We start from the raw sequence: 57,671 nt of genomic DNA, 5'->3' as shown, positions 1-57,671 counted from the left end.
AATGCAGAACCACATATGGGTGGACGTAAAGTTGGACATGCGCGTGGTAAAGTATTAGGTGGTTCAAGTTCCATTAACGGTATGATTTACCAACGTGGTAACCCAATGGATTATGAAAAATGGGCACAACCAAAAGGCATGGAATCATGGGATTATGCGCATTGTTTACCATACTTTAAACGTTTGGAAACAACATTTGGTTCTACTAAAGATGATCAGTATCGTGGTCACCACGGTCCAATTAAATTAAGACGTGGACCTGCTAAAAACCCGTTATTCCAAGCGTTTTTCAATGCTGGTGTTGACGCTGGTTATAATAAAACACCAGACGTTAATGGTTTCCGTCAAGAAGGATTTGGTCCTTTTGATAGCCAAGTGCATAACGGTAGACGTGTTTCAGCATCAAGAGCTTACTTACATCCAGCTATGAAACGTAAAAACTTAGATGTGCAAACACGTGCGTTTGTAACTAAATTAAATTTTGAAGGTAATAAAGTAACTGGTGTAACATTCAAGAAGAATGGTAAAGAACATACAGTGAATGCGAAAGAAGTTATTTTATCTGGTGGCGCAATTAACTCTCCACAATTATTACAATTATCTGGTATTGGTGATACAGAACACCTACGTTCAGTTGGTGTTGAACCTCGTCTACATTTACCAGGTGTTGGGGAAAACTTTGAAGACCATTTAGAAGTATACGTGCAACATGCATGTAAACAACCCGTTTCAATGCAACCTAGCCTTAACAAATTGAAAATGCCATTCATTGGCTTACAATGGATTTTAGGTCGTAAAGGTGCAGCAGCATCTAACCACTTCGAAGGTGGCGGATTTGTACGTTCAAATGATGATGTAGATTATCCAAACTTAATGTTCCACTTCTTGCCAATCGCGGTAAGATACGATGGTACGAAAGCACCACATGCTCATGGTTACCAAGTACACGTAGGACCAATGTATTCTAACTCTCGTGGTTACTTGAAGATTAAGTCTAAAGATCCATTTGAAAAACCAGATTTCGTATTTAATTACTTATCTACAGAAGAAGATAAACGTGAATGGGTTGAAGCAATCAAAGTAGCTAGAAACATCTTGTCTCAAAAATCATTAGATCCATTTAATGGTGGAGAAATTTCTCCAGGACCTGAAGTACAAACAGATGAAGAAATCATTGAATGGGTAAAACGTGACGGCGAAACTGCATTACACCCATCATGTAGCTGTAGAATGGGACCAGCATCAGACGAAATGTCAGTTGTTGATCCTGAAACATTCAAAGTACATGGTATGGAAAACTTACGTGTTGTAGATGCATCTGTAATGCCACGTACTACAAACGGAAATATCCACTCACCTGTATTAATGATGGCAGAAAAAGCATCAGACATTATCCGTGGTAAAAAACCTATGGAACCAGAATATATCGATTTCTATCGTCATGGTGTACATGACAAAGATGCAGGAACAGTAAAATAAAAGAAATGAACAAATATATAATTTGAAATAACAACTGGTGAAGTCATAAATTCAATGATTTTCACCAGTTTCTTATTATTTGTAGGTGTTAAAGTGATACTATTTTAGAGTTGGAAATGGCAAAGTGAACAATTGCTACAATAGTAAAAAAGACTTTGATATTGATTAAATAGAAGTAGAGCGATTGTTAAAAAGGTTAATATAAAAACGATTAACTTTCCAAGTGCTTCGATTTAGGAAAGGAGTATTATGGCTTATTTATATTTAGTGATTGCTATTATTACTGAAGTAACAGGAACCGTTTCACTCAAGGCTTCTGAAGGCTTTAGTAAATTATACCCAAGTTTATCAGCAACTGTCTCATTTATTATTTGCTTTTATTTTTTTAGTTTAGCTATGAAATATCTACCATTAGGCTTAAGTTATGCCACTTGGGCTGGTTTGGGATTAATATTGAGTACAGTACTCGCAGTTGTTTTATTTAATGAAAATCTAAATCTCACAGGTATTATAGCAATCGTGTTTATACTCATAGGTATTGTATTGTTGAATACGATAGGTGTTTCAAAATAAGGAAGTATAGATTTGAATAACATCCTAGATAAGTATAGATATTTTCACTGTCACCAAAAATGTATGATTTTTTGGTTGGCAGTTTTTTTATGTTTTTCATAAATTTATAATGTGCATAATATATAAATTTTTATTTGAAGTTGTAATATGTGTTTTTATGATGGGAATAAGGCTATTATAAATATAAGTTGATATAACAAATTTAAAGATGTGGGGTGTGGCAGGATGGAAAATATTAAAGTACAAATGATGAGAACCCAGTTAGACGACATACCACAGTATGATGTGCCTAAAGGTTTTGTCATTAGGAAATTCCGTAAAGGCGATGAAAAATTATGGGCTTATATAGAAACGCTAGCAGGTGAGTTTACAACTGAGGAAATGGCATTAGAGAGGTTTAATAAAGAATTTGGGAATCATGTAACAGAGATGGAACAACGTTGTATCTTCATTGAAAATGAACAGCGAGAAGTTGTGGGTACGACAACTGCGTGGTATGGCTATTTAGGTGATGATACTCAAATGATGGGGAGGATTCATTGGGTGGGTATTATACCACCATATCAAGGAAAAAAGTTATCTAAACCATTACTTAGTGCAGCCATGAATATTTTAGCGTTATATCATGATAAAGCTTATTTAACTTCACAAACGATTAGTTATAAAGCCATCAATATGTATCTTGAGTTTGGTTTTAAACCTGTACAATTAGATGATAATTATCACAAAGCTTGGCAGTTATTAGCTCAAAAATTAAATGAAAATAGGGGCGGAAATAAGCAATCAAAATTTGAAATTTGATTGCTTATTTCCGCCCCACAAGGCTAATTTAAAATGGAATACAAGAGCTGAAACATTTATCTAAGAACTACTTGTCTTGTCGACCAGTAATTAAATCAGAAATTGCTTTAGACGATTTACCATCTTCTAATGAACAAAAATCATTATAGAAAGTGTCGATTTTATCTTTGTAATCTACTTTTACTTGGTCTAAATTTTTCAAATCATCAGCTAATTTATAAGCATCTTGATAAATTGGACCTGGTAAATCTTTATGATAATCAAGATAGAAACCACGTAAATCTTGACCATATTTATCTAAATCATAAGCGAAAAAGAATTGCGGTCTTTTTAGTACGCCGTAATCAAACATGACTGATGAATAATCCGTGATTAAACAATCTGAAATTAAGTATAATTCAGAGATGTCACTGTAATTTGAAACATCAATTGCAAACTCTTCATAACCCCTTAAATCAAGAGCATTAGAAATTAAATAATGCATTCTTAATAAAATTACATATTCATCACCTAATTGCTCATGTAAGTTATCTAAGTCAATTTTCAAATCAAACAAGTATTTACCTTTTTTAACAAATTCGTCATCTCTCCATGTAGGAGCATACATAATTACTTTCTTATCTTCGGGTAAATTTAAATTTTCTTTGATTTCTTGAAGATATGCTTCGTCTTGTGAGCGATTAACTAAAACGTCATTTCTAGGATAACCAATTTCGAGAATTTGTTCTGGACTCATCCAGAACGCTGTTTCAAATATTTTTGATGAATAAGCATTTGGTGAAACGAGATAATCCCAACGATTTGTTTCTTCTCTGAAATTGCGTTTATAACGATCTGTTGTTGTTCCAGGCATACGAATGACCTTCATATCGTTTGCTAAGCGTTTTAATGGTGTACCATGCCAAGTTTGGATATAGACTTGGTTAGGTTTTTTATTTAGAAACAGTGGGAGCCTAGCATTTGATACCCAGTATTTTGCTCTAGAATAAGCATCGTAGTATGCTTTAGAATTCTTTCTAACTTTTTTTGCAGGCCCTGGTATTTGTACGCTGTTAGGCTTTTTTAATACCCATATAAATTCATAATTTGGATGATGTTTCATCATATATTCATAAACATATTTAGGACTATCGCTGTAATTTTTACCACCAAAAGCTTCAAATACGATTGTTTTTGGATTTACTTTATCTTCAGAATCAGTTAATTGATAAAGCGCACGATGTTTATTTTTTCTACGTAAAACAACATTTTTAGCTAATCTAGCTTTATTTCTAAACTGATTAATTTTAAATGCTGATTTTCTCTTATTAAACATAAGCATGAGCGCTTCTGCGATAAATAAAGATTTTTCATTTTTGAAAATTGTAGGAAATAGTTTTCTCGTTACGCTTGGTAATAACTCACTATTTTGTTCGTATCTTTCAGGTGTTTTTCTTAATGAAGGTTCAAACGAATATTTAAATAAACTTTTCATTTTATTTTTTATGAAACGCTTGTTTTCCTTTAAAGGCGCACGTTGAATAGAATCTGAAAAACTATAAACATAATCATTGAAGACAATACCGAAATCTTGCTTAGATAATCTTGGTTTTAAGAATGGGTCGTAAACTTCGCCTTTGATATAAAATGGGAAGCGACTCACACGTACAAAACCATTTGAATATTTTATAAAATCTAATATGAATGACCAGTCAATAAAGACATCTAATCCTTCATTGAACTGTAGATTATGCCCACGTGCGATAGCGGTTTTAAAGACAATATTACACGCTGAATTTTTGCGTAAAAATTGATTTGATTTAGTTTTTGTATCTAAATATTCCACACGCACTAAGTCTTGGTCTATATATTGTGGTATATCCAGTGTAAATGAATGTATTGGTGAAATAAGTGCATCAAATTGATTTATTTTTTTCATATAAAATGCAAGTGCATAAGAAGCTAAATAATCATCTGAATCAATGAATATAAAATATGGTGCATCTACTTCTTGCATGGCAATATTTCTTGCATGTGCATGACCTGTATTTTGTTGTAAATCAATTTCTTTTATTGGTATATCCCAATTTGCAATACTTTGTGTTGCAATTGTTTTTGAATTATCAGTTGAACCATCATTAACTAAAATTAACTCGAAATCTTGAAATCTTTGTTTTTTAAGACTAGTTAAACAACTTTCTATATAGTCTTCTGAGTTGTAATAAGTCACTATGACAGATATGGACTTCATTATTTATTCCCTCTTTTTTTAAAATTTTCTCTTTATATTTTGATATAAGGTAGAATATATCGAACTTTTTATAATATTTTCGGCTATTGATTATAGCTTTGTAAGTTATTTAAATGCTCTATTAAGAAACAATGGTAATCAATCATCAGATGATCTGTTGATTGTAAAGCATCCATTGTATCATGTACAGTATTCACTATAAAAAATAGGTCTTTGTATATTGCAAAAACCTTCTTGATAATATAGTGAAGTCGCCTGTAATTAATGGTATATAGATAAAGTCACTATCCTATTTTACTATAAAAATTCAATATATACAGTAGTTAAGAAGAATTATATGGATATTAAATTTTTTGAATAATAAAGTTTTTATTTTGCAAAGCCTTGAAATTAAATTATTTTGATTTAGGGTATTGTCAAAGTAATAAAAATTATTTGAATTGTAAAGTGATATAACAATGATTGTAAGTATTTACAAAGCAAGTGTGTTGCAGAAAGGGTGCGTAATGATGACAATTAGAAAAGCAAACCAAGAAGAGTTGAAAATAATCAATGAAACGGTACCGACCGTGTTTAAAGAAGCAATAACAGCAGAGTTTGACTTATCAGATCATGCGATGAGATCAGCGTCAAAACAATTAATAAATGAAGGTGCTGAGTATTATGTATTAATAGAAGAAGGACACATGAAAGGTTTCGTGCTTATAGATGACAAAACAGATTATTTTATTCAAGAAGAGTATGGTTTTATATATGAGTTGTATGTATTTGATGAATATAGAAGGCACGGGGTCGCTGAAGAATTAATACAATTTGTCGGCGAGTATTTTAAAGCGAAAAATATCAAAGAAGTAAGGCTGAATGTTTTTGCGAATAATTTTGCTAAAAAATTATACGAAAAAATGGGTTTCTGTGATAGAAATATAACTATGTCTATGCAAATAACAGATTAGAGTAATTTACGATTTTGCACTCGTGAAGTTTAAGTGGATGAATTGCATTTAATTAAAAAGAGTATAATAGATTTTTTGGAAAAGTGTATCCTTATATTAAGTTTTTGATGAAGTATTGTTAATGATTATTTAAGTTCTCGTTGGTATTCATTTCATTCTCAAACAGATGATTTGTAACTTGAAATAAATTGAGTATAATTTGTTTTTGTTAAAAATAGTTAAGGAGAAATGAATAATGATTAATAACGACTTTGAAGATATAGTAATGAATAGAAAATCTGTAAAACTTTTTGATGAGCAAGTCAAAATATCAACCTCAGAGATGGATGAAATGATTCAAAAAGCAACAAAGGCACCATCATCAGTCAATATGCAACCATGGCGCTTTTTAGTTGTAGAGAGTGAAGAAGGTAAAGATAAATTACGCCCGCTTATACGCTTTAATACACGTCAAAATGATTCTTCGTCCGCAATGGTAGTTATCTTTGGGGATATGCAAAGTCATGAATACGGTGAGGAAATCTATAATAACGCTGTCAAGCAAGGATTAATGCCCGAAGATGTGAAAGATGAATTACTTGGGAAAGTATTACCTTTCTATAGAAGTTTAGAAAAAACTGAAATGAACGATATTATAAAAATTGATAGTAGTCTAGCTGCTATGCAATTCATGTTAGTTGCCAGAGCTTATGGTTATGATACGAATCCAATAGGTGGATTTGAAAGTGATCAAATAGCCGCAGCCTTTGATATCGATTCAGAACGTTATGAACCTGTTATGATTATAGCAATAGGAAAAGCAAAAAATCCTGCTCATGGTTCATATCGTTTACCAGCAGAAACAATTACTAAGCACGTATAATATTATAAGCTGAATCCAATTGGGGCTGAGACATAAATATCCCATTCTCAAATTAAAAGCAGCAATCTATTAGTTTCTAATGGATTGCTGCTTTTCTATGTTAAAATATTCCGATTTTGAAAGCGCATGCTTGCCTGGGGTATGGGAGTGGGACAGAAATCTAATTTTTCTAATAAGATTTCGTCGTCCCACCCCGGCAAAGATGACTAGAAGTGAAACAAGCTTAATATTATACGCGCTTTCACTTCAGTCATCTACTGCCAATATAGCAATAGAGTTGAGATATTATTTGTTTTACAGACTCATACTATTCCCCTAGGCGTCAGAGCTTTATAAAATCGGTACAATTATATAAATTTATAAAAAAATTAGCCACTTTCGTATAATAAAGTTACTCTAACATAACTTTAAAACGAGGTGTCTTATGTATAAAACTTATAATATGACTCAGTTAACACTACCAATGGAAACTGAAATTTTGATTCCTAACAATGATATCGCACATGCAGTTAATCAAATTGTTGAAACAATTCTAGAAACAGAATTCTACGAATTCAATCACTATGAAGAACTCATACAAACAGAGATTTTACCTAAGCTCTTATTATATTGTTAAGGAAGTTTGAGTATATTGTAAATCCTCTATAATATTTTGAGATATTTAATTATAATAGAATTAATATATGTAAAGTGAAACTTATTTGAAATGGTCAAAGGGGGGAAGCTATGTGGAAATATAGAATAATGATGACAATGTTATTTACTGTTTTTATATTTTTTAGTGGATTATGCTTGCATGACCAAAAGCAATTAGTAGATAAAGTTTCATTTTATGCAGTTGGAGATAATTTAATTCATCCAGTAGTTTATCAGGATGCGTTACAAGTTGATGGTAATTTCGACTTTAAACCTATGTATGAATACTTAGAAAAAGATATTGAATCTGCAGATATTTCTTATATAAATCAAGAATCACCAATTGGTGGAGATGAAAAAGGATTTTCAGGCTTCAAACAATTTAATACGCCGACGGATATAGCGGATGATATCGTTGATGTGGGATTTGACATTGTTAACGGTTCGAATAACCATACGCTTGATCAAGGAACCGATGGATTGCGGAATGAGATAAATTTATGGAAACAATTTGACGATATCTTATATACTGGCGCGTTTAATTCACAAAAAGCGAGAGATCATATACCTGTTGTTGAGAGAAATGGAATCAAAGTTGCAATATTAAGTTATACATATGGCACAAATGATATTTCTCCTGAAAAACCGTATCATATCAATTATTTTGATGAAGCTCAGATTAAAGAAGATGTAGCGAAAGCTAAAACACAAAGTGATGCGGTTATTGTGTCGGCACATTGGGGAAGTGAAGGCAAACATGAACCAACGCGTAAACAGAATAAATATGCTGAAGTATTTGCAAATGCAGGCGTAGATGTTGTAATTGGGACACATCCTCACGTCATTCAACCTATAGAATGGGTAAAAGGAAAAGACAATCATAAGACGCTAATAGCTTATTCCCTGGGAAATTTTTTGAATGGGCAAAGTACAGGTGATGAAAGTAATGTATTAGGAGGTAATATTCGTTTTAATATTGAGAAATTGCCCAAGGGCGTAACGATTAAAAATGTTAAATGGCAGTCTTTAATTACGCATTATGAAATAGCCAATCCACTTGATGACAACACACGACATAGTTTTAAAATGTATCCACTTAAAAGATACGATGATAAGTTAGCAAAACGCCACGCACTAAGCTATGATGACGAAAATGATGTTACGAAAGAACGTTTAGAAACAATTACTAAAGATGTCATCGATAAACAATATTTAACTCCGGATAGTTATTAATATAGGTCTGTTAAAAATATTTTAATGATTAGAGGGATCTTCCAAAAAATTGGAAATCCCTTTTTTTTATGAGTAAAACTATTATTTACTTTTTAGTGTATGACTTTTTTAGCTAAATCAGTGATGTATTTGAAGAAAGCGTCATGTTCAACGTGATCTACTAGTGAAATAGGTCTACCATTCACATCGTCAATATACGTTTGTCCTTGGCTAGCTCCTTCAGTATGTACAGACACATTCACACTGTGTTGTTGAACAAGTTCAGGCATGCCAACGTAAGCTGTTGTTAATACGTCCCATAAGAAGTAAGTGGAATTCGTTTGGAAGTGTGTTAATGGTGGGACAGCAGCATAGCTTACACCTAAGAAGTCTACACCAGGATAATGACGTTCGTTTGCCCATGCTTGTCTAACATCCCATGTCATAGGTACTTGATTCGTGCTTTCTAAAGCTACCATTTCTATTTTGATATTCGTATCAAATACAATTTGCACAGCTTCGGGATCCCAAAAAGCATTCCATTCAGCTGTTCCATCATGTTCAGGTTCTTCAACGTTACCTTTATCTAAAAATGTACCCCCCATCCATACAAGGCAATCGATATTCTGAACAATAGTAGGCTCTACTGTGATAGCTTTGGCTAAATCTGTTAAGGGACCTGTAAAAAGTAAAGTGACTTTTTGGGACGGAGCTTGTAATTTAACTATAATATCTTGGTAGGCAGGTTGCTTTAATAATAAAGAGTGTTGGTTTGATGGTTCATTTAAAATAGGTAACGCATCCATAAAAAATGCGTGCATACGCCAATCTTTTGGAAAAGGATGTTTACCGCGCTCTTTTGAAGCGGCAACATGTATTGGTTGGTCAGAGAAGCGGTTAATTATTTTTTGAGATGCACTTACTGCTGGTTCGATATAACTATCTGCACCAATTGCGCTTACACCAATAAGCTCTATATCATCCATTTGTATTAATAGAAATAATGAAATGAGATCATCTACACCACCATCATGGTTAAAGTAAATTTGTTTCATAATTTGAATGCCTCCATATGTTCATTTTATGAGGCTATTATACCAAAGAAAACAATATGTAGCGTTCTGAAAAATTAATTTAAGAATGATTTTTGGGGTGTAAAAAGTATTTATATAACATAATGTGATTTAAAATAAACTGTTTTTGTTTAATTGAATTAATTTTAAAATCCATAAAGTCCAATGTTATGGGAATTATAATGAATATAGAGATTAAAGTAGGTCACTGTATCGCTTTGATATATAAGTAATTATGCATTTTAAATGTAAAATACAAGGAACATTAAATCTAAATTGTTTAAAAATTTGTACACAGGTTATGTTATGTTATATTGATAGACAAAAATTAAGGGGTGTTTTTTTTGTGAAGTTTAAAAAAGAAAAAGTTAATAGGGTAGATTCCGATCAAGCTAAAAAAAGTGTAGTTGCCACAGGTATTGGTAACGCAATTGAGTGGTTTGACTTCGGGTTATATGCGCAATTAGCGGTAGTTATAAGTGCCAATTTCTTTGGTAATTTACCGCAAGAGATGCAAATTGTATCTACATTTGCTGTATTTGCTTTTGCATTTATAGTACGACCGATTGGTGGTATCTTCTTCAGTCATATAGGGGACAAATATGGACGGAAAGTTGTATTATCATCAACAATATTACTTATGGCAGCTTCAACATTGATGCTTGGGTTACTACCAACGCAAGATCAAATTGGTATATGGGCGCCAATTCTATTACTTGTAGTACGTATGATTCAGTCATTTTCAACTGGTGGAGAGTACGCTGGTGCGATGACCTACATAGCAGAATCATCGCCAGATAAAGCACGTGGTAAGTTAGGTAGTGGATTAGAAATTGGTACACTCGCAGGTAGTATTATGGCGGCGGCCCTAGCTGGTTTGATGTATGCATTGTTAAGCGATCAACAAATGGCAGACTGGGGTTGGAGAATTCCATTTATCCTTGCTGCGCCATTAGGTATCGTAGGTATCTTCTTGCGTACAGGATTAGACGAAAGTCCTGCTTATGAATCGACATTAGAAGAACAAGAAGAATTAGAATATTCTTATTTAGATATATTTAAATATTATTGGAAAGATATCATCGTTTGTTTCGCAGGTGTCGCATTCTTAAATGTGGCTAATTACATGGTGTTATCCTTTATGCCATCGTACTTAAACTCAACCATTAACTTAGGGGGCACTATGAGTTCTATACTGAGTACGGTCACGATGTTAGTGATGATACCAGCTGTATTTTTCTTTGGTTGGTATAGTGATAAAGTTGGTAATAAGAATACAATTTTATTTGGTTTAATTGGCTTTAGTTTATTCTCTGTGCTTGCCTTCTGGCTCATGAGTATTCCAATGATACCAGTTGTTATCTTAGGATTATTTATCATCGCACTATTCATGTCAACATTTGAAGGCGTAATGCCATCGGTGTTACCAAGTATGTTCCATACAAAAGTGAGATTACGTACCTTGTCACTTGTTTATAATATTGGTGCTGCAATATTTGGTGGTTTAACACCGTTTATTTTATCAATGTTAGTACAAACGACAGGTCAAGAAATTTCACCTTCATATTATTTGATGTTTATTAACGTCATCGGACTTATCATTTTCTTAACAATGTTTAAATCAACATCAAACAAATCATTGAGAGGAAATTATCCAAACGTTGAAAATCAAGAAGAATATGAAGACGTAATTCAAAATCCTAAAGATGCACTTTGGTGGGAAGATGAAGTTAAAAAAGATTAATAAGGTGAATTATAAGAATTAAATAATTTCGAAAAGACGCAGTGCTTATTTATGAGCATTGCGTCTTTTTATATGATGAATCTTTAAAAGTGAGTTGTAATAATTTGTGCAATCGTCAATTAAGCACAATACATTGCACTTAATTAAATAATATCATCGGTATAAAAAGTATAAATATATAATTTAAAAAGATGCAAAAACTTATAAAAATTATCAAATTAATTAATTAATATTATAAGTTTTGTGATATTATAAAAGAAATAAAAGTTTATGGGAGGTTGGACGATATGTCAAAGACAGTGAAGATTGTCATAGCAGTCGTTATTGGGTTGTTACTCGTTGTTGGGATAGGCGGTGCAGCTGCTTATTATTTCATGAAAAATTCACCGAAGAACACATATTTATTAAGTGAGCAAGAAACCGCTAAGCAAATGCAAGAATACGCTAAAGACCGTTTTGAAAATGAATTTAAATTTCAAGACAAAATGAAAGATGAGTCATATTTAATTAGTTTAGATGCAAGTGCAGATGTACCAGAGAAATTACTTAAATCATCTGATATACCAAAATCTGCAGTAGATGCTTCTAAAATAGGATTTAAAATGGGACATGATCCTGAGAACGAAAAGTCAGTATTAGCATTAAACCCTACTGTAGCCGATAATGAAATTGGGGAATTTCAATGGGCAGCAGATGAGGATAATCAATACTACTCAGCACCAATTTTAGATGATGTTTACAAAGCTAAAAATGATGAACTCGTAGATGTTTATGAAAAATTAACGGGTGAAACAGTAAGTAGTTCATCAAGCAGTTCATCAAGCGATTTTTCAAGTAGCTCATCAAGTATGAACAGCAATAATTCAGCAATCACGAATGATACATTGAATTTAAATTCTCTATTATCTGGGACACAAATTTCACAAGAAAAAGTTGAAGAAATTAGTGAACGCTATAGTGAATTAATTATCGATAAACTTGATGATGATAATTTTGAAAAAGAAGACGATAAGATCGATGTTGATGGCGAAGAGAAAGATACGAATAAAGTAACAATGGATATTAGCAAAGCTGAAACGAAATCAATTTTGACAGCAGTTCTAGAAAAAGCTAAAGAAGATAAAGATATTAAAGGCATTGCAGAAGATCAATTTAATGCTGAAGAATATGATGATTCAATTGATGAGGCTTTAGAAGAAGTGAAAGATGCTGATAAAGATGAATTCCCAAGTATTAAATCTGTAATATGGGAAGATGACAATCAAATTCTTAAACGTGATTTAACATTGAAAGATAACAGCGGTGCTGAAATTAAATTAGAGGGTACAAGTCTAATCGATGATGACAAGTTAGTTATGGATTATAACGTATCTGCTGATGAGGCTAAGATTTCGCTTAAAGGTGAGTCAACAAAAGAAGATGATAAGTATGACGATAAATATACTTTAGGTTTTGATGATGGTATTAAAGAATCAGATATCAAAGTTACAAATAAAGAAACAGTGGACGGTAACAAACGTACTGATAAAGGTGATATCGAAATCAGTGCAAACTACGATGAAACTACAATTGAATATGAAAATAAATTAGAGACTGATGTGAAGAATAATTCACAAAAACAAGATCTTGACATTACTACTGAAGTTCAATATGAACCTGTTACAGTTAACATAAAAGGCGAAACTAAACTTAAAGAAGACATTAAGTTTGATAAAGCTGGTGCGAAAGATTTAAATACAATGTCTAACAGTGATTTCAGTAAATTACAAAAAGAAATTTCTGATAATGCTGAAGACATCTTGAAAGATGTTGTGAAAGATCTTGAAGATAAATAAGCATTATAAAAATTTAAACTAAAATATTAATGAAAGGAGTGGTTAAATGAGAACATTACAATTGTTTCGCATTTACCACTCCTTTTTATTGAAAAAATGGCATTTGTTTTTATATTTGGTGTTAATTATCATTGGTTTGTTTTCAGTCTTACTTGTCATACAACAATTTAACCAAGATGATTCCAAATTTAGAATTGGTGTTGTGGATCGCGATCAATCGACAGAAACTGCATTAATACTTAAATCGATGGGCAATGGCACAAACTTAGGCAAAGACATTAGTATCAAACGCTATAATAAACAAGAAGCACACCAATTGTTAAAAGCTCGGAAGTTAGAAGGATACTATGTGTTTGAAAAAGGGATGACTAAGTCATTTTATAAAAATGGTAACTTGCCTATTTCGGTTTATACATATGATAAACAATCGACTAAAAGTTTAGTCATTAATCAATTAACAGATTCAGTGTACAATCGTCTCATGTTGTCTATGGGTGGGGGACTTGCTTATACATCACTTGCAGAGGACGCTGGAAAAGAAGACACGATGCTTTTATTAACAGACTTATTGTTTACAGGGTTAAACCGTACAGGCGGTTTTGATTATCAACCTGTACAAATCTATGATACTGCGAGTTATTATGTGATAACTGGCTATTTAGCGTCTATTTTTATCTTCGCTTTATCGTTATTTTCAATTTTAAAAATGAATCAAGTAACAGCATTAAAATCTAGGTTAAGCATGTATCATTTTTCATTTGAGAAACTAACACTTATTCGAAGTTTATTTACATTATTTTATACGAGTATTTGGGCTGTAGTTGGCTTATTTTGGATGCTCAATGTATTGCCGAATGATTTTGAAAGCTACAATTGGTCTACTCTAGTAATTCAACTTATATATTATATCTTGATGCTGATAATCTGGCTGACGATTATTGATTTAATATCATTTAAATGGATGAATTATATTTTGAAAAGTATATTAAGTCTTGTGATTTTGCTGCTATCAGGCTTAATCATACCTACCATATATTTTAAGCATTTATTCAATGGTATTTTTACGACTCAACCATTTAGTTTTGTAACAAATCAAATGTTGGAAATCATATTAAATAATTACATTTTAGAAACGCCGCTTATGTTTTATATTAGCTTGCTATTATCATTTGTTGTATTAATATTTGTCATTGTCAGGAGGTATCGTAGATGATTCAACCTTACCTTTTTATCGTAGTCGTAAAACAGTGGAAACAATACGTGTTACTGACGATATTATTATTATTTACACTATTGGCAGTGTGGGGTGTGTACAAGACACTCAATCAATCATTTCAAATACCAGTTGCAGTCCAAGATCAAGAACGCTCGTCGTCATCTAAAAAATTGATTGAAGGTATAGATAATAATGAATTTGTGAAAATTGAGCATGTTCCGCTTGATGAATCATATATTGAGGAACGCGTTACTAGAAAAGAAGCGGTAGTGAGTTTACAAATACCAGAAAATTATAGTGACAAGTTGCATAGTAATAATTTAAAAAATGCACTAACCCTATATGGCAGAGATGACTTTATAGGTGATATTACGTTAGAAATGATTAGTCGTTCGTTGTATGAACAGCAAATACCTAATATAGTGAAGTCGCATTTAGAAGATAACGGTCGAGATTATTCGTTAAATACAGTTAATAAAAAATTAAATCAAGAAACACCAGAATCAAAGATAGCGCATTATGTTATTAATCATAGTTCTAATACTTCAATATCATTAAGTATTGTCTTTGCGATTTTATTATGTGTTAGCAGTGTTCAAATTGTGTTACATCAAAGATTGAAACAAAATGGAGCACTGGCAAGGTTATTTATGTTCCGCTATAGTCGACTTAAATTGTTTGGAACATATGCTATTGCACATACCATTATATTAATGATTTTTTTAAGTCTGACAACAATCGTATTTCAACAAAATTTATCATTGATATTTTATGTGAAATCGCTATTGGTTATTTTAATTTATGAATTGGGCGTAGTTTGGCTATTATTTAAAGTAAATACATTAAGTCATAGACTATTTATGACCCTTATATATGCACTAGTGATGAGTTTAATTTATATCTTCATACAATTATAGGAGTGATGAGATGATAAAATTACAAAATATTAAAAAACAATACCGTCGTAAAAGCATCTTTGAATCGCTAGATATGACATTTGAAGATAAACAGTTAACTATTTTACTTGGTGAAAATGGGGCTGGAAAATCCACACTGCTAAGAATGATTTCAGGATTAGAGGATGCGGATCGAGGCAATATTACTTACTTTGGTGACCAAGTTGCAAAAAAGCAACTTCAAGATATGATTGGATATGTGCCTCAAGATATTGCATTATTTGAACACATGTCAGTAAATGAAAATATCAATTGCTTTAAGGCATTATGTAAAAATCCTATAACAGAGGACACAATAGACCAGTATGCATCCCAACTTCATTTAGCAGATAGAACAGTTGCTGTGTCGAAACTATCAGGTGGCACGAAAAGAAAAGTGAATGTATTAATAGGGCTTTTAAGTAATCCGCAAATATTAATATTAGATGAACCAACTGTAGGTATAGATTTGAAATCAAGATATGATATTCATAGCTTGCTCAATAAAATGAAAGCACAATGTCTGATTATATTAACGACACATCATTTAGACGAAGTAGAAGCGTTAGCAGATCGTATTAAAGTAATCGGCACAGACCCATTCTATAGAGATGTCCTGAAAGATAAGCAATGGCACTTTGATACGTATAATTAACAAAATTAAAAAGCCTATCCGTTATTGTTATAAAAAGCCTATACAGTGACGGGTATGCTTTTATTTTTATATTAATTAGTTGGATATCTTTTGAGAAATTAAAGTAAAAGCAATTTTTAAAATAACAACGTTGTTATTTTAAATTAAATCTATTATAATTAGAAGTTGTGAATTCGCTTTCATAAGTTATTAAGGGATGGGAGGACATGAAATTGTCATTTTTAAGCGAACATCTACCACTCATTTCACTCGTAATAGGGGTTGCCTTACTATTATTCTTAAATATTAAGCTCAAAATCAATAGTATTCTAGCGCTCATTTTTTCAGCAATAGTGGTTGGTTTTATAAACGGGATGAAACCTGTTGCAATATTAGAAACAATTAAAGAAGGATTAGGATCAACGTTAGGAAGTCTAGCGCTTATTATTGGATTTGGTGCAGTACTTGGTAAATTAATGGTGGATTCAGGTGCAGCACAACGTATTGCATCGACACTTATAAATAAATTTGGTGCTAAACATGTGCAGTGGGCATTAATTATTGTAGGTGCTGTATTTGGTATTTCTGTGTTTTATGAAGTGGCATTTATGATTTTAGCACCATTAGTAATTAGTATTGCAGTGGAAGCAAAAACACCATTTATGAAGTTAGCGATTACTATGGTTGCTGCCACGACACTATCGCATAGTATATTTCCACCTCAAGCAGGACCAACTGCCCTTGTAGATGCTTACAACGCAGATATGGGTATGGTTTATATATTAGGAATTATTGTCTTTATACCTAGTGTGTTCATGGCAGGTATTGTACTACCTAAGTTTATGAAAAATATGGATTATCCAGTACCTCCGTTATTAAAAAAGAACAAGGTTTTTTCAGAAAGTGAAATGCCAAGTTTTGGAATGAGTTTATTTATACCACTTATTCCTGCAATTTTAATTTCGATTTCAACAATTCTAAGTTTATTTATTACTGAGGATACATTATTACATGAAACTGTAACATTTTTAGGAAGTGCAGAAATCAGTCTTATTATTGCTATTTTAACTGCTATTGTCATCTTCGGTCTTAGAAAAGGTAAAAATATGGATGATATGATGAAGACATTTGAAAGCGGCTTGAAAGGTGTTGCAACGATTATATTCATCGTCGGTGCAGGTGGTGCATTTAAAGAAGTAATACTAGAAGCTAATGTTGGGAACTATATAGCAGATATTATGAAAGATACTAATATTTCACCACTTATCATGGCTTGGCTCATTACAGCGTTAATTCGTATTGCTACTGGACAAGGTGTAGTTTCAGCGATTACTGCAGCAGGCATTGTAGGGCCACTGATACCTACGTTTAATGTAAGTCCTGTGCTTATGGTCCTCGCTACTGCAGTAGGTAGTAATACCATTACACACGTAAATGATGCTTCATTCTGGCTATTTAAAGAATACTTTAATATTTCCATAAAGGATACCTTTAAAACATGGGGTGTCTTATTATTGACAACATCAATTACTGGATTAATTGTTGTCCTAATACTAGATTTATTTATGTAATGACCTTACTAAAAGCATAATTATATATTTGAGTAACATCATAAAAAGCAGTATCTAAATGGATTAAACACAATTCCTTGTAGATACTGCTTCATTTGTGTATAAATACATTAAAAAAGTAAAATAAGGGTAAATTTGTGATTTGAAAGGCTGCAAAATGGCTACAAGTGTTGGCATCAAAAGGTTTGGAGGCAATTGCGTGTAAATTTGATATTTACTGTGAATATACTTTTAATGAATAAATGAGTAACATGGTAAAATGACACGCTATGGACTTTATCTATAGGACTGAAGGCGAATGAATTGTGCCACATCTTTATACATTAAGTATGGTTAATATGTATAAAGATACATTTATATACAGTTATTGTCGATTTAAAAGATGGTTTGACTTGAGTTTTTATATGCGTATAATAATTCCGTATACAAGAGTTTGTATAAAAAATGCATTCAACTTGTTTTGAACGTAAAATAGATTAGCAAAAACGCAAATAAAATGGCAGCATTTTATGAATTATTTATACTTTGTAAGCGTTGCTTTCTTATTGTTAAAAAGTATCGTGAAAAATTGTATTAACGAGATTCATGCCCCGTATGATTTCATATCTAATTATTATAAATTTGATACAGCATGCTACGGCGTAGTATCTGTTTTAAATTTACTAAGCAAATCAATAAAGATAAAAGTTCAAATTTGAGCACAAACCAAAATTCTATAATAGCAAATGAAAATCTTAGATGGTGATAATTAATATTAAGCAAACTAAGTGGAAAGGAAACTTAGTTTGCCATTTTTATGAAAATAGTAGGGCGGTTACTGCCATAAAATAATTACATAACAGTTTTTTTAAAAGCCATCTGCACTAAATAATACAACTTATATACATTTAACAGAGTGTCATCACAGTATTTATAGAAATGTTAAGTATATAAAAAATTCGTAAAAAGGCTTTAAGGCAATTGTTTATTTAATTATTATTTAAATTAATCTTTGACTAATTGTAAAATTACGTGTATGATTTATGGATATTAATTCAAAATTTAGAATATTTATAGAAAAGGGATGAGGGTTTCGATGAATGATTTATTTGCACTAACAGATCAATACAGTTCGAACAATTATAGCCCGCTTAAACTGGCTTTAACGAAAGGTCTCGGTGCTAAAGTTTGGGATGTTGAAGATAATAGCTACATTGATTGTATTTCAGGTTTTTCAGTCGTCAATCAAGGGCATTGTCATCCGAAAATTATAAAAGCATTTCAAGAGCAAAGTGAAAAAATAACTATGGTATCACGTGCATTATATAGCGATAATTTGGGCAAATGGGAAGAGAAAATATGTTCACTTGCCAATAAAGAAAAAGTATTACCTATGAATACAGGTACAGAAGCCATTGAAACGGCAATTAAGATCGCACGAAAATGGGGATCTGATGTTAAAGGTATAGCGGAAAACCAAGGCGAAATTATTGCAATGAATGGTAATTTCCATGGTCGTACACTAGGTGCCTTATCGTTATCGTCGCAAGAAAGTTATAAAAAAGGTTTTGGACCTTTGCTAGATAATATGCAATATATGGATTTCGGAGATATCACTCGCTTGAAATCACTCATTAACGAAAATACAACCGCAATTGTACTTGAACCAATACAAGGTGAAGGCGGCGTCAACGTACCGCCAGATTATTTCATCCAAGAAGTTCGAAACTTATGTGATGAACACAACGTTCTATTTATTGCAGATGAAATACAAGTTGGTCTTGGTAGAACAGGTAAGATGTTTGCAATGGAATGGGAAGGTGTAGAACCAGACATTTACTTATTAGGTAAGTCGCTTGGTGGCGGTCTTTATCCGATTTCAGCAGTGTTAGCTAACGATGACGTGATGAAAGTACTTACGCCTGGTACACATGGTTCAACATTTGGAGGTAATCCACTTGCATGTGCAGTATCAATCGCAGCATTAGATGTGTTAATTGACGAAAACTTAATCGAACGTTCTGCTGAACAAGGACAAAAATTACTTAACCATTTACAGCTGATAGACAGCAACATCATAAAAGATGTGAGAGGCAGAGGATTATTTATCGGTATTGAATTAACTGAAGCAGCACAATCTTATTGTCAACAGATGATAGAACAAGGTGTGCTATGTAAAGAAACACAAGGGAATATTATTAGACTTGCACCACCACTTGTTATTGAAGATGAGGAAATTGATAAAGTTATAAAAGTAATAACAGAAGTTTTAGAAAAAAAGTAAAGCATAACACTTAAAAAAGTTTGAATATTCAGAAAGGAATGAACGTTATGATAGAAGTTGGGATAGTAGGAGGCAGTGGTTATGGTGCAGTGGAGTTAATTCGATTATTACAACACCATCCAAATGTAACAATTAAATATATCTTTTCACATTCTAAAGCGGATGAACCAATAAAAGATACATTTCCTCACTTAACTCATTTAACGCATCACTACGAAGCTTTAGACACTGAAACAGTTGACTGTGATGTGATGTTCTTTGCTACACCTTCAAATGTAAGTAAACATGTAGCGCCAGATTTGGTAAAGAAAAATATAAAAGTCATCGATTTATCAGGTGACTTCAGATTAACTAATAGAGATGTCTACCAACAATTTTATGGTGAAGCAGCTGCGACACAACAACAATTAAATGATGCAAACTATAGTATTGCAGAATGGTCTGAAATAGATCAAACGAATACACAACTAGTAGCTAATCCAGGTTGTTTCCCTACTGCGACATTATTAGCGTTACATCCGTTAATAGATCAAAAACTAATTCAACAAGATTCAATTATTATAGATGCCAAAACAGGCGTTTCAGGAGCTGGAAGGTCACTTGCACAACACGTGCATTACGCTGAAATGAATGAAAACTTAAGTGCTTATGCGATTGGTAAGCATAAACATAAGCCTGAAATAGAACAATATGTCTCGCATTTAGCAAATGAAGATATCAAAGTAGTATTTACCCCGCATTTAGTACCAATGACACGTGGCATACTCTCTACGATATATGTGAAATTAAACAAACAAACTACTAGCGAAGATTTACATGCAACTTTCAAGCAATATTATGATAGTAAACCATTTGTACGCATTAGAGATTTAGGTAATTATCCTAAAACTAAAGAAGTATACGGTAGTAATTATTGTGATATCGGCATGTATGTTGACGAAGAAAGTCAAACAGCAGTGATTGTTTCTGTTATTGATAACTTAGTCAAAGGTGCAAGTGGTCAAGCAATACAAAATTTAAACTTAATGTATGGATTGAACGAAGCAACAGGATTAACACAATTACCTGTATATCCGTAATATAAAAAGAAAGGTGAGATGGGATGAAAGATATTGAAACGTTAGATACACTCAATCAATTGAAGATAGATTTACAAGGGGATGTAAGTTCTCCATTAGGTTTTATAGCTGGAGGCATGCACGTTGGATTAAGAAGAAAGAAAAAAGACTTTGGATGGATATACTCTACGACAGCAGCTGCTGCAGCAGGAACTTATACACTGAATCGTTTTAAAGCAGCACCGTTAAAAGTAACTGAAGAAACGATTAAAAATAATCAATCATTACAAGCCATTGTAGTGAATTCAGCAAATGCTAATTCATGTACTGGTGAAAAAGGTATACAAGATGCCAAAGACACGCAAGCATGGGTAGCAGAGCATTTAAATTTATCCAAAGAAAGCGTGGGTGTCGCGTCTACAGGTGTTATAGGATCGTTTTTACCTATGGATAAGATACAACACGGCACACAAAACGTTTTAAAAGAACAATATAATCAAAGTGAGTTTTTCAATCAAGCTATTTTAACGACGGACACATTTACTAAACATTTATCTGTGCAAGTTGAAATTGATGGTATAACTGTAACAATTGGAGGAACAGCTAAAGGTTCGGGTATGATTCATCCGAATATGGCAACAATGCTGTCATTTATTACTACAGATGCCAAAATTGATGCGGATACGCTAGACAATTGTTTAAAACAAACGATTGATAACTCTTTTAATATGATTACAGTTGATGGAGATTCTAGTACAAATGATATGGTTCTTGGCTTGGCAAATGGACAGGCGAACCATAATAAACTCGATACGTTACATCCAGATTGGGAAAAATTTGAATATGCGTTAAATTTCGTGAGCCAGTATCTTGCTAAATCTATAGCTAAAGATGGTGAAGGAGCGACGAAATTAGTTACGGCTAAAGTTAAAGGCGCAAATGATGTTGCAGAAGCAAGAAAAATTGCTAAAAGTATTGTATCATCAAGTCTCGTTAAAACAGCAATTCATGGTGAAGATGCCAACTTTGGAAGAATCGTTACAGCGATGGGCTATGCTTCTGAAGACATAGAACCAAGTCAGACGAATGTTTATTTATGTAATGTGCCTGTCGTTGAAGATGGCATGTCAGTTGAATTTGATGAGTTACATTTAAAAAAACAATTAGAAGCGGATAATATTTACATTGAAGCATCAGTTGGTAATGGTGAAGGCGCAGCGTCAGCATATGGTTGTGACCTTTCATATGAATATGTACGTATCAATGCTTCATATAGAACCTAAGGAGTGTGACAGATGAGCTATATTGTAATTAAAATAGGTGGCAGCACTCTGACAAATCTACACGATTCAACAATAGAAGACATTGCATTTTTAAGACAACAAGGATTTAAACCCATCATTGTACATGGCGGTGGACCTTTTATTAATGAAGCTTTGGAGCAACAAGACGTGTCTACACAATTTAAAGATGGCTTAAGAGTGACAACGCGAGAAGTACTTTCAGTAACAAGTCAGACATTAATTGGATCAGTCAATCCAAGTCTCGTTAGCAAAATTAATAAATCAGATATTCAAAGTGTTGGTATCAATGGCATAGATGCAAAATTATTTGATGTCATCCCATTAGACGATAAATATGGTTATGTCGGTGAACCTACAGATGTCGATACTTCTGTACTTGCTTCATTAACAGAACAATTTGTACCAGTCATTGCATCTATAGGTCAACATAGAAGCACAGGACAATTGTATAACATTAATGCAGATACATTAGCATATAAAATCGCACAATTTTTACAGGCTCCAATTTATCTATTAAGTGATATTCCTGGTGTCATCATTGATGAAAAAGTGCAAGCTACACTGAATGCTGAACGTATCAATCTCTATATCGATCAAGCGTCAATTTACGGCGGTATGATTCCTAAAGTTCAAGATGCGGTTCAAGCGATTGAATCAGGTTGTGAAAAAGTAGTCATTGCGGCAGGTAATGAATCACATATTATTAAAAAATTACAAAGCGGTCAAAACGTTGGTACAACCATCCAGCGTTAGTACGACCAACAATATATTTAAAAAAGGCTAACTATTTATTAACAATAAATAGTTAGCCTTTTTTAGCTTGGGAGTCACCACAACCACTGCTATTTTCAAAATACAAGTTCAACCATTCATTACAATGCTATATAACCGCCTACTATCCTTATTTTGCCTAAATAAACCAAATACATCTATGAGTCTCAAATATCATCTCAAAAGACCTCTATATCTCTTAAGATGATAATGACATATTTATTCTCATCAATTATAAAATATAATCTAACATAATAATTATTTTTATTATCAATTCTCACACCAAAGCAATCGTAATCAAATGAATAATAAATTTCCTTTAAGTTATAATAATTTAAAATGAAATTGTGGAACAATTAAAAAATATTAAAATTATTTGTAAAACTTCTAAGATATGTGGCTCTAGGTTTCAAAGGTTTAAATCATACTAAATATATCGGAATTATTAAATAATAGGTTGAATATTCAGAAAGTTCCATCTATAATGATTTTTAAATCTTTATAGGAGGCATACACATGACAACTGAAATTTTAAAAGGTGAAAAAGGAAACTTTAATCTTCAAGATTATGAATATACATATAATAACTTTGATTGGGAAGAAGCGGAAAAAGCATTTTCTTGGTATGAAACAGGAAAAGTAAATATGGCATATGAATGTATAGACCGTCACGTAGACAACGGTAAAGGGCAAAAAATTGCCTTGAATTATAAAGACAGCGCACAAGAAGCATCTTTTACTTTCGAAGATTTAAAGCTAGCTTCAAATAAAGTAGCGAATCTATTGAAGACAGAAGCTAACGTAGAAAAAGGCGATAGAGTGTTTGTGTATATGCCTAGAATGCCAGAACTTTATTTTTCATTTTTAGGTATTTTAAAAACTGGAGCAATATGTGGCCCATTATTCGAAGCATTTATGGATCAAGCAGTAGAAGAACGTTTAAGCAATGCAGACGCTAAAGTCTTAGTTACAACGGAAGATTTATTACCTCGTGTACCTTACTCAAAATTACCAGACTTAGAAACAATTATAGTTGTGGGTAACAATGTATCGCCAGAACATATTGATTTTCATACAGCGTTCAAGCATGCGAGTGATAGCTTCGACATTGAATGGCTAAATCGTGAAGATCCACTTGTATTGCATTACACATCTGGTTCAACTGGCCAACCTAAAGGCGTCTTACATGCACAGGATGCGATGATTGTGCATTACATTACAGGGAAATATGTATTAGATTTACAAGAAGATGATATTTATTGGTGTACTGGAGATCCAGCATGGGTGACAGGATCGTCCTACGGCATATTCAGCCCTTGGCTTCACGGCGTAACGAATTGTGTCATAGGTGGAAGATTCTCACCAGAATTATGGTATGAAATGATAGAAAAATATAAAGTCACATTATGGTATACCGCACCTACAGCCTTACGTATGTTGATGAGTAAAGGCGAAACATTCACTAAGCAATATGATTTATCAACGTTAAGAAGTATTTTGTCAGTCGGTGAACCATTAAATCCAGAAGTGATTCGTTGGGGCAATGAAGTATATGGCAGACGTATACTAGATACTTGGTGGATGACAGAAACCGGTGGATTAATGATTGTGAATTATCCAAGTCAGACAATTAAATTGGGTTCTATGGGTAAACCATTACCAGGTATTACTGCAAGTATTGTCGATGACGAAGGCAATGAACTACCTCCCAATACTTTAGGTAATTTAGCGTTAAAAGCAGGATGGCCTTCCATGATGAGAAAAATATGGAAAAATGAAGAAAAATTCAATTCATATTTTGTGAATGGTTGGTATATTTCTGGAGATTCAGCATATCGTGATGAAGACAATTACTTTTTCTTCAAAAGTAGAGTAGATGATGTGATTATGACATCAGGCGAAAGAGTAGGCCCGTTTGAAGTTGAGTCTAAACTTGTAGAACATCCAGCGATTGCTGAGGCAGGTGTTATTGGTATCCCTGATGACGTAAGGGGTGAAATAATCAAAGCGTATGTCACATTGCGTGAAGGCGTAGAGAAAACAGATGAACTCAAAGTTGAAATAAAACAATTTGTTAAGACCAGTTTAGCTGCACATGCTGCACCAAGAGAAATTGATTTTATGGATAAATTACCGAAAACAAGTTTTGGTAAAATTATGCGTCGTGTCTTAAAAGCTTGGGAATTAGATTTACCAGCTGGAGATTTGAGTACGATTGAAAAATAATTTTTAAATAATATCCGATTAATTATATCTAATTAATATAAAAATATTTTACAAGATAAATGAAAATGGAAACATGAAATATAAGTACAGGTATCACTTAAACTCATAGGAGGTAATAACAATGGGAAAAAAACAAATACATTTCAATGGCTTTATTCAGAACTCACCAGCACCACACGCAATTGGACTTTGGAAACATGACAAACATGAAGGTGCGCAACATGGCACAATAGATTATTGGGTGAAGCTTGCAAAGCTTTTTGAAAAAGGCAAGTTCGATTCATTATTTATCGCTGATGTATTAGGAACATATAGTGAATATGGCAATGATTATAAAACAGCTGTACAACATGCCGTTCAAGTCCCAGATCATGATCCTTTATTAGTGATTTCTGCTATGGCGCAAGCAACAGCACATGTAGGGTTTGCACCAACTGTATCTACAACTTATTTTCAGCCGTATGATATTGCGAGAAAATTTTCTACATTAGATCATTTAACACATGGTCGTATTGGTTGGAACGTTGTGACATCTTACCTAGGAAGTGAAGCGGAAAATTTAGGGTTAACAGAACGTATGCCTAAAGAAACAAGATACGATCGTGCAGATGAATTTTTAGATGTAACGTATAAATTGTGGGAAAGCAGTTGGGAAGATGATGCAGTTGTAAAAGATAAAGCTACCAACACGTATGCAGATCCTGATAAAGTACATTTAATTAATCACAAAGGTCGTTTCTTTAATGTACCTGGACCACATATTGTAGAGCCATCTCCACAACGTACACCAGTATTATTCCAAGCAGGTGCTTCAGATAAAGGTCGTAACTTTGCAGGTAAACATGCAGAAGCAATCTTTGTCGTGAATCATTCACTTCAAGGTTTGGCTAATGATGTAAATGACATTCGTTCTAGAGCAACACAACAAGGCAGAAATAAAGAAGACTTAAAGGTATTTACTATGATTGTTCCCGTTATTGGTGATACGGTAGAAGAAGCAGAACAATTACATCAAGAGTTAATCCAACATATCACTTATGAAGGAACTGCTGCTTTATTAAGTGGACACACAGGCATAGACTTTTCTCAATTTGATCCTGATCAATATTTAGAAGATATTGAAACAGACGCAATTCAAAGCTTGTTAGATATTTATGCGAAAGATCCGACACGTAAATGGACACTGAAAGAGGCTATTAAACATCATGGCTTAGGTATTGGCTCAGTTCGCTTTGTCGGTACACCTACGCAAATTGCTGATGAAATAGAGCATTGGGTTGAAGTTGCTGATGTAGATGGATTTAATATTGCCTATGGAACGATACCAAATTCATATGAAGATTTCATAGAAAAAGTCGTTCCAATATTACAAGCACGTGGCATTTATCGTAAAGATTATGATGAAGAAAATACAACACTTAGAGAAAATTTATTCGGTAAAGGTGAAAAGTATTTAAGATCAACGCATCCAGGATCACAATATAAACCGCAATTAAATGAGCAATATAGTTATAGTACAGCAGAAATTTAAATTTGATAGAGACAAAGCGCACAACAATAACATGTTTGGTTTTAACAATTGAGGACCTGTCATGTGTCTGAAAATGTATAAGCAGTTTGAATAAATAAAGGGGGACATTAAAGATGGCAAGTGTAGCAATCATTGCAGGTGGAAATAAATTACAATCTCGTTTAACAGGTATTGTTGAGTATGCTGAAAAATATCTAGAAGGTGAAGGTATTGATACAGATGTTGTACACGTTCATCAATTAGACGCAGAAGCGTTGATTACAGCGGATTTTTCTAATGCGTCTATTAATGAAACACATCAGAAAATAGAAAGCGCAGATGGTATTATTATCATATCTCCTGTATTTAAAGCAGCTTATTCAGGTATTGTTAAAACGTATTTAGATTTATTACCAAGAGGTGCTTTCACAGGTAAGACAGTATTGCCGTTAGCATTAGGCGGAACCTTTGCACATGTATTAGCAATTCAATATAGCTTAGATCCAGTGATTAAAGAATTAGGTGCAGATACAATTCACAAAGGTAGATTTATATTAGATAAACACATCACTTCTAATGAAGACGGCACTTATGATTATGATCAAGAAGCAAAAGATGGATTAGATAAAACGTTAAAAAAGTTTGTCAGTGACAAATCACAGGTAAGGGAATAATATTTTGAATATAAAAAGGATGGGAGTGTGACATCAATACATGTCTTGCTCCCATCCTTTTTTATGTATAAATTTATAAAGATACTAAAGACCATTGATGTTTGTCGTCGTAAGTTAATTTGAAGTCTTGTGTTTCAATAGCTATCGGAAATGCAGTAGATGCTTTATCAGAAAAAATCCATTTTTTATTTTCTGGTGTCAATAAAATATAACACTCATCGTCTGAATCACACATGAAATTTAAACCTTCTGGAGAAAATGAGCGTGCTTCATGTGTTGTAAGATGATGATTGATTAAAGCTTGATACACATCGTCTAGCTCATTACATACAAATCCGACTTCACTAATTCTTGAAAATTCAGGATCATCCGTCATATTAGATACCCTTGCAATGAGTTCGACAATATTACCTGAAGGATCATTAAAATAAAGTGAATGTGCAACAAAGGATTCAAAATAAGTTGTGTGTTGACCATCTTCCATTAATAAAAATAAAATATTTTGATAGTGTTGTTTCATATCATAAAAATGATTGTAAGGAATATCTATTGCAAAGTGGTAAAACGGTTGATTGATTTCTTCAGATTTTTGAAAATGTAATTGAGTTTCCCCAATTTGAACAATAAAAGAATCTTGATCAATAACTTGAACAGGACATTCTAATGTTTCTTCGTAAAACTGCAAAGTTTCTTCCAAGTCAGATGTTAATAATGTAACATTTTTAAATTTCATTTGTAGACCCCCATCCAATCCGATTGTTTAGTTTGGCAAATAAATTTAATTAATAAGTTAATTGTACTTTATCAAAATATTAAGGAGTATGATAATATAACGAAGTTATAAAGTAAAAATACACTTTAATCTATTGGATATCCTAGGTGTTTTGCAGCATTAAAAAAGAACATATAAAAAAAGACTAAATGCTAATCAAAGCACTTAGTCTTTTTTATTTATTAATTTCTAATTAAATTAGAAGAAAAATAGTGTGAAGATATACGCACTAATACCTGCAAGTGCACAATATAATAGTGCTGGTCCGAGCGTTTTTCTAATAACACTACCTTCTTTACCTGGCATATCGACAACAGCACAAACTGCAACAACGTTATGAACACAAATCATATTACCTGCAGCGGCACCAATAATTTGTGCGGCTAATACAGTGAATGGTTCAGCACCAATTGCGTTTGCGATGTTCATTTGAATTGGTGAGAATGTAAGTGTTGAAACAGTAGCGCTTCCTGTAATAAAGGAACCTAAGGCACCTAAGAATGGAGCGACAAATAACCAAATTGGACCTAAGTATTGGGACATAGCATTAGCTATGTACTCAGGCATACTAATTAAGTCATTGGCATTAATACCAGAGTTAATGAAGACATGAACCATTGCTAGTGTCGCAATAAGCGTAATACCTGTAATTTTAATTGTACTCAATGATTCCTTACTAGCTTTAGTTAGGTCTTTAAACGGTTTTTTCTGAATGAGTATCGCAAATATTGCGGATAGTATTAAGATGGTTCCGGGTGAATATAACACTTCCCAATCTGATGAGATCTCTTCAAAATTCATTATATTAGTCCAAGTTAAATCTAAAACACTTGTTGTGAAATCTTTAATAAATGGTACCGTTCTTGTAAGTAGTAATAAGACAACTACCATTAAATACGGTGCCCAAGCTGTTAGCAAACTCATTGAGTGTTCAGACTCATTAGTTTCATATGAATCATCTAAGCCATCTTTCCACTCAGTCTTAGGCAATAACCAACCTTTACTTGCAGTTATAACTGCTACTATTAGACCAGTTAATGAACCTAAAATTGCAACGAACTCTGCGCCAAATAAGAATGCATAAGCAAATGCTGAACCTGCATAAAAAATACCAATTAAAGCGAGCCACGGTAACATTTCAAGTATAGATTTTAATTTGTTTTTCTTACCAAAGAAAACAACTAAAGTAATGATTACAATAATTGGAATGAAAACACCACTTAATAAATCTAATGTAGTAATACGTTCAGCGGTAGATTGGAAGAATGCACTGTCAGCATCTTTCAATGTACTCAACCCTACAAGGACAGGCGTACCAACCGCACCAAATGATACGGCCACACTATCTGCGATTAATGCAGATACTACAGCAATCATTGGTCTGAAACCTAAAGCTACCATTAATGGTGCTGTAACCATTGCAGGTGTACCAAAACCAGACGCACCTTCAATAAGTGATCCGAATAAGAAAGCGACGATAATCACTTGGACACGCATATCTCCAGATATTTTCTGGAAGCCTGAATTAATACGATTTACAGCCCCAGTTTGTCGTAAAGTATTAAGTAATACAAGCGCACCGAATAAGATATATAGAATCGTAAACGTTTTGTGCGTACCTTGTAATAATGAGGCAATTACGACATTACCTTTCATCCCCCAAACAAATATTCCCAATAACGTAACAACAATTGCACTGATTATCATACCTTTTAAAGCTGACATGCGAAGCAGCACTAAAAAGATAAACGGTACAATTACAGCACTTAAAGCAATTAATAACAGCATATATTTTAACCCCTAACTTACAAATTAATATCATCTAGTCATATGATGATTAAATCATGATTATTGTAAACGTTTTCAGTATAAAAATCAATCATCTGTAATTAATATATAACTTAAATAATTTATTAAACATATCAAAAAAATAGCTGTATTTATTTAATAGAGTACTATAGAAGGTGTAATAATACAAAAAGTATCTATTATTAATTATAAATCGAAAGAAAACGAAAGAAAACGAAAATAAATTTGCATTATTAGAAAAAATACAATAATATAAAGGCAATATATGAAAGCGTTTTCTAATCAATGGATCATGGAAGAATATAATTGAAATTTATTTTTTATTACTCAAGTTTTTAGTATGTTTTGTAATTGTATAAGTAGTCATAAGTTATCAATTTAATTACATAGGGGTGTGTTAAATATGAATAAAAAATTAACGAAAATGGGAATGCCACCAACATTATTATGGGGGTACATTGGCGTATTAATATTTATGATGGGGGATGGATTAGAACTTGCATGGATTAGTCCTTATCTTCATGATCATGGCTTATCCGTTCAACAAACTGCAATTTTAACGACTTGTTATGGTGTGACGATTGCAATTGGATCTTGGTTCTCTGGTGTTTTGGTCGAAATTATCGGACCGCGTAAAGTTATGTTATTAGGCACAGGTTTATATATTGTTGGTCATATTATATTTGTAGGATTTGCGATACCTACGATGAATTATGAATTAATGATTCCATCGTATGCTATTCGAGGATTTGGTTATCCATTGTTTGCTTATTCATTTTTAGTGTGGGTGGCTTACCGTTCACCTCAAAAACGATTAGGTGCCGCAGTAGGTTGGTTCTGGTTTGTATTTACAGGTGGTTTAAGTGTGCTTGGTTCATTCTATTCTTCATTTGCAATTCAATGGTTTGGTCATGTGTTCACTTTATGGACAGCCATTATATGGGTACTTATCGGAACATTTTTAGCTGTATTTGTAAACAGAGATCAATTTGAAATAGAAGATAAAGGGCATGGTGTTAAAGAACATGTAAAAGAAATGGGCGCTGGAATTACGATATTAAAAAGAGAGCCACGTGTTGCAGTGGCATGTATCGTAAGAATAATTAATCAAGCGGCACAATATGCATTTCCATTGTTCTTACCAATATATTTATCATCCAAAGGTATTGCAACGACGACTTGGCTCAATATTTGGGGAACAATTTTTATCGCAAATATTATATTTAATTTAATATTCGGTGCGTTGAGTGACAAAATTGGTTGGAAGAATACAATCTCATACATCGGTGGTGTTGGTTGTGCTGTATTTACATTAGGATTATATTTTGTACCAGAATTATTTACAGGTAATGTATTTGTCGTTGGTACTGTAGGATTTTTATGGGGTATGTGTTTAGCAGGATTTGTTCCAATTTCTGCGCTTGTACCTTCTCTTGTAGGTGATGGCGATAAAGGACCAGCGATGGCTATATTAAACTTAGGCGCAGGGCTATGTGTATTTGCTGGACCTGGGTTAGTAGCATTATTCTACGATAGTATTGGTGTAAAAGGAATGATGTACTTAATCTTTGGATTATATGTGGCAAGTGCAATTATGACACGTTTCTTAAAAACACCTGAAGAACGTGCAAAACTTAGTAAGAAAGAAGCAACATAAGCGAAAAAAAGCATGTATTTAAAAAATAAATATTTATCGTTATTGGAGTCCCATTCTAGTTTGGAAATTAGAATGGGACTCTCTTATTTTAAAAAGCTAATTATGCAATCGTTTTGAAATGGTGTGGAAATGAAAGAATAATTTTCTTGGAACTCTCCAGAAATAATTTGAGCAACAATCTGTTTGATTACAGCCACAATTTCATTTAACAGAATCGATCACCTCCGTCAGTTAAGTAGTTCAGGGACATTGTAGTATAAAAAGTAGTGTAATATGCATTCGTGCATAACTCAAAAAATAAATTTCACAAGTGTGATTCATTAAAAAACACATTGCATAAATGCTTTGAAAAACTGCATAAATGTTAAAAACATTAGTTTAAATTAGTGCTGTTTATCAAATGATGTAAGATAATATTTTAAGCTTTAATTCAATAATATACATAATAAAGTATATTTATACTTGTTTTATCTGTTAATTACGTATATTATGTATATAAATCTTATAAAAATATTGGAGTGATGAAAATGGGGTTGAACACAACAGCTTTAAATAAGTTACAAGTTTTTAAAGGGGAACACTTTTTGAAAACATGCGATTTTTCAGCAGAAGAATTGAATACATTGATAGATTTTACTGGAGAGTTAAAGGAAAAGAAAAAACGTGGGATCCCTCATCCTTATTTAAAAGGAAAGAATTTAGCGTTACTCTTTGAAAAACCCTCTACAAGAACACGTTCGGCATTTAGTGTTGCCGCGTATGATTTGGGCGCATACCCAGAGTATTTCGGCCAAGGAGATATTCATTTAGGTGTGAAAGAATCTACAGCTGATACTGCAAAAGTATTAGGACGTATGTATGATGGTATTGAATTTAGAGGTTATCATCAAAAAGATATAGAATCTTTAGCTAAAAATGCCAATGTACCAGTTTGGAATGGCTTGACGAATGAGTGGCATCCAACGCAAATGATTGCGGATTTCTTTACATTAAAAGAAAATTGGGGAACTTTAGAAGGCAAAACATTAACTTATGTAGGTGATGCTAGAAATAATGTAGCACATGATTTACTTATTACTGGAGCAATATTAGGTGTTAACGTACATATTGCTGCACCTAAATCTTTACAACCTGATGAAGCAATTCAAAAGTTAGCTAAGGATTATGCTGCACAATCTCAGAGTGAAATTTTAATTACGGATGACGTGAATCAAGCGATTTATCAAACAGATGCTATTTATACAGATGTATGGTTATCAATGGGTGAAGATCAATCTGTTTTGGAAACACGTATTAATGAGTTATTACCTTATCAAGTCAATGAATCGATGCTACTGAATACAATGAATCCTGAGGCAATCGTCTTACATTGTTTGCCAGCATTTCATGATTTAAATACTGAAGTAGGACAACAGATTTATGAAAAATATGGCTTGTCTGAAATGGAAATTACGGATGACGTATTTCAAGGTGAGCACGCTGTGATATTTGATCAAGCTGAAAATAGATTACATTCTATAAAAGCGATTATGTCAGTGACACTAGGCGATATATTTTAAGCGAAGTAATAGCTGTAAGGGGTGGGAATACGAAATCAAATTTTAAATTTTGATTTCTATCCCTCCCCATTTTTTTGCACACCATACGAAGTCACAGGTTATAGTCTTCAGCCACTATTATTTACCGAAAATATTTGCTCAAAACACTGCCGAGAAACTTTTAATATGACAATGTAGATTGTAAAGTGCCTTTGATAGGTCAAAAAGATTACTTAATATATAAAGAAAACTGTTGTTTAAGTGAACTAAACGGGATTTATAATGAAGGGCTTACATAAAAAGCGTTATATCTTTTTGAAAATGTTTTTCATAATGACGAATTGTATTGATTATCATTTTCTTTGCTTGTATATTTATGGTAATTAGGAGGTTAATCAATTATGAGTAAGCTATTTGAGAAAGCACAACAATTCGGGAAGTCCTTTATGTTACCTATAGCGATTTTACCAGCAGCTGGTTTATTGTTAGGTATTGGTGGGGCATTAAGTAATCCAAATACAATCAAAGCATATCCTTTATTGGATATTGAACTATTACAAAATATATTTATATTAATGTCATCTGCAGGTAATATTGTCTTCCAAAATTTACCTGTTATTTTTGCAGTGGGTGTTGCGATTGGCTTAGCCAAAAGTGATAAAGGGACAGCAGGTTTAGCTGCGATGTTAGGGTTCCTCATTATGAATGCTTCAATGAATGGTTTGTTAATTATTACTGATACATTAGCAGACGGTAATTTAGCTAAAGAAGGACAAAGTACAGTCCTTGGAATACAAACAGTGGAAACAGGCGTATTTGGTGGTATTATAACTGGTGTCATGACAGCGCTTTTACATAATAAGTTCCATAAAATATCCTTGCCAGCCTATTTAGGCTTCTTTGGAGGTTCGCGTTTTGTTCCTATTATCACAGCATTAGGTTCTATTCTATTAGGTGTCGTGATGTTCTTTATTTGGCCAACTGTTCAAGGATGGATATTTGGTGTTGGAGGCCTCGTAGATAAAACAGGAGTTATTGGTACATTTTTCTTTGGTTTTATTTTAAGGCTTTTAGGACCATTTGGTTTACATCATATTTTTTACTTACCATTTTGGCAGACAGCACTGGGTGGTACTTTAGAAGTGAAAGGACAAATTGTACAAGGTACACAAAACATCTTTTTTGCTCAATTGGGTGATCCTGATGTTACTAAATATTATTCAGGTGTATCAAGATATATGTCTGGTAGATTTATTACCATGATGTTTGGTTTATGTGGTGCAGCATTGGCAATCTATCATACTGCAAAGCCAGAACGTAAAAAAGTCGTTGGCGGATTAATGTTATCTGCAGCGTTAACATCATTTTTAACAGGAATTACAGAACCATTAGAATTCAGTTTCTTATTTGTAGCACCGGTCCTTTATGTCATACATGCTTTTTTAGATGGTTTAGCGTTTATGTTCGCAGACATATTTAATATTACAATTGGTCAAACATTTAGTGGTGGTTTCATTGATTATCTATTATTTGGTATATTGCAGGGCAACGCTAAGACGAATTTCTTATGGGTAATTCCAATAGGTATCGTTTGGTTTATACTTTATTATATAATATTCAGATTTTGCATCACGAAATTTAATTTCAAAACACCTGGGCGTGAAGAAGGTGAAGCGGCTGAAACTGTAGAAGCAACTGATCGTGCTAAAACGATTATTCAAGGTCTTGGTGGTAAAGAGAATATTGATGTCGTTGATTGTTGCGCAACAAGATTAAGAGTGACCTTAAAGACTAATCAAGATGTTGATAGAAAAGTATTAGAGTCGACCGAGGCAAGAGGCGTGATTCAGAAGGGTAACGGCGTTCAAATTGTTTATGGCCCCCATGTAACTACGATTAAAAATGAAGTAGAAGAACTATTAGATAGTCGACAGTCATAAACAGGCGTATAATGGTATTGTATGCATGATTCATTTTATATTAATTTGATTAAAAACAGATAATTATGTAATATAGGATATTAAATGTTAATTATGAAAATATATAGTGATATTAGAAAGAATGGGGTAGAAATATGAACGTTATAAATTTGAAAGATCGCACAACGGCGAGTCAATATGTTGCTATAGAACTTTTAAAACAAATAAAGTCGCAACCTAATGCTGTGTTAGGTCTTGCTACGGGAAGTACAATGATTGATATTTATAAATACTTATCGGAATTAATTAATGTTAATCACACAAAATTAAATGATGTGGTGACATTTAATTTAGATGAGTATATTGGGTTAGCGGCAGATCACGAACAAAGTTACCATGCTTATATGAAAGAGAATTTATTCAATCATAATAGCACTTGGAATGAAGACAACATCTATTTACCTAAAGGTGATGCAGAAGATGTAGAAAAAGAATGTATAGCTTATGAGCAATGTATACAAGATGCAGGGCCAGCAGACATTCAAATTTTAGGTATCGGTGAAAACGGACATATTGGTTTTAATGAGCCATTTTCATCATTTGAAAGTGAAACACGCGTAGTAGATTTAACGGATTCAACAATCAAAGCCAACAGTCAACACTTCGATAATATTGAAGATGTACCTAAACAAGCTATTTCAATGGGCTTAGCATCTATCATGAATGCGAAGCGTATCATTCTGATAGCGTTTGGAAGTAATAAACAAGAAGCAATCCAACAATTACTGGATGGTAAAGTGTCAGAATCACTTCCTGCTTCAATCTTGCACCAACATCCGAATGTAGAAGTTATCGTCGATGACTCAGCTTTAAATTAAATAAATATACAGAAGACGATACAAGTTTGTATTGGTTTAGAATGTCGACAAAGTTACCGACTTTGTTGGCATTTTTTTGTGCGTTTTTCGCTGGCGCAACCTCATCCTGTAGTCGTCGGGTTATTCAGAAATTGGCCTAAAGCGCTGCCATTTTCAAGAAATATTAAATAATGAGATAAATGAACAAAAATAGATTCAAAACCAAACACCATTACAGCGTTTGGTTTTGAATCTAGCTGAATCTAATTCATTTAACGTGTCTATTTTTATTTAATAAATATAGTTTATATAAATATTTTCTGATTGGAATTATAAAATCGCCAATATATTCTTCTACGTGTGCATTAAAGCCTTTTTTAAATTGTTGTACGCCATAATCTTCAGAAGTTTCACTGAAGTCTCCAGTAATGCCATAAAATTATATCTTGGAATAGCATTATTTATGGCAAATGTAATCATATCCCATTGCAAACGATAAGATCCCATAAATTGGTTGTATTTAGGATTAGAACCACTAGATAGGTAATAAACTTCATCTTTCGTGTATATATAAAATGCAGCAGCTAAATTTAAGATATTTCCTTCTGTTGAGATTAATTCAATCGTCTCATTAATTTTTCTTTCATAACTATTTTGTTGTTGTGTTAACTGGTACAATTTCGTTTTTGTTTTTTTAGAATTAGTGTTTTCTTGTAATTTATTCTCTAAATCTTTAATTTCTAAAAGAAGATTAGCATTTTTCTTTTGCAATTGTTGTTTATAATTTTCTAAATTGATATACGCGAGTTTTAACATGGAGTGATTGGCATAAATTTTTTGCATTTCCTCAAAATAAGCTTTATCCCTAAATTTAAAATTATGCTTTTCTTCTGCCATTTGAAATAGTTCAAAGAATACATTAGTTTCTGAAATATCCAGTGTTTTTACTTCTACACCTATTTCAAAAGTTTTCTTAATGTTACGACGTGTCTGATAATCCATTTCTTTTAATATGGTACTCTCATTTTTATTTTTTAAATTTAAAACAGATAACCACCTAATTTGGCTAGTGGTAGAGTAACCGATACTATAACCTTGATGAGCATAACCTAATTTTGATAATGCATTTTTAAGCTTTTCATTATCATAGTGCTCAATTATTTTTCCATCAGCATCTCTAATATTTTCTAAAATATATGGATCTATTAAAGCGAATAATGCTTTTTGAGCTTTTAAATATACTTTTAAATTTTCAAAAAAGAATTTAGTTAATATTGGATTACTATAATCTAAAACCGGACCTCTATGAGAGTAAAAGTATTTAAAAAATCTTAATGCCCTAGCTTCTGTTAATAGACAAGCTGCTATCACTTTCTTATCTTCTTTAACACCTACTAAATGTACATCCTTCTTCTTCTTATTTCTATAATGAAAATGAGAAGTAGACTGGGTATAATGCACAAAGTTTTGATTAATAAAATCAGTGAATTCTTTTTCTGTTAATTCTACGAAGTTCATCTTTTCACCTATTTCTTAAATGATAAGAAACCTGGATAAGTAGTCCAGGTCTCCAGGATCTAGTGGATTTATAAACATTATGAGTTTATTACAATAAAATTCTAACATGTAATATTACAATTATATACACTTGCATATAAAAGTTACGAAAATCGTTACAATTAAAAATAAATGAAAGTGGAGTAGAGTGATAAAAAAAGGAGGATTGAAGATGTTCGAATAACGTGGATAACAACACATAATTAAAATTATTTTCAAAAGAAGTAAGAAAGATATATTTAAATAAAAACAGCCCACGTATACAACGTAGGCTGTTATAAAACAATATTAATATCCAGAATTGACTTCTTCACCGTCTTCATCATATTCTGTGACATAACCATCATCATCTATAGTATATGATCCAGCTAAATTACCGTCTTTATCGGTAAATGAAAATCCCCAACCATCATCTGTTTCTTCAGGTTCTTTATAAGTATAAGTATCAGTGTCTAAACTTTCGCCTTCATATGATTCGACTTTGTCTATAACATTATCACGTGTGACTTCCTCATCATCTGAACTGGATGGGTCTTCGTCTTCTTCAGATTGAGTTTCTTTTTCAAATACTTTGTCTTCATGGTCGCTAATAGCTTCATCATCAAAGGTTAAAGTCACATCAACTTCTTCTTCACCGTTTTCAGGGCTTGAAACATTCTCTACATTTGATGTGAATTGTTTACCTTCAACTTCAGTTGTAGCATATACTTCTACTTTTTCATCAGGAGAGTATGGACCAAATGTTTCGCTAGCGTATTCATTAAAGTCTTGTTGTTTCTCACCATTGATATAAAGCTTTAGTGAATCTGAATCGATATATGCTGAGTCAGTACTTACAGTGAAGCGCTTTTGTTTGAATTGAGGTTCAGCATCGTTACTTTCAGACATATCGATATGAACGACGCCATCAAACTTTTTACCATCTACTTTTTGAGTAGCTTTTAAATCGTATATTCCAATAGGGAAGTCATCAAGTGTTTTTGTCTTACCTTGTTTTAGTTTCACTTGTTTCGTATCGTCGTTATGTTTGTAAGATAACGTACTATCTTCTTCAGGAAGAATGGTGACAGACTCTTCATTTACATTAAAATTATAGTTTTTAAATATCCCCCATTTTTTACCATCTTGAGAGATGTTTATGAGTTCATTATCGCCAACTGTAACAGAAGAATCGCCCATTGTATTATCTTCCATATCTTCCGCAGCGCTTTGGATTTCATTACCAACACGTTCAGGGCTATCTGTTTCATTAATATATTTATAGACAGCTTTGGCTTCGTCTTTAGATAGAGACTCGCCGTTTGCTTTTAAATTATGAGCTAAGTCACTCGGCTTATTTTTCTTTAAATCATTTGAAATGGCTTCAGCTTGTTTTGTCGGTGAAAGTTGACTTTCAATTATTTTATAAGCTGTAAATAATGCAATAATGATAACTACAATGACAACAATTGTAATATAAAATGGTAATTTTGATTTTTTATTTTGATTATCGTTCTTATTTGTACTTCGTTGTTGATAAACAGGGGTGCCACACTGTGTACATACTTTTTGGTTTGGTTTGATTTCGGCTCCACAATTACTACAGTATTTCATTAATTAACTCTCTCCTTAATAATCTGTATTAAAATATGAATCTAAAAAACTTAAAGAATTTGAAACTGTACCTTCAATAAAGATGCGAAGGATGACACCTAAAATAAGAATATAAATTAAAATAGCATAAACCACGGGCATGCGAAGTGGATGCTTATGACTATGCTTTGTTGTGAGATAAATTGGTGATACTAATGTAAATAGCATAGAAATTAAAACAAGCATTGATCCAAAACTTGGTACATTAATGGCTAAAAATAATAAACCTGATAAGAATGCAATTACAGAAAATGTATTAACTAATACAAAATCTGAAAGTGCTTTATGTACACTGATTTTAATGTTTAGCAGTTTAATCAATAATAATGTAATACCAAAAATTATTGAAATAGCTATGAGTATGTAAAAGGTAATGTTAAAAACGATATTAGCCTTACTTGTTGCAAAAAATGCTACCTCTGCTGGTATAACTAAAGATAATAAAATAAGTGTAATTATAAATCCTGCAATAATGAGACTGAAAAGTGTTTTAAATGTAAATTGATGTTTACTTATAACTTCATCATCTGTCCTAGAAAATGAGTTGGAGAAAAATAATTTGGCCTCATTAAAAATATCAACAGAATGTTTAGTATTATTTTTGTTTGATTGCCTTGGTTGTTTTGGCTGATAAGATGTCTGAGATGATTCCTGATTCTGTGATACATCAGACTGAGATGTATGTTGATTAGTAGTTGGGTTGTCAGTAGATGATTGATCTTGAAGTGTTAATTTGGCGCCACACTCACCACAAAATAAATCTGTGTTTGTAACTGTCTCCCCGCAATTTGGGCAATGCATAAAAATCCCCCCTTGTAATATGTTTATTAAAATAGAATATCACAGTTATATCTAATGCGCACCGCTTTTTAATAAAATATAAAAATTCATATTTTAAAAAGTTATTTTTGTTTAATTTTTGTGAGTTATAAATTTTTTAATAGTTAATACTTGTTGTAAGAAGTATTAGAAATCAAAAAAGAGGGAGGGAGATAAATAATCTCCTACTCCCTCTTTTATTGAACTATTATATTTGGCTTCATTTATACTTCTGACCAAATTAAATGTTGGTGGATGGCAAGGGCACAGGCACCTTTTGCACCATTAATAGGCTGATACGACTTCATTTGAAAATCAATTTCACCTAACCCCCCGTATAAGTTTTGGTAACTCAAGTATTCTTTTAAAATGACATTCGTAATATCATTGTTAAATAATGGGCCATGCAAATAAATTTTATTGGTATCAACTAACATGGTTAAATTATTGAGCGTAATTGCAACTGCACGCATGGCATCTTTAATAATTTGTACAATGCCGCTATCGCCTAAACGATACGCTTCTATAACAGTATCTAAAGTTATATCATTTGAGTCTGCTACTAAACTTGTCAGATAGGTACTTTGAGCACTTCTATAAATGACTTTAGCTTTATTTATAATATTCATGCCACCTAAATAGTTTTGTAAGCATCCTCTACGACCACATTCACAACGTTCGCCCTCTGGATGGATAATAGTATGTCCAACTTCCCCTACAGAAAAGTTAGAAACGCCATATAAATTGCCACGATACATACTAGATGAAAAAATGCCTTTTACAGCATGGAAGAAGATGAAATTTTCGCCATGATTTTCTGATGTAAGTAAATGTTCATATAGGCTCATACAATGTACATTATTTTCTAAAAATACAGGCAAGCTAATACGAGAAAGTAAATCTTCCAAATCAAAACCAGACCAATCACTATTTGAAGCAATTTGTTGAGATGTTTCATCAAAGTGACCTGGTAAAGCAATGCCAACTGCCTGAATATCGTAAGCTGCATGTTGTTTTAAGAAATGATTAAGTTCTTCGAAGATAAAGTTTGGTGTGATTTTTTTTAGAAATTGAGTTGCAGTAATATCGATTATATTTTGATCAACGATATTCCCAAGATTATCAGTTAAGCATAACGTTACAAAATCTCTGGCTAATTCAATACCAACATAGTAATTATATTTATTACAAATTGTAAGTAATATTTTTTTGCGTCCAGATGTTTTTTTAGTGTTAATACCATAGTTATCAACTTCAATATCCGTAGATTTAATGAGATTATTTTGTATTAAATCTGCGGTTACTGCAGTTGTTGTTGCGGGTGTAATACCTGTGTTTTTTGCTATATCAACCCTTGATATAGGACCGCGTACATATATTTCATTTAAAATTTGACCCCGTATCATCCGCTGTTTATTTGTCATGTTTGCTTTCATTTTTATCACCATAATTTCTTAATACTCTTATTATTATATTAAAAATAAAAAGTTGCAACTATATTGACACATAATTTATTATAAATTATAATTAATCAAAACATTGAAAGCGTTTTCAAAATCGAATCTACGATGGGGTGTTGATGTGAGTAAATTTAATGATGCATTAGAAAAACATTTGTTGCCAGTCGCTTCTAAATTGGGATCTAATAAAATTTTGATTTCAATGAGGGATGGGATTATCGTTGCAATGCCTTTGATTATTATTGGTTCATTATTTTTAGTAATCAGTGGTATTGCGATACCAGGCTGGATAGAGTGGCTAGAAGCACAGGGAATTCAACCATATTTAATGAAAGCAGTGAATGGGACATTCGGGTTAATGGGGTTAGTTGCAAGTTTCGGTGTCGCACATAGTATTGCCCGGCAATACAATACAGATGGGGTTTCAGCCGGTATTATTGCGATGTCAGCGTTTTTAGTTGTCACACCAAATGTAATGACTGGAGATAAGGTGCCTGAAGAGGCAATACCTCAAATATATATGGGAAGTCAGGGCTTATTTGTAGCACTGATTATTGGTATTATTTCAGGGTTAATTTTTCAGTGGTTTATCAATAGAAACATTAGAATCAAAATGCCAGATCAAGTTCCACCAGCAGTAGCACAAAGTTTTAGTGCATTAATACCTGGGGCAGCTATTATCATATTATGGCTTGCTGTATATATCGCATTGGATAATTTACCTTTTGGCAACATCCATGAATTGATTGTTAATACATTAGGTGTGCCGTTAAGTCTGATGGGTGGTAGCTTGATCGGTACCATTATCTTAGTTGGTCTTAATAGTGCATTTTGGTTTGTCGGTATCCATGGTGCAAACGTAGTAAATGCAGTTATGCAACCTATTTGGTTGAAAAATATTGATGAAAACCGTCTAGCATATCAAGCCAATCCACACGGAGACTTACCGCACATCATAACGCAGCCATTCATTGATAACTTTGTATTTATGGGTGGCGGTGGCTCAACAATAGGACTAGTGATCGTAATTGCGATATTAGCTTTTAAAAAGCGTTCTAGTAAAATCACAAAAACGATGGCACCACTTACACTGATGCCAGGTATATTTAATATTAATGAACCGACATTGTTTGGTTTACCTGTTGTACTTAATGTGAGATTAATTATTCCATTTGTATTAGCACCAATGATTAATGCGACGATAACTTATTTCGCAATGTCGAGTGGTCTCGTACACCTTACAAATGGTACAGCGATGCCATGGACGATACCACCTATCATCAGTGGATTTTTAGCAACAGGACATTATAGTGGTTCATTGGTTCAAATTGTCTGTATAATTATCGATATTTTACTCTATTACCCATTTTATAGAGCGATGGAGAAATATAATTTATATTTAGAAGACAAGGAAGCGAACGGAATAAAAGAAACGGAAGAATCAAAATAAAGGAGTAGATGATATGGTTAAGAGATTATTAAGTGCGAATGCTTCAGAAATAGTGAAAATGACGGCTGAAGAATTAAAACAAAGTATTAAAGCAAGTGATGGTCGCGTAGTGTTAGCAGAGAATGTTGTTACGCGCACACCAGTCATACCAGACATAACAAATGCAGAACTATCACGTGCATTCGGAGCAGATTTGATTTTATTGAATGGATTAGATGCGTTCAATCCTAAAGTAGAAAATATAGATGAGAACAAACACGTCATCAAAGAATTGAGACGTCTTGTTGCAAGACCTATAGGCGTCAATTTAGAACCAGTAGATGACCAAGCGAGCATGGCAGAAGAAAAATTAAATATTGCTAAAGGACGTCAAGCAAGTCCGAAAACAGTAAAGGCTTTAGAAAAATTAGGCATAAACTTTATTTGCATGACAGGGAACCCAGGTACTGGCGTATCTAATGAAAAGATTGTTGGTGCAATTGCTGAGACAAGAGCAAATTTTTCAGGATTGATTATAGCAGGAAAAATGCACAGCGCAGGTGTAGATGAACCTGTAATTACAAAAGCATATGTTGAAAAATTTATTGATGCAGGTGCTGATATTATTTTAGTACCATCTATCGGAACAGTGCCAGGGTTTGATGAAGCACAACTAAAAGACATAGTGAAAGCAGTCCATCATCATAGTGGTTTAGTTATGTCAGCAATAGGGACAAGTCAAGAGAGTTCTGACGCCAGTACAATTAGGGATTTTGCTATTCGAAATAAAATATGCGGTGTGGATATTCAACATATTGGTGACGCAGGCTATGGTGGTTTAGCTCCTGTAGAAAATATTTTTGAATTAAGTAAAGCGATACGTGGACAACGTCACACATTATCAATGATAGCGAGATCAATTAACAGATAGGGTATGGTATTAATAAATGGAGGGATTTATATGGCAGAAAAAACAATAATGCTCGTATGTGCAGCAGGAATGAGTACAAGTATGTTAGTTCAGAAAATGCAAAAAGAAGCTGAAAAACAAGAGTTAGACCGTGAAATATTTGCAGTTTCAACGACAGAAGCAGATCAGAAAATTGAAGATGCTCAAGTAGATGTTTTGTTGTTAGGACCACAAGTGCGTTTTAAAAAAGATGAATATACTAAAAAAGGTGCGGAAAAAAACATACCCGTAGAAGTGATTGAAATGACGGATTACGGTACGATGAATGGTGCAAACGTATTAAGTGCTGCTGAACGTTTAATGAGCGAATAGGGGTGGGATGATGACTGAAGAAGAGAAAAATTTAGAATTTGCAATGTCGCTCATTACTTATAGCGGTGATGCTAAAAGTAGTGCGATGGAAGCCATATTTGCAGCTAAAAAAAATGCATTTGATGAAGCGGAAGCAAAACTAAAACAAGCTGAAGATGCATTACTTGAAGCGCATCATGTTCAAACAAACATGTTAACGAAGGAAGCACAAGGTGAACATATCAATTTGACGCTGTTAACAGTGCATAGTCAAGATCATTTAATGACAGCTATCACTTTTAAAGATCTTGCACAGGAAATGATAGATTTGTATAAAGAAGTAAAAAATAATAAATAATTGTATGATTTGTTATGGTATTGAATCAATGTAAGCAAAAGATGTAAAAGTTTAGTTACTTTTACATCTTTTTTGTTTTGAAAAATAAACAAAGATGTATCAAATTAGGTCTATGCATTTTATAATTTAAAAATAGTATTTTTTATTTAGGTGTGCAACTTTTCGTATTGTGAGACGAAATAGATTACACATCCACACGTCCAAGAAAGCGATTACAATATAACTGTAAGGAGGTTGCTGATGTGTTAAGCAAGAGACAACATCATATATTAACGTACTTACTTGAACGTGAAGCCTTTGTTCAAATTCATAATTTAGCAACACAGTTCAATGTATCTGAAAGAACAATTCAATATGATCTTGAATATATTGAAACTATGGAAGATAAATTAGATTTAACGATACATCGGAATAAATATGATGGGATAAAGATTACAACAACAGCTCCTCAGTTGGCAACATTAGAGCCAAAATATACAGGAACATCGATGCATTATTCAAAGAAAGAACGCATATTATATATCACTTTGAAGTTGTTTGAATCGATTGAACCCACATCATCCCAAGTATTAGCAACTTTAGTTTCAGTAACACGTCGTACGATTGTTGAAGATTTGAAAAATGTTCAATCTTGGTTAGAAGAAAACGATTTGCTTCTTGAGTACAAGAAAAATAAAGGGTTTGTGATACAGGGTGAGGAAAATGCTTATCGTAAAGCCTATGCCACACGTGTACATGAATATTTTCAAACGCATACACATCATATGGGACATCAACTTTTTTCGAATAAAGAGTTAGAACAAATTCGTTTAACAGTCACTTCTATCTTATTAGATGCGAAATATCAGTTAGTTCAAAGTGCAATTGACGGATTGATTTATCACATTTTGATTGCGCTACATCGTACAAATGAACATTTTGCCTTCGACATACCTGATAAAGAGTATGAAAAGCTCTCTAAAACAGAGCAATTTCATATTGCGCTTAAAATTAAAGGAAAATTAGAAGATATTTTTCAGATTGAATTTCCAAAAAGTGAGGCAGCTTTTATTACTTTGCATTTATTAGGTGCTAAAACGTCAGAAGTGAATGAACTCAATCAACAAATAGACGATTTAGAGGTATTAACAGAACAATTGATTGAACGTATGAGTGGAGAGTTAGGATTAGATTTAATGTCTGATAGCAAATTAGCAAATGGTTTAATCGTACATTTGAGACCTGCAATTCATCGATTGAAGTTTGATATGACGCATGCGAACCCTTTAAATAAGGAGATTCATGCGCAGTATGACCATATTATAGAGGGAATCAAAAGACATGTATGGGGCATTGAAGAAAATTACCAAATCGACTTTACTGATGATGAATTATCATACATCACACTGCATTTTGCTTCTGCGATTGAACGGATTTCAGCAGTGACAACAAATGCCATTAAAGTCGTATTACTTTGTGGATCAGGTATAGGAACTTCTCAATTATTAAAAAGTAGGATGGATCATATTTATCCGGAATTAGAAATTGTAGATGCTTATTCTATATATGAAATAGATGAAGTAATGCTAAAACATGAAGGTATTGATTATATCATTTCTACTGTCCCTTTTGAACAAGCGAGCGTACCAGTAATTAGGGTTTCACCATTTTTAAATAAAGAAGATCGAAAGCAATTAAATGAAATTATCAACCATTCAAGAGAACGATATGTAAATGATGTCAAAGGGTTAGGACCAACGTTACAAGAAGTATTACCACAATCTCGAATATTGACACAACAGCCAACACTTTTAAGAAATGATGCAATTCGACAATGTGTATCATCGCTTGTAAATGACCAAATCGTAGATGAGGCCTATGCAGCTGACATTATTGAACAATTAGATGCATTTGGACCTTATATGGTAATTAGTCCTCATATTGCATTGATTCATGCTAACCATAAACATGTTAAACAACCTGTAGGCTTTAGTTTAGTTCATTTTAAAACGGGTGTGACCTTTAATCATCAGCAATACGATCCAGTGCATATCATTATTACATTAGCTACGGAGCAACCGCAGATACATTTAAATGCTTTGCGACAATTTAGCGAGCTAATCATGGACGAATCAACGAGAGCAACACTGTTTTCTGGAAATATAGCAGATATCATGTCATGTATTCGTGATGTAAGTCAACATTAATAAGGGGGATATAAATGAGTCTGGAAATTTTATCATCAGATAAAGTACTGATACGAGATCGAGTAGATGATTGGAAACATGCAATTCGTGTAGCATCTAAACCTCTGCTAGAACAAGGGTACTTTAAACAACAATACATTGAAAAGATGATTTATAGCGTAGAAGAATTAGGACCCTATATTGTAATAGCACCTGAAATCGCAATAGCGCATGCTAGACCGAGTGATGATGTCAAAAAAATAGGATTAAGTTTATTGAAATTGAATCACCATATTAACTTTTCTGAAAATGGACATCATGCTTCTCTCGTGTTTGTATTAAGCGCTGTTGATAACGAAGGCCATTTAGAAATATTAAGGAATTTAGCAACCATCTTAGGGGATTCGAACACAGTTAATAAATTATTAGTAGCAACAGACATTGATGAAATAATAAATATATTTAAAGGAGAATGATGAAAATGAAAATTTTAGTTGTATGTGGTCACGGTTTAGGAAGTAGCTTTATGGTGGAAATGAATGCACAGGAAGCTTTGAAAAATTTAAATGTACCATCAGATATTAAAGTAGAACACAGTGATGTTATGTCTGCGAGTCCTGATATGGCAGATTTATTTATTTGCGGTAGAGATTTAGAAGAAAATACAAAGCACTTAGGGGACGTTATTGTTTTAGATAACATTCTAGATAAGGAAGAGTTACAAAATAAATTGAATGAGAAATTAAGTGATTTGAACATTTTATAAATTATAAGTAAGGGGGCAACGTTATGAAACCTATACTAGATTTTATCGTTGATATTTTGAGTCAACCTGCTATATTAGTTGCTTTAATCGCTTTGATAGGTCTAATTATGCAGAAAAAATCTGCCACTGACATCACGTCCGGTACGATTAAAACAATACTTGGATTTTTAGTGTTAAGCGCAGGGGCGAATGTTGTAACACAATCATTAGAACCATTTGGAAAGATATTCCAACACGCTTTTGGCGTGCAAGGTGTTGTACCTAATAATGAAGCAATTATTTCAATTGCTTTAGAACAATATGGCACAACAGCAGCATTAATTATGGTGTTTGGGATGATTGTTAATATCATTATCGCACGTATTACGAATTTGAAATATATCTTTTTAACTGGTCATCATACATTTTATATGGCAGCCTTTTTAGCTATATTACTGTCAGTAGGTAATATCACTGGGACATTGACAGTAATCACGGGATCTATTATTTTAGGATTAATTATGGCCATATTACCAGCGTTAGCACAACCAACGATGAAGAAAATAACTGGAACTAACCAAGTCGCTCTAGGTCACTTTGGTACAATCAGTTATTGGGCAGCTGGAGAGGTTGGAAAGTTATTTAGAGGGAAATCTAAATCAACTGAAGAAATTAATTTTCCAAAAGGCTTAAGCTTTTTAAGAGAAAGTACAATCAGTATTTCACTCACAATGACATTACTTTATTTTGTGGCAGCATTATTTGCGGGGCCAACTTTCGTACATACAGAAATTAGTGACGGCCAAAACTTTATTGTATTTTCACTGATTCAAGGGGTTACTTTTGCAGCTGGTGTGTTTATCATATTAACAGGTGTACGCCTAATATTAGCTGAAATCGTGCCAGCGTTTAAAGGTATTTCTGAAAAATTAGTACCTAATACAAAACCAGCATTAGACTGTCCTATAGTCTTCCCTTATGCACAAAATGCTGTATTAATTGGCTTTTTTGTCAGCTTTATTGTTGGGGTCTTGGGCATGTTCGTCTTATTCTTATTTGGTGGCGTAGTTATACTTCCAGGCGTAGTAGCTCACTTCTTCTTAGGGGCAACTGCTGGCGTTTTTGGTAACGCACGTGGAGGTATTAGAGGTGCAATAGCAGGTTCAGCATTAAATGGCTTGTTAATTACATTCTTACCACTACTGTTCTTGCCATTCTTAGGAGAACTTGGTGGCGCAGCAACGACATTCTCAGATACAGATTTCTTAGTCGTAGGTATTGTCTTTGGTAATATTGCTAAATACCTTGGACTTATCGGTATCGCCGTCTTAGTCTTAATCCTAGCAGCGGTAGCAATATTATTACAAAAACGTACGAATCAAAAAGAAGCAGAAGAACAGTAAAATTAAATAATTAAAATAAAACAGGTGAAGCATCTTATAACTAAAGGATGCTCACCTGTTTTTAATATCAATTTAGTGTGAAGTTTTGCTGAAAATGAACAGAGTTAATGTGTTAACTCAAAACTTTCTGCTATTAAATCTTTAATATGATTTATAGAGTTAATTTCATTTAAATTGATGCTTATCCAATTGGATTTATCCATGTGATAGGCTTTGTAAAACCCTTCTTTTTTTCTTAAAGGACCAATAAATTCTTGTCTGACTTTCAAATTCAATACATCTATTTCATCAGTGCCATTTAATCCTATTTTGTCTTGAGAAATATTCATCACTAAAGCAAACCATTTTTTGCTATCTTTATGTCTTAAAGCTGCAAAGTTCGAATAAGTTTGCCAAGGATAATCTGGTTTTACATCATACTTACGATTCACATAATTAAAAACTTCTTCTCTATCTAACATTATTTCACCTTCTTATTAATTATCTTCCCGTATTATTTTAATTTAATCTCTAGCGATATGGCAGTGTGTTTATGAATGTACTATACAATTGTATGAAATTTTGGATTGTAAAATAACCATTTTCATTAAAAAAGCAGTGATTTGACTCACTCCTTCGGGAAAAGCGCTAGCCGAAAACTACAGGCTGAGGCTATGACCACGGTAAGCGTGCACAAAAAAGGAATGGGAGAGAAATCTAATTTTTATAACAAGATTTTTCTCCCATTCACATTTAAAGTATAAAGTTATTTAACTTCGTTCGGTACGTCTTTCGGCACGTCTTTAACTTGATACGTTTTTTTATATTCTTCACTTGCATGTTGCATGGGTATTAAATAAAGTGCTAAGGCAGCTATTAAACCTGGAATAGCAAAAGCGATAAAGTACATAGGCATAGGTAATGCAAATGTGAGTAAAAAGCCACCCATTAGCGGTCCAATCATTCCGCCGACTCTCCCAATACCAGAAGCTGTACCTAGCGCTGTGGATCTAATATAGGCTGGGAAATATTGCGATACGAAAGCTTGAACGAGATTTTGTGAACCTATGGTAGCAGCGCCAGCGATTGCAATTAAAATATAAATAACAAATATATTAACATCTTTACCTAAAGACAATAGAGATAAAGAAATAGCGCCAGCAATGTATAATGGCACAAGTAGTTTTTTGGAACCAAATTTGTCACATAGTTTTCCGATTATAAGTGTTCCTACGATTGCTCCAACTTGTAATACGATTAAAAACATTAAACTAGAATTTAATTCATATCCTGCTCGCATCATTAAATTTGGTAACCATGTATTTAAACCAAAAATCATTAATAAACAGCAAAAAAAAGTTAACCAAAATAAGACTGTACTGAGCGCCCTGTTTTCTTTAAATAAGTCCATTAAAGGCACTTTAGTAGTAGAAACTTCGATATCTTTTATCGTATCGTTCATTGATATGTTAAGTTTTGGATCAATTTTTCTTAATGTATTTACTGCTTCTTTTTTCCTATTAGTACGATTTGAATAACTAAACGTCTCAGGTAATTGCTTAAGTAAAAACGGTAGTGCAAATATAGGTAAAATTGCCACCCAAAAGATTGAGCGCCAACCTCCGATAGGCATTAATGTTAACCCTAATACTGGTGCAAGAATACCACCAATTGAGTAGCCACATAACACTATTGAAACGACAAGGATTTTCATTCTCTCAGGTGCAAAATCTGTTGCTAGTGCAATTACATTAGGCATGATCCCCCCCAGACCTAAACCTGCTAAAAAGCGATAGATGCCAAACTGTGTTGTATTTGCAGCAAACCCACAAAGACATGTAAATAAGCTGAATAAAACCAATGTGATTGCTATGACATTTTTTCTACCAATACGATCAGCTAGAATGCCAAAACCTATAGCCCCAAACATCATACCGAATAGGCCATAACTACTTAAAGTACCTGCTTCAATTTCGGAGAGCCCCCAATCCTCAATTAACATAGGTACTGCTGTGCCATACAAAACTAAATCATAGCCGTCGAAAATAATAAGAAAAAAGCTCCAAAAAATTAATTTAAAATGAAATTTGTTGAACTTACTTTTATTCACTACTTTGGTTGTATTGATTTCCCCCATAAATATAACCCCTCCATGAAATTAAACACTAATAATTAAAATATGATAATAAAACAGTATATTTATCATATTAGTGTACTTTGTTCTTTAGTGGTGATTATATAGGTGTTTTTTTACAATTACAATGAAAAATGTGAAAATTAAGAATATTTAATTGCTATGGAGATGTAATTCAAACTGTTAGAAAACTAAGAGAAAAGGGCTGAGCGGTAAAATTAATACGATATTTTAACCTCAAAAAAAGAGCCATTAAAATCATTTAATGGCTCTTATGTATTCAATTAATAGTCTAATCAACAGAAAATGATTTGACTTACCTTGAGTATTAAAGGTGTAATCCTAATAATTTAGAAATTTCTTTTTGCTTTTCTAATAAATAGTGTGTATCCGGTGATTCTACTGAATCTGGTAAATTGTCTTTTACTCCTATAACTGAAATAATCCCTTCTAGTTCTTTATTAAATGTAAACACAGGGAAAGAAACAGAAGAAATTGTAGGTATCAACGGTTCTGCAGCGAAAGCAATTTGTTGATTGTGAATTTTATTTAATTCTTCATCTTCGTACTCTTTTTGAGTTTCATCAAAAAAGGCTGCAAATATTTTACCGGAAGAAGATTTCGGGGGAAGTACTGTACCAATTTGGGCACCAATATTTAAAATACCTTCTGCATGCCAAATTTTTGTAACGACTGGGCCTCGTCGAGTGATTACTGAATACAAGACTGTATTGTTATTGTGACGGCCAATTTCTTGTAAGTATGGTGTCACAATAGCCAGTGAGTCTAAATTACCCATTGCTGACATACCTAGTTGTATGAGTTGGTTTCCTAAATGATATTCACCTGTAGCTGGGTTACGATAGACCAATTCATTATTAGCTAAAGTATTCATATATTTATATAAGTTACTTTTCGTAATAGAGGTAATTTGTTGAATCTCACTAAATTTCATAGGGGATTTAGATTTCTGTAATACATTCAATATTTTAATACCTGTATCTAAAGATTGGATATAGTCTTTACTCTTTTTATCCGCCATTTATTACTCACGCTCCTTCATGCAATCAAATTATAGCACAATATTCTAGCACTATACATTTACTCAATTATATTTAAAAATATTGTCTTTTTATACTAATAGAAATGAATTACTAACAAAAGGAAGATTGACAATTTTCTGACAATTAATTATAATTGTTTATAAATAGTGAACTCATTATCACATGAGTGGAAATAATTAGGAAGAATAAGTTTTTATTAATTAAGAAAACTTAAATTTTAAAACAAAGGGAGATATTTTATGAAACTGATTACTTTTAAAACAAATGGTTATTCTAGGTTAGGTACATTAACAGAAAAAAATGAAGTAGTAGATTTAAACTATGCATTTCAAGCTTTATTACAAAGTAAGGGTAAATTTCGTAGTGAAACGATTGCGAAAGCATATGTTCCATCTGATGCGAAGGGGTTCATTGAAGGTGGAGAAGAAAGTTTAAACTATGCTAAAGAAGCAATTGATTTTGCGCAAGCTAAACCAGATGTATTTAATCATCAATTAATTTATAAAAAAGAAGACGTAAAAATAGAGGCGCCTATTCAAAATCCAGGAAAAATGTTTTGTGTAGGACATAATTATGAGGAACACATTAAAGAAATGGGTCGTGACTTACCTGAAAATCCAGTAGTATTTGCTAAATTTGATAATACAATTGTTGGTCCAGAAGACGATATTGTTCATTATCCTATCTCAGATAAATTAGATTACGAAGCGGAACTTGCTTTTGTAATAGGTAAAGAAGCAAAAAATGTATCTGAAGCAGACGCACTTAATTATGTAGCAGGGTACACAATCGTTAACGATGTAACTTACCGTGATATTCAGCAAAGAACTTTACAATGGCTACAAGGAAAAACAGTCGATGGCACAGCGCCAATGGGTCCATGGATTATGACTTCTGATGAATTACAAGATCCAGACGGATTAGAGTTGGTACTCACTTTAAATGGTGAAGAAATGCAACGTTCAAATACATCTAATCATGTATTCACAGTTCAAAAATTAGTTGCTTTCTTATCTGGATTAGCAACATTGAAACCAGGAGATATCGTTTTAACAGGTACACCAGGTGGCGTAGGTTCAGCTCGTGATCCACAAGTATTTATGAAAGAAGGCGATGTCGTAAAAATAGAAATCGATAAAATAGGTGCTTTAGAAAATAAAGTAGTTGCAGAAAATAAACAAAAATAAATTTAAAGGAGCATATAAAATGTCGAAAATAGAAACGTATATCGAATCAATTCAACATACTTTAGATAATATTTTAGAAGAAGTAGATGGATTACCAGAAGAAACAATACGTTGGAACCCAACAGAAGATGAATGGTCTATTTTACAAATTTTAAATCATGTTAAAGAAGCGACTTCATATTGGTTAAGCGAAACTGAAACAGTATTATCAGAACCGGGTTCAAAATGGGGAAGAGGTTTGAAAGATGAAGCTAGATTAGAAGCAGTGTCTAACCCAGAAGCATTAAATGTTGAAAATGTTATACAATCAATTTCGAATTTGAAAGACGAAGTAAATGAAAGACTTTCAAAAATTGACGAAAGCCGTTTAACAGAAGAAAATCCACATCGAAATTTCGAAAAGTTTGGTAATAAACCAGTTTCATTTATCATTGAACATTTTATTGATGAGCATATTGAAAAGCATCTTGGACAAATTAAAAGAAATTTAAGTAAAGTGCCTGAATAAAATTATATTATAAAGGGGAGAATTTTTTTATGGCAGACAAAGGAAGTTTCTTACAAGACAGTGATGTAAAAGATTTCACACGAGATATTCAACAATATAACTTAGGACCTCTTTGGGAAGCTATTCCTGAAGTAATGAATAAGACGCCACAATCACATGCACAAGCTTATTTATGGAGTGGTGAATTGTTGAAGAAAAAATTATCAGAGGCAGCGGAAATATTTACGCCTGATAGAGGTGGCGAGCGTCGTGCTATCTATTTTCAAAATCCAGGTTTAACTTATCGTCAACCATGGGGGCATGTATCAACAACTCAGACGCTTTATGCAGCAGTGCAATTATTACAACCAGGAGAAGAAGCTCCTTCACATCGTCATACGCAAAGTGCACTCAGATTTATAACTGACGGTGAGGGCGCTTATACAATTGTTCAAGGTGAACGTATATTTATGGAAGAAGGGGATTTTTTAACAACGCCTAAAAATTTATGGCATGGTCATGGCCATTTAGGTGATGAACCAATGATATGGATGGATGCGTTAGATATTCCTACTATTTATAATCTAGGTGGTACGTTCTTTGAACCATACGAAGATGGATTGCAACAACCTGATGTTCCTGATAACTTCTCTGAAAAAAGATATCAGGGTGGAATGGTACGTCCAATTGGTGATGACAAATTTGATGTAGCACCACTGGCTAACTATAAATGGGATCGCACTGTAGATGCAATCAACGGTTTGATGAACTTTGAACCTGATCCATATGATGGATTTACAGTTGAATATATTAATCCATCAACAGGAAAATCTGCTAACCCAACCGTTGGCTCTAGAATGACACATTTACCTAAAGGACATCATACAAAGGCACATAGACATACTCACTCAGTTATATATTGTGTGCATAGAGGATCTGGATATACTGTTATTAATGGTACGAAATTTAATTGGAAAAAAGGGGATTACTTTGTAGTACCAAACTGGAATTGGCATGAACATGTAGCAAGTGAAGATTCATATTTATTCTCAGTAAATGATATTCCTATTATGAATCGTTTTGAGTTAGAAAGAGGAGATAGTTTAGAGGAAAACAAGGGGCATCAAAAAATAATAGACGAATTCACAGGGGATTTTCGTTAATCGTATTAGATGATACAAATAGCTTAATCACTATATATTAAAAGTTGATTTTTAAAACAAGGGGGTAAACATCATGAGTAATGAAAATAAAAAAATGATCATTATTGGTGGCGGTATCGGAGGTTTAGCAACAGCTTTGGGTGCTGCTCAGAATGGAAATGATGTTAAGGTTTTAGAAAAGGCACCAGAAATTAAAGAAATTGGCGCGGGTATTCAACTTGCAGCGAATGGTACGAATGTATTACAAAAATTAGGCGTAATGGATAAGATTAATGAAGTAGCTGTTTTTCCAAAACGATTAGTATTAATGAACGCATTTACAGGTGAAGAATTATCTGCGCTAGACATCGATTCGACTTATCGTGAGAGATATGGTGCACCTTATATCGTACTTCATCGTTCTGATTTGCATCGTATTTTATTAGAAGCATGTGAAGAACATCCTAATGTGGAATTATCTACAAATCAATACATCAAAAATATAGAAACAAAAAGCAACGGAGATGTAAAAGTCACAGCTAAAAATGGTGATAGTCATGAAGCAAATGCCGTTATCGGTGCAGATGGTTTATGGTCTACTACACGTGGTTATTTAATTGATGACGAGCCTATTTGTTCAGGATATGTTGCATATAGAGGTGCAATTCCAATGGAAGAAGTTACTAATATTGGTAATTTAGACGATGTTTATATGTGGATTGGTCCTGATATGCATGTTGTACAATATCCAGTACGTAAAGGTGAACTTTATAATCAAGTTGTTGTGTTTAAAAGTAAAAACTATCAACCAGGTAATGAACTAGCAGATGATTGGGGCACACCAGAAGAAATGGATGAAGTATTCTCTGGAACATGTGATAAAGTGCAAACTGCAGTTTCCTATATTTCAAGACAAAAAAGATGGCCAATGTTTGATCGTAAGCCGATTGATAAATGGTCAGAAGGTAACTTTACATTAATTGGTGACGCCGCACACCCAATGTTACAATATCTTGCTCAAGGTGCATGCCAAGCTTTAGAAGATGCATCATTCATGGCTGATATGTTAGAAAAACATGAAACGAATTATGAAAAGGCATTTACAGAATTTGAAGAAGAGCGTAAACCACGCACGACATTTGTACAAGAAAATGCACGTGTATGGGGCGAAATCATACATGGTAAAAATAAAGTAAATAATCTATTAAGAAACGCAATTTTGAAAGCGCGTACAGAACATGATTATCAATATGTAGACCAATATCATGGTGGGCATTTTCAAAGTGAAGAAGTAAGTCATTAAAAGAATTCATAAATTGAGCTATAAAGCATCTATGTTGTAGATGCTTTATAGCTCTTTTTAATTCTCATGAAATTTAAAATGTTTATTCTTTGTAATAAACAAATTGACTCGTTGTCGCAAGTAAATTTCCGTCATAACTCCATATTTCTCCAGTTTGGTCAAAGAAGCCATCATAGAATTTAAGTGCACGTGTATGGCCTAAGACTTCTCGATTACCATTCATTTTAAGTGTTTCTGAATCAGCATGAAAATAAATAGTAAGCGAAACTGTTCCAATAGGTACCATTTTTTCACGACGTACCCAAATACGTGGAAAGAAAGCATCACATATTGAAGTAAGTGAGAGAAAATCAAGGTTTCTCTTTGGATTGTCTTGTATCCATTGAAGTGTCGTAGAATCATGAGCATTGTTAGATTGTGTTTGTGATAATGCGAGTGGTGCCCCTTTAATAATTCGTATATCATAATTCTGTAACCAAGGTGGTGCACCCTCTATTGATGGAAGCGCAACATTTTCAGCAGCTGGTACATTAGGGAACGCTATCTCGGTAGTAGACCAAGTATCTCGTCGTTGAGCAGTAACAGCCGTTCCAGTAATAACAGTTTTAGCATTTTGAGAAAGCACAATATACCAATGCTGAGTGGATCGATTTGTTCGAGTAGGTGTTGCTTTAATATTAAAATCGCCATCAGCTACAGGTGCTGCGTAGTTAATAGTTAACGCAGCTGGTTCTCCTAATCGTTCTGGATGTTCTAAGACAGTACGAAGCAACGTAGATGCAATAACGCCACCAAACGGTCCAATCATATTGGCATACTTTTCGGACGTATGGCCATTATAAGCACCTGGCGTTTCTTCAGTTAGTTGTGTAGCTTTATCAAATGGATGATTCTGTCCCATAGTAAATCCCCCCAAATATTACAATTAATTATCGTTTATACATACATAGTATAACCTGTTTTAGTTGGTTTAAGCATTGATTTTAAGCAATACCTAAAATGATAAAGGCTGAGGTTATATTTCAAAATTGTTTTTAATACTGAATATTTTATTACTATCTTAATATGACTTTTAAAATATTAACATCCGATTCTGAAAAGTATAAAAAAAATAAAATATTGTTTAATTATTCTTAATTATCTGATAATATAAAATTAGTTTGTAAACGTTTTCAATAAAGGGGGATTAAGATGAAAAGATGGGGGATTTTAATTGTCATTTTTTCAGTTGTACTAGCAAGTTGTGGTAAAGAAAATAATTCGAGTGCATCGGATAAACAATTTCCCAATGAAACGATAGAAATCGTTGCGCCAGCTTCTCCAGGAGGCGGTTGGGATACTACAGCACGTGCGATACAAAAAATTATGATTGATGAAGACTTAACTAAACAAAATGTTAATGTGATTAATAAACCTGGAGGTGGCGGAGAAGTC

Annotated in this window: 46 protein-coding genes and 3 pseudogenes (1 of these 49 running past the window's edge); 37 read left to right on the top strand and 12 right to left on the bottom strand. The window is 33.0% G+C overall.

Annotation, left to right across the window (positions count from 1 at the left end; all coding sequences use genetic code 11):
• The 3 genes from betA to NSR03_RS12145 all read left to right on the top strand — a co-directional run.
• On the top strand, nucleotides 1-1,479 hold the 3' portion of the coding sequence (gene betA / locus NSR03_RS12155) for a choline dehydrogenase (RefSeq protein ID WP_002506527.1). 204 nt of this gene lie to the left of the window's left edge; 1,479 of the gene's 1,683 nt are visible here — the last part of the coding sequence; its start codon lies beyond the left edge, outside the window; it ends in the stop codon at nucleotides 1,477-1,479.
• A 249-nt stretch (nucleotides 1,480-1,728) separates the two neighbouring features.
• Complete coding sequence (locus NSR03_RS12150; RefSeq protein WP_002506528.1) at nucleotides 1,729-2,052, top strand: DMT family transporter; 324 nt, start codon at nucleotides 1,729-1,731, stop codon at nucleotides 2,050-2,052.
• Between the two features lie 225 nt (nucleotides 2,053-2,277).
• The gene (locus tag NSR03_RS12145; RefSeq protein WP_002506529.1) at nucleotides 2,278-2,853 is read left to right on the top strand and encodes a GNAT family N-acetyltransferase; all 576 of its coding nucleotides are present in this window, start codon (nucleotides 2,278-2,280) and stop codon (nucleotides 2,851-2,853) included.
• A gap of 67 nt (nucleotides 2,854-2,920) precedes the next feature.
• On the opposite strand, the gene NSR03_RS12140 is transcribed toward NSR03_RS12145, so the two are convergent.
• Nucleotides 2,921-5,083, bottom strand: coding sequence for a bifunctional glycosyltransferase/CDP-glycerol:glycerophosphate glycerophosphotransferase (locus tag NSR03_RS12140; protein WP_081329718.1), 2,163 nt, complete (start codon nucleotides 5,081-5,083; stop codon nucleotides 2,921-2,923).
• A gap of 506 nt (nucleotides 5,084-5,589) precedes the next feature.
• Between NSR03_RS12140 and NSR03_RS12135 the strand changes: the two genes are divergently transcribed.
• From NSR03_RS12135 to NSR03_RS12120, 4 genes and pseudogenes are all read left to right on the top strand, one after another.
• Nucleotides 5,590-6,036, top strand: a complete 447-nt coding sequence (locus tag NSR03_RS12135; RefSeq protein ID WP_230456593.1) for a GNAT family N-acetyltransferase — start codon at nucleotides 5,590-5,592, stop codon at nucleotides 6,034-6,036.
• Nucleotides 6,037-6,271: 235 nt separating this feature from the next.
• Complete coding sequence (locus NSR03_RS12130; RefSeq protein ID WP_002506533.1) at nucleotides 6,272-6,898, top strand: nitroreductase family protein; 627 nt, start codon at nucleotides 6,272-6,274, stop codon at nucleotides 6,896-6,898.
• Between the two features lie 424 nt (nucleotides 6,899-7,322).
• Nucleotides 7,323-7,505, top strand: a pseudogene (locus tag NSR03_RS12125) (IS5/IS1182 family transposase); the annotation flags it as partial.
• A 119-nt stretch (nucleotides 7,506-7,624) separates the two neighbouring features.
• Nucleotides 7,625-8,767 carry a CapA family protein gene (locus tag NSR03_RS12120; protein ID WP_021338864.1) on the top strand — a complete coding sequence of 381 codons (1,143 nt, stop codon included), beginning with the start codon at nucleotides 7,625-7,627 and terminating at the stop codon, nucleotides 8,765-8,767.
• Between the two features lie 92 nt (nucleotides 8,768-8,859).
• Here NSR03_RS12120 and NSR03_RS12115 read toward each other — a convergent pair whose 3' ends face one another.
• The gene (locus NSR03_RS12115; protein WP_021338863.1) at nucleotides 8,860-9,801 is read right to left on the bottom strand and encodes a nucleoside hydrolase; all 942 of its coding nucleotides are present in this window, start codon (nucleotides 9,799-9,801) and stop codon (nucleotides 8,860-8,862) included.
• Nucleotides 9,802-10,165: 364 nt separating this feature from the next.
• On the opposite strand from NSR03_RS12115, the gene NSR03_RS12110 reads away from it, so the two are divergent.
• The 13 genes from NSR03_RS12110 (at nucleotide 10,166) to ssuE (ending at nucleotide 27,560) form a co-directional block, all read left to right on the top strand.
• Complete coding sequence (locus tag NSR03_RS12110) at nucleotides 10,166-11,563, top strand: MFS transporter (RefSeq protein ID WP_002506537.1); 1,398 nt, start codon at nucleotides 10,166-10,168, stop codon at nucleotides 11,561-11,563.
• A gap of 287 nt (nucleotides 11,564-11,850) precedes the next feature.
• Nucleotides 11,851-13,398, top strand: a complete 1,548-nt coding sequence (locus NSR03_RS12105; RefSeq protein ID WP_069802635.1) for a DUF6583 family protein — start codon at nucleotides 11,851-11,853, stop codon at nucleotides 13,396-13,398.
• A gap of 46 nt (nucleotides 13,399-13,444) precedes the next feature.
• Nucleotides 13,445-14,611, top strand: a complete 1,167-nt coding sequence (locus NSR03_RS12100) for an ABC transporter permease (RefSeq protein ID WP_002506539.1) — start codon at nucleotides 13,445-13,447, stop codon at nucleotides 14,609-14,611.
• On the top strand, nucleotides 14,608-15,531 hold the full coding sequence (locus NSR03_RS12095; protein WP_340719236.1) for an ABC transporter permease: 924 nt from the start codon (nucleotides 14,608-14,610) through the stop codon (nucleotides 15,529-15,531). Before NSR03_RS12100 ends, NSR03_RS12095 begins: the two co-directional genes overlap by 4 nt.
• 10 nt (nucleotides 15,532-15,541) lie before the next feature.
• A complete protein-coding gene (locus NSR03_RS12090) occupies nucleotides 15,542-16,204 on the top strand; it encodes an ABC transporter ATP-binding protein (protein ID WP_021338860.1) in 663 nt (220 codons plus the stop codon).
• 212 nt (nucleotides 16,205-16,416) lie between these two features.
• Nucleotides 16,417-17,754, top strand: a complete 1,338-nt coding sequence (locus tag NSR03_RS12085; protein ID WP_021338859.1) for a gluconate:H+ symporter — start codon at nucleotides 16,417-16,419, stop codon at nucleotides 17,752-17,754.
• Nucleotides 17,755-18,829: 1,075 nt separating this feature from the next.
• The gene (gene rocD / locus NSR03_RS12080; RefSeq protein WP_021338858.1) at nucleotides 18,830-20,017 is read left to right on the top strand and encodes an ornithine--oxo-acid transaminase; all 1,188 of its coding nucleotides are present in this window, start codon (nucleotides 18,830-18,832) and stop codon (nucleotides 20,015-20,017) included.
• 47 nt (nucleotides 20,018-20,064) lie between these two features.
• On the top strand, nucleotides 20,065-21,096 hold the full coding sequence (gene argC / locus NSR03_RS12075) for an N-acetyl-gamma-glutamyl-phosphate reductase (protein WP_021338857.1): 1,032 nt from the start codon (nucleotides 20,065-20,067) through the stop codon (nucleotides 21,094-21,096).
• A gap of 23 nt (nucleotides 21,097-21,119) precedes the next feature.
• Nucleotides 21,120-22,358: a bifunctional glutamate N-acetyltransferase/amino-acid acetyltransferase ArgJ gene (gene argJ, locus NSR03_RS12070; protein WP_069813500.1), complete on the top strand. Its 1,239-nt coding sequence runs from the start codon at nucleotides 21,120-21,122 to the stop codon at nucleotides 22,356-22,358.
• Between the two features lie 12 nt (nucleotides 22,359-22,370).
• Nucleotides 22,371-23,132: an acetylglutamate kinase gene (gene argB, locus NSR03_RS12065; RefSeq protein WP_046466016.1), complete on the top strand. Its 762-nt coding sequence runs from the start codon at nucleotides 22,371-22,373 to the stop codon at nucleotides 23,130-23,132.
• Nucleotides 23,133-23,666: 534 nt separating this feature from the next.
• Nucleotides 23,667-25,376, top strand: a complete 1,710-nt coding sequence (gene acsA, locus NSR03_RS12060; RefSeq protein WP_046466015.1) for an acetate--CoA ligase — start codon at nucleotides 23,667-23,669, stop codon at nucleotides 25,374-25,376.
• A gap of 121 nt (nucleotides 25,377-25,497) precedes the next feature.
• Nucleotides 25,498-26,907, top strand: a complete 1,410-nt coding sequence (locus NSR03_RS12055) for an LLM class flavin-dependent oxidoreductase (protein WP_069813502.1) — start codon at nucleotides 25,498-25,500, stop codon at nucleotides 26,905-26,907.
• Between the two features lie 113 nt (nucleotides 26,908-27,020).
• Nucleotides 27,021-27,560 carry an NADPH-dependent FMN reductase gene (gene ssuE, locus NSR03_RS12050; RefSeq protein WP_002506549.1) on the top strand — a complete coding sequence of 180 codons (540 nt, stop codon included), beginning with the start codon at nucleotides 27,021-27,023 and terminating at the stop codon, nucleotides 27,558-27,560.
• Between the two features lie 73 nt (nucleotides 27,561-27,633).
• On the opposite strand, the gene NSR03_RS12045 is transcribed toward ssuE, so the two are convergent.
• Complete coding sequence (locus NSR03_RS12045) at nucleotides 27,634-28,293, bottom strand: hypothetical protein (RefSeq protein WP_021338854.1); 660 nt, start codon at nucleotides 28,291-28,293, stop codon at nucleotides 27,634-27,636.
• Between the two features lie 237 nt (nucleotides 28,294-28,530).
• Nucleotides 28,531-30,120 (bottom strand): L-lactate permease, encoded by a 1,590-nt coding sequence (locus tag NSR03_RS12040; RefSeq protein WP_021338853.1) that lies wholly within the window; start codon nucleotides 30,118-30,120, stop codon nucleotides 28,531-28,533.
• A gap of 424 nt (nucleotides 30,121-30,544) precedes the next feature.
• Here NSR03_RS12040 and NSR03_RS12035 point away from each other — a divergent pair, with 424 nt between their 5' ends.
• The 4 genes from NSR03_RS12035 (at nucleotide 30,545) to nagB (ending at nucleotide 36,133) form a co-directional block, all read left to right on the top strand.
• Nucleotides 30,545-31,798 (top strand): MFS transporter, encoded by a 1,254-nt coding sequence (locus NSR03_RS12035; protein WP_002506552.1) that lies wholly within the window; start codon nucleotides 30,545-30,547, stop codon nucleotides 31,796-31,798.
• Between the two features lie 527 nt (nucleotides 31,799-32,325).
• Entirely contained in the window at nucleotides 32,326-33,357 is a 1,032-nt protein-coding gene (gene argF / locus NSR03_RS12030) for an ornithine carbamoyltransferase (RefSeq protein WP_002506553.1), read from the top strand.
• Nucleotides 33,358-33,737: 380 nt separating this feature from the next.
• Entirely contained in the window at nucleotides 33,738-35,276 is a 1,539-nt protein-coding gene (gene ptsG, locus NSR03_RS12025; protein WP_069813504.1) for a glucose-specific PTS transporter subunit IIBC, read from the top strand.
• 134 nt (nucleotides 35,277-35,410) lie between these two features.
• Nucleotides 35,411-36,133, top strand: coding sequence for a glucosamine-6-phosphate deaminase (gene nagB, locus NSR03_RS12020; RefSeq protein ID WP_002506555.1), 723 nt, complete (start codon nucleotides 35,411-35,413; stop codon nucleotides 36,131-36,133).
• Nucleotides 36,134-36,380: 247 nt separating this feature from the next.
• On the opposite strand, the pseudogene NSR03_RS12015 reads toward nagB, so the two are convergent.
• The 4 genes and pseudogenes from NSR03_RS12015 to NSR03_RS12000 all read right to left on the bottom strand — a co-directional run bounded on the left by NSR03_RS12015 (nucleotide 36,381) and on the right by NSR03_RS12000 (nucleotide 41,556).
• A pseudogene (locus NSR03_RS12015) lies at nucleotides 36,381-37,630 on the bottom strand (aminoacyltransferase).
• 327 nt (nucleotides 37,631-37,957) lie between these two features.
• Nucleotides 37,958-39,262: a TcaA second domain-containing protein gene (locus NSR03_RS12010; protein ID WP_069813506.1), complete on the bottom strand. Its 1,305-nt coding sequence runs from the start codon at nucleotides 39,260-39,262 to the stop codon at nucleotides 37,958-37,960.
• Nucleotides 39,263-39,277: 15 nt separating this feature from the next.
• Entirely contained in the window at nucleotides 39,278-40,102 is an 825-nt protein-coding gene (locus NSR03_RS12005; protein ID WP_069813508.1) for a zinc ribbon domain-containing protein, read from the bottom strand.
• 242 nt (nucleotides 40,103-40,344) lie between these two features.
• On the bottom strand, nucleotides 40,345-41,556 hold the full coding sequence (locus tag NSR03_RS12000; RefSeq protein WP_226957268.1) for an ROK family protein: 1,212 nt from the start codon (nucleotides 41,554-41,556) through the stop codon (nucleotides 40,345-40,347).
• 145 nt (nucleotides 41,557-41,701) lie between these two features.
• Between NSR03_RS12000 and NSR03_RS11995 the strand changes: the two genes are divergently transcribed.
• The 8 genes from NSR03_RS11995 (at nucleotide 41,702) to NSR03_RS11960 (ending at nucleotide 48,941) form a co-directional block, all read left to right on the top strand.
• Entirely contained in the window at nucleotides 41,702-43,030 is a 1,329-nt protein-coding gene (locus NSR03_RS11995; protein WP_002511585.1) for a PTS sugar transporter subunit IIC, read from the top strand.
• 13 nt (nucleotides 43,031-43,043) lie between these two features.
• The gene (locus NSR03_RS11990; protein WP_002506561.1) at nucleotides 43,044-43,940 is read left to right on the top strand and encodes a DUF7916 family protein; all 897 of its coding nucleotides are present in this window, start codon (nucleotides 43,044-43,046) and stop codon (nucleotides 43,938-43,940) included.
• A 30-nt stretch (nucleotides 43,941-43,970) separates the two neighbouring features.
• Nucleotides 43,971-44,291: a PTS sugar transporter subunit IIB gene (locus tag NSR03_RS11985; RefSeq protein WP_002511583.1), complete on the top strand. Its 321-nt coding sequence runs from the start codon at nucleotides 43,971-43,973 to the stop codon at nucleotides 44,289-44,291.
• A gap of 10 nt (nucleotides 44,292-44,301) precedes the next feature.
• Complete coding sequence (locus tag NSR03_RS11980; protein WP_069813510.1) at nucleotides 44,302-44,628, top strand: PTS lactose/cellobiose transporter subunit IIA; 327 nt, start codon at nucleotides 44,302-44,304, stop codon at nucleotides 44,626-44,628.
• Nucleotides 44,629-44,870: 242 nt separating this feature from the next.
• Nucleotides 44,871-46,814 (top strand): BglG family transcription antiterminator, encoded by a 1,944-nt coding sequence (locus tag NSR03_RS11975; RefSeq protein ID WP_021338845.1) that lies wholly within the window; start codon nucleotides 44,871-44,873, stop codon nucleotides 46,812-46,814.
• A 14-nt stretch (nucleotides 46,815-46,828) separates the two neighbouring features.
• Entirely contained in the window at nucleotides 46,829-47,269 is a 441-nt protein-coding gene (locus NSR03_RS11970) for a PTS sugar transporter subunit IIA (RefSeq protein WP_021338844.1), read from the top strand.
• Nucleotides 47,270-47,274: 5 nt separating this feature from the next.
• Nucleotides 47,275-47,559: a PTS sugar transporter subunit IIB gene (locus NSR03_RS11965; protein ID WP_021338843.1), complete on the top strand. Its 285-nt coding sequence runs from the start codon at nucleotides 47,275-47,277 to the stop codon at nucleotides 47,557-47,559.
• 23 nt (nucleotides 47,560-47,582) lie between these two features.
• Nucleotides 47,583-48,941, top strand: a complete 1,359-nt coding sequence (locus NSR03_RS11960; protein ID WP_069813512.1) for a PTS ascorbate transporter subunit IIC — start codon at nucleotides 47,583-47,585, stop codon at nucleotides 48,939-48,941.
• Between the two features lie 104 nt (nucleotides 48,942-49,045).
• Here the strand turns inward: NSR03_RS11960 and NSR03_RS11955 are convergent, their stop codons facing one another.
• From NSR03_RS11955 to NSR03_RS11945, 3 genes are all read right to left on the bottom strand, one after another.
• Complete coding sequence (locus NSR03_RS11955) at nucleotides 49,046-49,402, bottom strand: MmcQ/YjbR family DNA-binding protein (RefSeq protein WP_046466009.1); 357 nt, start codon at nucleotides 49,400-49,402, stop codon at nucleotides 49,046-49,048.
• 284 nt (nucleotides 49,403-49,686) lie between these two features.
• Nucleotides 49,687-51,057, bottom strand: a complete 1,371-nt coding sequence (locus NSR03_RS11950) for an MFS transporter (RefSeq protein WP_069813513.1) — start codon at nucleotides 51,055-51,057, stop codon at nucleotides 49,687-49,689.
• A gap of 325 nt (nucleotides 51,058-51,382) precedes the next feature.
• Nucleotides 51,383-52,096, bottom strand: a complete 714-nt coding sequence (locus tag NSR03_RS11945; protein ID WP_002511577.1) for an IclR family transcriptional regulator — start codon at nucleotides 52,094-52,096, stop codon at nucleotides 51,383-51,385.
• A gap of 261 nt (nucleotides 52,097-52,357) precedes the next feature.
• On the opposite strand from NSR03_RS11945, the gene NSR03_RS11940 reads away from it, so the two are divergent.
• The 4 genes from NSR03_RS11940 to NSR03_RS11925 all read left to right on the top strand — a co-directional run bounded on the left by NSR03_RS11940 (nucleotide 52,358) and on the right by NSR03_RS11925 (nucleotide 56,237).
• The gene (locus tag NSR03_RS11940; RefSeq protein ID WP_021338837.1) at nucleotides 52,358-53,305 is read left to right on the top strand and encodes a fumarylacetoacetate hydrolase family protein; all 948 of its coding nucleotides are present in this window, start codon (nucleotides 52,358-52,360) and stop codon (nucleotides 53,303-53,305) included.
• 19 nt (nucleotides 53,306-53,324) lie between these two features.
• Nucleotides 53,325-53,813, top strand: coding sequence for a DinB family protein (locus tag NSR03_RS11935; RefSeq protein ID WP_002511575.1), 489 nt, complete (start codon nucleotides 53,325-53,327; stop codon nucleotides 53,811-53,813).
• A gap of 29 nt (nucleotides 53,814-53,842) precedes the next feature.
• Nucleotides 53,843-54,955 carry a cupin domain-containing protein gene (locus tag NSR03_RS11930; RefSeq protein WP_021338836.1) on the top strand — a complete coding sequence of 371 codons (1,113 nt, stop codon included), beginning with the start codon at nucleotides 53,843-53,845 and terminating at the stop codon, nucleotides 54,953-54,955.
• A gap of 73 nt (nucleotides 54,956-55,028) precedes the next feature.
• Nucleotides 55,029-56,237 carry an FAD-dependent monooxygenase gene (locus tag NSR03_RS11925; protein ID WP_021338835.1) on the top strand — a complete coding sequence of 403 codons (1,209 nt, stop codon included), beginning with the start codon at nucleotides 55,029-55,031 and terminating at the stop codon, nucleotides 56,235-56,237.
• A gap of 82 nt (nucleotides 56,238-56,319) precedes the next feature.
• On the opposite strand, the gene NSR03_RS11920 is transcribed toward NSR03_RS11925, so the two are convergent.
• Nucleotides 56,320-57,138, bottom strand: a complete 819-nt coding sequence (locus NSR03_RS11920) for an acyl-CoA thioesterase (RefSeq protein WP_069813516.1) — start codon at nucleotides 57,136-57,138, stop codon at nucleotides 56,320-56,322.
• 290 nt (nucleotides 57,139-57,428) lie between these two features.
• Here NSR03_RS11920 and NSR03_RS11915 point away from each other — a divergent pair.
• Nucleotides 57,429-57,671, top strand: a pseudogene (locus tag NSR03_RS11915) (tripartite tricarboxylate transporter substrate binding protein); the annotation flags it as partial.

Origin of the sequence: Staphylococcus sp. FSL W8-1207 (genome assembly GCF_038003745.1) — a bacterium.
Lineage (GTDB): Bacteria > Bacillota > Bacilli > Staphylococcales > Staphylococcaceae > Staphylococcus > Staphylococcus equorum.
This window is presented reverse-complemented; position numbering and strand designations above follow the sequence as displayed.

Excerpts from the sequence above, each read along its gene's own strand:
- argF (WP_002506553.1), top strand. The coding sequence starts at position 32,326 with ATGGGGTTGAACACAACAGCTTTAAATAAGTTACAAGTTTTTAAAGGG.
- ptsG (WP_069813504.1), top strand. The coding sequence starts at position 33,738 with ATGAGTAAGCTATTTGAGAAAGCACAACAATTCGGGAAGTCCTTTATG.
- NSR03_RS12140 (WP_081329718.1), bottom strand. The coding sequence starts at position 5,083 with ATGAAGTCCATATCTGTCATAGTGACTTATTACAACTCAGAAGACTAT.
- NSR03_RS11935 (WP_002511575.1), top strand. The coding sequence starts at position 53,325 with ATGTCGAAAATAGAAACGTATATCGAATCAATTCAACATACTTTAGAT.
- NSR03_RS11925 (WP_021338835.1), top strand. The coding sequence starts at position 55,029 with ATGAGTAATGAAAATAAAAAAATGATCATTATTGGTGGCGGTATCGGA.
- NSR03_RS12045 (WP_021338854.1), bottom strand. The coding sequence starts at position 28,293 with ATGAAATTTAAAAATGTTACATTATTAACATCTGACTTGGAAGAAACT.
- argC (WP_021338857.1), top strand. The coding sequence starts at position 20,065 with ATGATAGAAGTTGGGATAGTAGGAGGCAGTGGTTATGGTGCAGTGGAG.
- NSR03_RS11965 (WP_021338843.1), top strand. The coding sequence starts at position 47,275 with ATGAAAATTTTAGTTGTATGTGGTCACGGTTTAGGAAGTAGCTTTATG.
- NSR03_RS12120 (WP_021338864.1), top strand. The coding sequence starts at position 7,625 with ATGTGGAAATATAGAATAATGATGACAATGTTATTTACTGTTTTTATA.
- NSR03_RS12000 (WP_226957268.1), bottom strand. The coding sequence starts at position 41,556 with ATGAAAGCAAACATGACAAATAAACAGCGGATGATACGGGGTCAAATT.
- acsA (WP_046466015.1), top strand. The coding sequence starts at position 23,667 with ATGACAACTGAAATTTTAAAAGGTGAAAAAGGAAACTTTAATCTTCAA.
- argB (WP_046466016.1), top strand. The coding sequence starts at position 22,371 with ATGAGCTATATTGTAATTAAAATAGGTGGCAGCACTCTGACAAATCTA.
- ssuE (WP_002506549.1), top strand. The coding sequence starts at position 27,021 with ATGGCAAGTGTAGCAATCATTGCAGGTGGAAATAAATTACAATCTCGT.
- NSR03_RS12145 (WP_002506529.1), top strand. The coding sequence starts at position 2,278 with ATGGAAAATATTAAAGTACAAATGATGAGAACCCAGTTAGACGACATA.
- NSR03_RS12130 (WP_002506533.1), top strand. The coding sequence starts at position 6,272 with ATGATTAATAACGACTTTGAAGATATAGTAATGAATAGAAAATCTGTA.
- NSR03_RS11980 (WP_069813510.1), top strand. The coding sequence starts at position 44,302 with ATGACTGAAGAAGAGAAAAATTTAGAATTTGCAATGTCGCTCATTACT.
- NSR03_RS11940 (WP_021338837.1), top strand. The coding sequence starts at position 52,358 with ATGAAACTGATTACTTTTAAAACAAATGGTTATTCTAGGTTAGGTACA.
- NSR03_RS11985 (WP_002511583.1), top strand. The coding sequence starts at position 43,971 with ATGGCAGAAAAAACAATAATGCTCGTATGTGCAGCAGGAATGAGTACA.
- NSR03_RS11930 (WP_021338836.1), top strand. The coding sequence starts at position 53,843 with ATGGCAGACAAAGGAAGTTTCTTACAAGACAGTGATGTAAAAGATTTC.
- NSR03_RS12100 (WP_002506539.1), top strand. The coding sequence starts at position 13,445 with ATGAGAACATTACAATTGTTTCGCATTTACCACTCCTTTTTATTGAAA.
- NSR03_RS12115 (WP_021338863.1), bottom strand. The coding sequence starts at position 9,801 with ATGAAACAAATTTACTTTAACCATGATGGTGGTGTAGATGATCTCATT.
- nagB (WP_002506555.1), top strand. The coding sequence starts at position 35,411 with ATGAACGTTATAAATTTGAAAGATCGCACAACGGCGAGTCAATATGTT.
- NSR03_RS12095 (WP_340719236.1), top strand. The coding sequence starts at position 14,608 with ATGATTCAACCTTACCTTTTTATCGTAGTCGTAAAACAGTGGAAACAA.
- NSR03_RS11960 (WP_069813512.1), top strand. The coding sequence starts at position 47,583 with ATGAAACCTATACTAGATTTTATCGTTGATATTTTGAGTCAACCTGCT.
- NSR03_RS12090 (WP_021338860.1), top strand. The coding sequence starts at position 15,542 with ATGATAAAATTACAAAATATTAAAAAACAATACCGTCGTAAAAGCATC.
- NSR03_RS11945 (WP_002511577.1), bottom strand. The coding sequence starts at position 52,096 with ATGGCGGATAAAAAGAGTAAAGACTATATCCAATCTTTAGATACAGGT.
- NSR03_RS11990 (WP_002506561.1), top strand. The coding sequence starts at position 43,044 with ATGGTTAAGAGATTATTAAGTGCGAATGCTTCAGAAATAGTGAAAATG.
- argJ (WP_069813500.1), top strand. The coding sequence starts at position 21,120 with ATGAAAGATATTGAAACGTTAGATACACTCAATCAATTGAAGATAGAT.
- rocD (WP_021338858.1), top strand. The coding sequence starts at position 18,830 with ATGAATGATTTATTTGCACTAACAGATCAATACAGTTCGAACAATTAT.
- NSR03_RS12150 (WP_002506528.1), top strand. The coding sequence starts at position 1,729 with ATGGCTTATTTATATTTAGTGATTGCTATTATTACTGAAGTAACAGGA.
- NSR03_RS12035 (WP_002506552.1), top strand. The coding sequence starts at position 30,545 with ATGAATAAAAAATTAACGAAAATGGGAATGCCACCAACATTATTATGG.
- NSR03_RS12010 (WP_069813506.1), bottom strand. The coding sequence starts at position 39,262 with ATGAAATACTGTAGTAATTGTGGAGCCGAAATCAAACCAAACCAAAAA.
- NSR03_RS12105 (WP_069802635.1), top strand. The coding sequence starts at position 11,851 with ATGTCAAAGACAGTGAAGATTGTCATAGCAGTCGTTATTGGGTTGTTA.
- NSR03_RS12040 (WP_021338853.1), bottom strand. The coding sequence starts at position 30,120 with ATGCTGTTATTAATTGCTTTAAGTGCTGTAATTGTACCGTTTATCTTT.
- NSR03_RS12135 (WP_230456593.1), top strand. The coding sequence starts at position 5,590 with ATGATGACAATTAGAAAAGCAAACCAAGAAGAGTTGAAAATAATCAAT.
- NSR03_RS11950 (WP_069813513.1), bottom strand. The coding sequence starts at position 51,057 with ATGGGGGAAATCAATACAACCAAAGTAGTGAATAAAAGTAAGTTCAAC.
- NSR03_RS11920 (WP_069813516.1), bottom strand. The coding sequence starts at position 57,138 with ATGGGACAGAATCATCCATTTGATAAAGCTACACAACTAACTGAAGAA.
- NSR03_RS11955 (WP_046466009.1), bottom strand. The coding sequence starts at position 49,402 with ATGTTAGATAGAGAAGAAGTTTTTAATTATGTGAATCGTAAGTATGAT.
- NSR03_RS12055 (WP_069813502.1), top strand. The coding sequence starts at position 25,498 with ATGGGAAAAAAACAAATACATTTCAATGGCTTTATTCAGAACTCACCA.
- NSR03_RS12005 (WP_069813508.1), bottom strand. The coding sequence starts at position 40,102 with ATGCATTGCCCAAATTGCGGGGAGACAGTTACAAACACAGATTTATTT.
- NSR03_RS11970 (WP_021338844.1), top strand. The coding sequence starts at position 46,829 with ATGAGTCTGGAAATTTTATCATCAGATAAAGTACTGATACGAGATCGA.